Origin of the sequence: Bifidobacterium scardovii JCM 12489 = DSM 13734, assembly GCF_001042635.1 — a bacterium.
Taxonomy (GTDB): Bacteria; Actinomycetota; Actinomycetes; order Actinomycetales; family Bifidobacteriaceae; genus Bifidobacterium; species Bifidobacterium scardovii.
The window spans coordinates 2,820,072-2,877,742 of record NZ_AP012331.1 but is presented as its reverse complement, the minus strand read 5'-3'; the positions used below and the strand labels follow the sequence as shown (position 1 = coordinate 2,877,742).

Below are 57,671 nucleotides of genomic sequence, written 5' to 3'. Positions count from 1 at the left end.
CGCTGAGGCGAACATTGAGTCTTCGCGTAGCGAAGTCGATAATTGCAGGACGGGAGCCGTGAAGGGATGATGGCTGGCGCCGTCATCCCTTGGCTGGGAGCCCAGTGGGCTCCCAGCAGGCTCCCGGCGTAGGGGCCGCCGCCACAGGGCGAGCCCGGAGCCAGATTAAGGCCTCGCCGAAGTCGAGTCCGCAGTTGCAGGGGCCGGAGGAGGCGCCACGCCAAAGTTGGTCTCGATACCCTGCATTATTTAATTCGTCCACCATGTCTGGCTCCCCTCCAGAGGGGAGCCAGACATAGAAAACGAACTTACGACGCGGGATGCTAGGTTCTTCTCTCAGTTCGTTTGCACGCCAATCCTCCTCAACTCGTGCAACCACAGCTTGCAATCCGGCCCATCCCGCAGCGTCGCCCCCCCCCGAGAGCCAACACCCCTCTCTACCAAGGAACACACATGACACATATCACCATCACTTCCCCGTTCTGGAAGCAGCGTCGCGACCAGATCGTCGAGTCGGTCATCCCCTATCAGTGGGGCGTGATGAACGACGAGATCGATACCACGGTCCCGGATGACCCGGCCGGCAACCAGCTGTCCGATAACAAGAGCTATGCGGTCGCCAATTTCAAGGTCGCGGCCGGCGAGATCGACGACGTATTCCACGGCATGGTCTTCCAGGACTCCGACGTCTACAAGTGGCTGGAGGAGGCCGCCTATGCGCTGGCCTACCATCCCGACCCAGAGCTCAAGGCGCTGTGCGACCGTACGGTCGATCTGATCGCCCGCGCCCAGCAGCCGGACGGCTATCTGAGCACCCCGTACCAGATTCGCTCCGGCATCTGGGCGAAGCGCCCGCGCTTCAGCATGATCCAGCAGAGCCATGAGATGTACGTCATGGGCCATTACATCGAGGCCGCCGTCGCCTACCATCAGGTGACCGGCAATGAGCAGGCCCTTGATATCGCCCGAAAGATGGCCGACTGTCTGGACGCCAACTTCGGTCCCGAGGACGGCAAGATCCACGGCGCCGACGGTCACCCCGAAATCGAGCTCGCCCTTGCCAAACTGTATGAGGAGACCGGCGAGGAACGGTACTTGTCGCTTGCCCGGTACCTCATCGACGTGCGCGGCCAGGACCCTCGGTTCTATGCCAAGCAGCTCGAGGCCATGCACGGCGACAACATCTTCCCCGACCTCGGCTTCTACAAGCCCACCTATTTCCAAGCCGCCCAGCCCGTGCGCGACCAGCAGACCGCGGACGGCCACGCCGTGCGCGTCGGCTATCTGTGCACCGGCGTGGCGCATGTGGGCCGGCTGCTCGGTGACCAGGGGCTGATCGACACGGCCAAGCGTTTCTGGAAGAACATCGTCACCCGCCGCATGTACATCACCGGCGCCATCGGATCCACGCATGTCGGCGAGTCGTTCACCTACGACTACGATCTGCCGAACGACACGATGTACGGCGAAACCTGCGCATCCGTGTCCATGAGCATGTTCGCGAGCCAGATGCTTGAGCTGGAGCCGAAGGGCGAGTACGCCGACGTGCTGGAGAAGCAGCTGTTCAACGGCGCGATCGCGGGCATCTCGCTCGACGGCAAGCAGTACTACTACGTGAACCCGCTCGAATCGGAGCCGGCCGGTCTGGCCAACCCCGACCGCCACCATGTGCTGTCTCACCGCGTCGACTGGTTCGGCTGCGCCTGCTGCCCGGCCAACATCGCGCGCCTGATCGCCTCCGTCGACCGCTACATCTACACCGAGCGCGACGGCGGGAGCACCGTGCTCAGCCACCAGTTCATCGCCAACGAGGCGTCGTTCGATTCCGGGCTGACCGTGGTGCAGGAGTCGAACTTCCCGTGGGAGGGCCATATCGCCTACCGCGTTGCCCTGCCGGCCGAAGCCGTTGCTCCGGTGCGGTTCGGCGTGCGCGTGCCGGGCTGGTCGCTCGCCGACTACACGCTGAAGCTCGACGGCGCGGAGGTGAATCCGGAACTGGCCGATGGATTCTCCTACTTCGACGTGCAGCCCGGCGACGCGCTGGAGATCACGCTCGATGTGGATATGTCGGTCAAGTTCCTGCGCGCCAACAGCCGCGTGCGCGTCGACGCCGGCCAGGTGGCCGTGATGCGCGGGCCTCTGGTCTACTGCGCCGAGGAAGCCGACAACCCGGGTGAGCTGTGGCGCTATGCGGTCGATGCCGATGCCGCCAAGGCGCAGGCCGCATTCGAACCCGATCTGCTGGGTGGCGTGGAGACCGTAAGCGTGCCCGGCTCGCGCGAAGCCGAGGACTCCGAAGACGCGCCGCTGTATGCGTCCGCCGACGAGCCGCTCGCCGAGGAATCCGTCACGGTGAAGCTGGTGCCGTACTACTCGTGGGCCAATCGTACCCTGGGCGGCATGCGCGTGTGGCTGCGCAAGCGCTGACGGCGATGCGCGGCCGCCTCTGACGGCATGCCCGCCGGCGTGATATCGGCCCGAATCTCATCCGAAGCTCCCTCAACGAGGGAGCTTCGTGCGTTTATGGCGATATGTGCGCATTCATGGGTGAAGCATGTGAGGATATGGTTTTATTCCATACAATGCCGGATGAATTGGATGCGATATTTCTTGTCTGTGCGTGCGTGAATGCTGCGGGGCATCGAGTTGTCGGTGCGTGGGGAAGTATAGCAACCGGTTGTATGGCGTAATACGGCGTTGCTGTATCGTTATATCACGGTTGTTCTCGGACCTCGTGCACCGACAACTCGGGGTTACTGCGCAATTGTGGTGGAATCGGCCCGGCTCCGTGACCTAGTGGTCTGTCTCGCAAATAATGCAGTGGTTTGCGCCCCCGCCGGCGGGGGCTGTCGGCGCAGCCGACTGGGGGGTGGCCAAAAACGCTGCAACATCAAGTATCCGACCACCCTCCGGCGCTATGCGCCACCTCCCGACAGAGGGAGGATCGACTACTCGATCATTTGCGAGACAGACCACCAGTTCCGTATGCGCCGAGGCGTTATCGCAGCGGTAGCGTGGATTCGCGCTGCACCACGCGGCACGGCATGTATTCGATGCCGTGGTGAGGGCGCCCGTTGATCGCGTCCAACAGCTTGCGCGCGGCGACATGGCCGATTTCCTCGGTTGGATTGACGATCGAGGTCAGCGGTGGCACGGAATCAAGCGTGAGCACCTGCCAGTCGTCGTGGCCGATCACCGCCACATCGCGCGGGATCTCCAATCCGGCCTGCCTGAGAATCGTCAGGCAGCCGCGCGCGATCTGATCGTTCTGGCAGACCACGCCGTCGAATTCGAGATGCTGGTCGAGCAGCAGCCGGGTCGCGGCCCTGCCCCAAGCTTCCGACCATTCGTTGAAGCGGACCGGGCCGACCGGTTCCAGATGCGCGTCGTGCAGCGCCTGCATCGTGCCTTTGAGGCGATCGGTGGCCGCGTCGAAGGTCTCGTTGCCGCCGATGATCGCGATACGCCGTTTGCCGCAGGAGATCAGGTGCTCGACGGCTAGGCGCCCGGCCTGCACGTTGTCGCAGGTCACCGAGCACTCGTCGGGGTCTTCGCTGGGCGCATAGGCGTACACCAGCGGCACGTCGACCACATTGCGCAACGAAGGGCGCGGATTGGTCTCCTGGCCGGCGATCAGGATGCCGTCGACGTTTTTCGAGGCGAAGAATTCCAAGCCGTTGCGTTCCAACTGCGCGTCTCCGCGCGCGTTGTTGAGCAGCACGGTGTTCGAGGTGGCGCCAAGCTCGTCCTCGGCGCCAAGCAGGATCGGGATGCTCCACCGGCCGACCAGATCCGAGGTGATGACGCCGATCGAACCGCTGCGCTCGCCGGGGGCGGCCGATGTTCCCGTAGCAGTGATGTAGCCGAGCTCCTGCGCGGCGTCCAGCACCTTGCGCCGCGTCGCGTCGCTGACGCGGGGTTGGCGGTTCAGCGCCTTTGAAGCCGTGGCCAGTGAGACGCCGGCGGCCGCGGCGACGTCGGCCAGCGTGCTTTTGCGGGAAGGTGGCTGCGCATAGGGCTGGGGCTGAACGGTGCTCATCGGCATATCCCTTCGGTTGATTATCACCAGTATAGTGCGCCATGGGAAAAATGCGAAAATAAAAGTACGCTAAATGAAAGAAATTTGCGCGGGGGAGTTGTATGGCGGAATCCTAGTTGTTAGTAAGGAAACAGTGGGAAATGCGCAGTGGTTCGCGAAGGGGAGGGGCGGGGTGGTCGATGCGAGTTTTCTCGCAGTTTTCGCATTTTCGCCTGATTGCCAACCGGTCGTTCCCGGCCGGGATCCGTCCGTCCGCGTACGGCGTACGCGCCGGACGCTTGCCCCGCCCGTAGGCTAGGCTCGTAAGGGAACAAGGAGGAATGCCATGGCATCCAACAAATTCCTGAAAAAGATCCTGATCGGTGGCGCGCTGACCGCGGGGGCGGCCGCCTGGGCCATCAAGCCGCGTTCGTTCTCCGACAAGCAGCGCAACTTCGTGCCGTCCATTCCGGATGTCTGGTACGCGCACCGCGGCCTGCACGATGCGGGTTCCGGCCTGACCGCGCAGTATGCGGTGGAAAGCGGCGAATATGTGGCTTTGGCCCGCCGCATGGCCATCAAGGCCGGGTATGGGGACGCTTCGGTTTCCGGGCCGATCGCGCCGGAGAATTCCCTGGCGTCGTTCGCGGCCGCGTGCGAGGCCGGATACGGCATCGAGCTGGATCTGCAGCTGACCGCCGACGATCAGGTCGTGGTCGTGCATGATCCCGATCTGATGCGTGTGGCGGGAGACCCCCGCCGCATCGCGGATCTGACCTATGACGAGCTGACCCGGATCCCGCTGTTCCCCAACGATGCCTCCGGCGCGGCCGTGGCGTCGGCGCTGCCCGGTTCCGACGATCCGGAGTCGATGGCGACGCCCCTCAACGCGCCGTCCGGGTACTACCAGCATGTGCCGCTGTTCTCCGACGTGCTCGATGTCGTGGCCGGCCGCGCGCCGCTGATCGTGGAATACAAGTTCGACGACAATTCGGCGTGGGGTCCGCGCGATGAGGAGCTGATGGAGAAGGGCGACGCGCTGCTGCAGGCCTACGACGGCCCGTATGTGGTCGAGTCCTTCAACCCGGCGGCCGTGCACTGGTATGCGGATCACCGCCCCGAGGTATGCCGCGGCCAGCTGGCCTGGGGGCCGTCGCTCGAGGAGGCCGGCCTCAAGGAGTGGGCCGCCGGACTGCTGATCTTCGACTGGATCTCGCGCCCCGACTTCATCGCGTACGACTGGAGCGGCGGCAACAGCCCGCAGATGCGCCTCGCGCGTGCGATGGGCGCGGTACCGGTCTCGTGGACCGTGCGCAGCAGCGACGAGCTGGCCCAGTGTGACGATTGGTTCGACCACCACATCTTCGAGGCGTTCGTTCCGGACCGCTGATCGAATTCGGCGCGAAACCCAATCGGTTCCGCGCCTTGTCATATTTGGCTCCCCTCTCTGAGGGGAGCTGTCGGCGTAGCCGACTGAGGGGAGAGCATGCGAATCGGCTTGATTCAGGCGTTCGTGGTAATGCTCCCCTCATAGAGGGGAGCCAGATAGAACGCATGAACTTACGACGCAGGATACTAGCCGAAACGCGCCTCAGTCGATCACGCCGTACAGGCGGTCGCCGGCGTCGCCCAGACCCGGCACGATGTATGCCTTGTCGTTGAGCTTCTCGTCGACGGCGCAGACCACGATCTTGAAGTCGATGGACGGATCGATGGTCTTCTTGACGAATTCGATGCCCTCCGGCGCCGCGATGATGCACACCGCGGTGACGTCCTTCGCGCCGCGCTCGGCCAGGTAATGCGTGGCGGACGCCAGCGTGCCGCCGGTGGCGAGCATCGGGTCGATGAGGAAGCACTGGCGGCCGTCCAGGTTCTCCGGCAGACGGTTCGCATAGGTGATCTGCTGGGTCGGGTGCTCCTCGTCGCGCTTCATGCCCAGGAATCCGACCTCGGCGGTGGGGATCATCTTGGTCATGCCGTCGAGCATGCCCAGTCCGGCGCGCAGCACGGGGACGATGATCGGGGCCGGATCGGCGATGTGCTTGCCGACCATGGGCGCGACCGGCGTTTCGATCGGCTTGTCGACGACATCGAGATTGCGCGTCGCTTCGTAGGCCTCCAACATGACCAGCTCGGTGACGAGCTCGCGGAATGTGGCGGATGACGTGTCCTTGTCGCGCAGGACGGTCAGCTTGTGGTCCACCAACGGGTGGTTCAGAACATGTAACTCCATGATTCACAAGCGTACTACGAGCCGCGCGAACGTGCGGCGGCGGCCGTACCCCCGCACCGATTGACGGCCAGGAATCGGCGGTATTCCGGGGAATCGGCTCGGTCTCCGCGGCCGCCTACGTAACCTGCTCGTCACGCTTGAGATGAATCGGAAACACACGGGCAACCGAAAATCAACCATCCGCTGTCATTCTTTGTCTCGCCGAAATCGACGTGAGTCTTACGCGAGAGGAAGAGGACGTATGGCCACATTACAACGGATCAGAGTAGCCGCGGCGCTGTGCGCCGTAGCCGCAGTGCTGTCCACCAGCGGCTGCGGATGGGGCAGGACGGTCGCCGAGAAGGAAGCCGCCGACAAGAACAGCACGACGGCCGCCAGCACGGCCTCGTCATGCGTGGACACGTCGGGAGACACCATCAAAATCGGCTTCGTGAATTCGCTGTCCGGCACGATGGCGATTTCCGAGCAGACGGTCAGCGACTCGCTGCACATGGCCGTCGACGAGATCAACGCGAAGGGCGGCGTACTGGGCAAGCAGCTCAAGGTGGTGCAGCAGGACGGCAAATCCGAGCCGGCCGTATTCGCCGAAAAGGCCAAGACCCTGATCGAGAAGGAATGCGTGGCCGCGGTGTTCGGCGGCTGGACCAGCTCCTCGCGCAAGGCCATGCTGCCGGTGTTCGAGGCCGATAATGCGCTGCTGTTCTACCCGCTGCAGTACGAGGGCATGGAGGCCAGCCCGAACATCTTCTACTCCGGGGCGGCGCCGAACCAGCAGATCGTGCCGGCGCTCGACTACCTCAAGGAAAAGGGCTACAAGAAGCTGTTTCTGGTCGGCTCCGACTACGTGTTCCCGCAGACCGCGAACCGCGTGGTCAAGGCGTACGCCGAAGGCAACGGCATGGAGGTCGTCGGCGAGGAATACACGCCGATGGGCTCCACCGACTTCACCACCATCGTCAACAAGCTCAAGTTCTCCGGCGCCGACGCGGTCGTCAACACGCTGAACGGCGATTCCAACGTCGCGTTCTTCAAGGAATACAAGGCCTCCGGGCTGAAGGCCGAGACCACCCCGGTGATCTCGATGTCGATCGCCGAGGAGGAGGTCTCCGCGATCGGCGTCGACAACGTTAAGGGCCAGCTGACCGCATGGAACTACTACCAAACGCTCGACAACGCGCAGAACAAGACCTTCGTCAAGAACTTCAAGGCGCGCTACGGGGCCAACCGGCCGACATCCGACCCGATGGAATCGGCGTACACCTCCGTGTACCTGTGGAAGGGCATGGTCGAGAAGGCCAAGTCCTTCGACGTGGACAAGGTCAAGGCCGCCGCGGACGGGGTCACCTTCGACGCGCCGGAGGGCAAGGTCAAGGTGGACGGCGAGAACCACCACATCTACAAGACCTCCTATATCGGCGAAATCGGCGAGGACAAGCTCATTCACACCGTGTGGAAGTCCGACGGGCCGATCAAGCCCGATCCGTACCTGAAGACCTACGACTGGGCGAAGAGCCTGAGCGCGGGCGCCGACGGCGATTCCGCGAGCAACTAAGGAGAGGACGCCACAATGAACATGCTATTCCCACAGATCGTGGCAGGTCTGTCCAACGGATCGATCCTGCTGCTGGCGGCCCTCGGGTTGTCGCTGACCTTCGGCCAGATGGGCGTGATCAACAATGCCCACGGCGAGTTCATGATGGCCGGCGCATACACCGCGTACGTCATGAGCACGCTGTTCGGCAACAAGACCGTGGCGCTGGCCGTGGCGCTGATCGTCGGATTCTGCGTCTCCGGCCTGCTCGGCCTGCTGCTGGACGTTGCCCTGCTCGAGCGCATGCGCAACCGCCCGCTGGACACGCTGCTGGTGACCTTCGGTGTATCGCTGGTGCTGCAGCAGCTGGCCCGCGACATATTCGGGGCGACGCCGGTGTACGCTTCGGCGCCCGTGGCGCTGACCAACCCGGTGACGGTGTTCGGCTACAGCTTCTCCGCCGGCCGCCTGTTCATCTTCATCCTGTCGGTCGTGTGCGTGGCCGCGCTGTATGCGGTCCTGAAACTCACGCCGCTCGGCCGCCAGATCCGCGCGACCTCCGAAAACCGTGACCTGGCCGAGGTGTCCGGCATCTCAACGCGCACCGTCGACCACGTCACCTTCTTCCTCGGCTCCGGCATCGCCGGCATCGCCGGCGTGGCGCTGAGCCTGCTCAACTCGATCAGCTTCAACTTCGGCACGACGTTCATCGTGCAGGCGTTCCTGGTGGTCGTGGCCGGCGGCGTCGGCCAGCTCAAGGGCGCGGTGATCGCATCCTTCGTGCTGGGCCTGTGCCAGTCGGCGATCGAGCTGCCGACATCCGCGTCGATCGGTCAGGTTGCCGTGTTCCTGATCGTCGTGGTGTTCCTGCAGTTCCGCCCGCAGGGGCTCGTTTCCATCCGTTCGAGGAACCTCGCGTAAGGGGGAGTGACGATGAAGAATATGTCGGCAAGCGATTTCTATGCCAAATACAAGTCGTGGATCGGCGCGGTGATCGCGATCGCGCTGATCTTCCTCGCACCGCAGGTGATGAGCGTCTACAACCTCGGCCTGCTGTCGAAGTACCTGTGCTACGCGATGGTGGCCGTCGGCATCGGCCTGGCATGGGGCCAGGGCGGCATGCTGACACTGGGCCAAGGCCTGTTCTTCGGCCTGGGCGCCTACGTGATGGCCATCCACATGAAGCTCTCGGACATCGGCGCCGGCCAGGTGCCCGATTTCATGGCCCAGTACGGCATCGACAAGGTGCCCGGGTTCTGGGAGCTGTTCCGCAATCCGGTCATGGCCGTGATCGGCGTGGCCGCGGTGCCCGGCGCGCTCGCCGCGCTGCTCGGCCTGGCCGTGTTCGGTCGCGGCGTGCGCGGCGCGTACTTCGCGATCCTGTCGCAGGCGCTGGTCGCCGCGTTCTCCGTGCTGCTGATCGGCCAGTCCAAGACCACGGGCGGCACCAACGGCCTCAACGACTTCAAGGGATTCTTCGGCTACGACCTGACCGATGACGCGAACAAGCGGATGATCTTCTACATCTGCGCGTTCCTGACGCTGGCCATGGTGCTCATCGTCTACTGGATCCGGCGCTCGTTCATGGGCGACCTGATCATCGGCGTGCGCGATCAGGAGAACCGCATGAAGTTCCTCGGCTACAACCCGGCGTCGATCAAGGTGTTCGCCTTCTCCGTGGCCGCGATGTTCGCCGGTATCGGCGGCGCGATGTTCGTGCCGGTCGTCGGCATCATCTCGCCCTCCGACATCGGTGTGACCCCGTCGATCCTGATGCTCGCCGGCGTGGTGATCGGCGGCCGCACCACGCTGCTTGGCCCGGTGATCGGCACGCTGCTGGTCCGCTTCGCCGAAACGCAGCTGTCCGAGGCGTATCCGTCCGCGTGGACGTACATCGAAGGCCTGATCTTCATCCTGGTCATCGCCTTCGTGCCGATGGGGCTCGGGCAGTTCAAGGGCGTGTGGCCGTGGCTGAAGGAGAAGCTCGGCCTGCGCAAGCCAAGCGAGTCCGTGGCCGCCGCGGCGGCCGTCACGGCGGAGGCGAACGCATGAGCGAACGAACGAGTGAGGAGACCGACATGACGAACACGTCGACGCCCGCATCGCAGCAGGAATTGGAGCAGCTGCGCGCCGAAATGGTCAAGATGCGCGACGAGGCCAAGCGCATGCGCGACGAGGCCGCGCAGATGAAGGCCGAGATCATGCAGGAGCGGGAGCGCCTGCACGATCAGCTCAGTGTGCTTGACGACCGCGGCGGCCAGTGGAACGACTATCTGGAGATCAAGGGGCTGCACGTCGAATTCGACGGGTTCGTGGCTGTGAAGCATCTCGACCTGACCGTCGAGCATGGCGACCTGCGCTTCCTGATCGGTCCGAACGGCGCCGGCAAGACCACCATCATCGACGCGATCACCGGTCTGGTCCCGGCCACCGGCTCCGTCACCTTCCGCGGCGAGCAGCTGCTCGGCAAAAAGCCGAACCAGATCGTCGGGCTCGGCGTCGGGCGCACCTTCCAGACCGCCTCGGTGGTGGAGGAGCTGAGCGTGCTCGAGAACCTGCAGCTGGCCGAGGGCTTCCGCAAAAAGGGCCGTGAGCTGTTCCGGCCGATGGGCGGCAAGACGCAGAACATCGAGTACATGATGGACGTGTGCAACCTCACCGAGGACGCGGACAAGCCGGCCGGCATTCTGCCGCACGGCAAGAAGCAGTGGCTGGAGATCGGCATGCTGCTGGTGCAGGATGCGCACCTGCTGCTGCTCGACGAGCCGGTCGCCGGCATGACCCCGGCCGAGCGCGTCGCCACCGGCGAACTGCTCAAGCGGTGCAGCAAGAACCGCACGGTGATCATCGTCGAGCACGACATGGATTTCATGCGCCAGTTCGCCGATTCCGTCACCGTGCTCAATCAGGGCGAGATCCTCGCCGAAGGGTCGGTCGAGGACATCCAGAACAACGACGAGGTCGTGCGCATCTACCTGGGCGGAGGCGAGAACTGACCTCTTCGGGCTCCCCTCGCTGAGGGGAGCTGTCGCCGGAGGCGACTGAGGGGAGTGGATAGGGAGTCCGGGCCGATGCTTCCCGGCCCATCTCATCTGCGATTCTCCCCCCGTGGAAGAGAGCCGGAACGAATTGAAGGAAACAATCATGGCAATGCTTGAAGTGAAGAATCTGAATACCGGCTACGGCAAGGTGACCGTCGTCAACGACATCAGCTTCGACGTGGACGCCGGCCAGTGGGTCAGCATCGTCGGCAACAACGGCGCCGGCAAGACCACGCTGCTCAAGGCCCTGCTCGGCCTGCTGCCGATATCGTCGGGCACGGTGACCTTCGACGGCGCCGACATCACCAAGGCCGCGCCGAACCAGCGCATACGCAGGGGCATGGCCTTCGTGCCGCAGGGCCAGCAGTCCTTCGGCACGATGACCGTGGACGAGAACCTGCATGTGGTGGCCGACCGGTACGGCTCCGAGGCGAAGGCCCGCTACGACGAGGCCGTGGAGATGTTCCCGGTGCTCAAGGAGTTCGCCGGCCGGCGCGCCGGCCTCCTGTCCGGCGGGCAGCGCCAGCAGCTGTCGATCGCACGCGCGCTGATCACCCGTCCGAAGCTCATGATCCTGGACGAGCCGACCGAGGGCATCCAGCCCAACATCGTCGCCGAGATCCAGCAGGCCATCCGCACGATGGCCGAGGACAAGGGCATCGGCGTGGTGCTGGTCGAGCAGAAGGTCCAGTTCGCCGTGGAGCGGGCGGACCGCTACTACGTGCTCGCCTCGGGGCGTTTCATCGCCACCGGCGAAGGCGGCCCGTCCCAGGTCGAGGCCGCCAAGGAAGCCATGCGCGTGTAGCGTCGCGGTGCGCGTGACCGAGATATGGCAGGAGGCCCGGTGGGGAGCCGATGCATGTCGGTTCCCCACCGGGCCTCCTGCCGCATTCGCCGTCGTCAGCGGCAGCGGCGGGTGAGCGGCTGCCAGGGATCGAGCTCGACCGGCTCGGCGGTGAGCAGGCCGCGGGTGGCGTCGTCGAGGTATTCCTTGCGGATGACGAGCTCGGTGACGTAGCGGTCGAACCAGGCGTCGGACATGACGTAGTAGCCGTCCTTGCCGGCATCCTTGCCCCAGCTGTTCTCCACCTTCCAGCGGTTCGGCTTGCCGTCCTCGCCGAGGTTCACGCCGGTGAAGGTCATGGCGTGGTTGCTCGGGCTGTCGCCGTATTCGAGGCCGTGGGCCTTGTCCCCGGTGAATCCGGTGCCGAACAGCTGGTCGACGCGCACCACGGAACGGTCGAAGAAGCCGTCCTTGCGCAGCGCGAACTGCGTGCAGTCGCAGGCGAACCAGATCGGGTGGCCGGCGGAGAGCTGATCGAGGGCGGCCTTCTTGAACACGTCCAGAGGCACGTTGACGAACTCCATGTCGCCGGCCTCGGCCACGTTCGCGGTGAAGCGGATGCGGTAGCGCCTGTTGAACGGGCGGTCCTTGATCGGGGCATTGGCCAGCGTCACGAAGTCGTTGACGTCCACCGGCACGTACTTCTTGTAGAACTCCAGCGGGGTGATGCCGATCTCGCGGATCTGCGGGCGCTCGTCCTTGCCGGTCTTCGGCTTGCCGGACTTGTCCTTGTCGCAATCATTGCCGCACTTGCAGTTCTCGGCCTTGTCCTTGTTGCAGGCCTTGCCGTCGCATTTGTCGGCCTTGTCGTCATCGTCGTCCTTGGTGCGCGCGAAGAAGTCGAACTTCTCCGGCGGCTCGCCCAGCGACACGGCGCAGATGCGGTACACGGTGCCCATGTACCCGTCCTTCAGCGCGCGCAGCTCGTCCTCGGGCGTCCCCGCGGCATGGCAGCGGCGCAGCTCCGCCGCGAACTCGCGCAGCTTGGAGTTGAGGTACTGCTTGAAATCGTCGGAATTGCGGGAGTTCTCAGACTCCGGGTAGGCGCTCTTGGGCACCAGGCCGTACTTGTTCACCAGCGCGGCGAACATCTGCCACCAGCCGCCGTCGTCGGACGGGCCATCGTTGATGACTTGGAAGATGCGCGAATCGGTCGCCTCGTCGAGCGTGGCCAGCACGTTCTCCAGATAGGTGTTCGACTTCTCCATCGCGTCCCAGAAGAAGAGGTAGGTCTCGGAGAATTCGAAGTCCTCGAGGTCCCAGCGGTGCATCAGCTCGTAGCGCAGGGTGTTCAGGGAAGCGAACATCCAGCAGCGGCCGGAGCGCTCCTGATTGGTGATCGACCCCTGCTTGAGCTCGATGGAGAAATCGCGCGGCAGCGCGCGCACGCCGCGGTAGTCGGTGGCGGCCTTGAGCACGCCGGCCGATACGGCCGCGTTCGCGGCGACCAGATTGGCCCGATCCGCATTGAAATCGTCGCTGTATGTGCGCAGCAATTCGGGTTTGATGGCCCGTGCGCTGGTATCCGTTGTCATGATGCCCCTATCTGTCGGTGTTGCCGATGGCATGCCGTCGGGCGGCCCGGACCTTTCTTGGGCGCCGAGCCGCCCGACGATCATGTCGACTCACGCCGAAAGTATAGGGCATAACTGTATCCATTGGTACGGAACGTTCTTTGTGCGTTTTTCCGGAAGCTCTTCGAGTTCCCTTCTCGCTCATCTGACCATGAGATGTTCAATGGCAAGTCATACCGCGTTTGCCATGCCGTCTCCCTATTTCCTCGTTTGGACCGTTTTCATTTCCCTATTTGGCTTTTGTGGCTTGGATGAGCATACGGGAATCAGGCAGGATCGATACTTGTAGTTGGCATGGCTCCATATAGGTTTCATATAGGTGGGCTCATCTTTCGCGTTCGTGGATTGGGAGCGATCGGCAGCATTGCCGTTACCGCTCTTTTATCCGCAGAAACGGGGCTCTCCACATCCCGGAGAGTCCCCGCCTGTAGGAAGCCAAGCGTCAGTGGACTCTAACGCCGTGCTTGTACACGGCTTTGTCCTTCTGGCTGACGGCGGCGACGTTGGCGATCGGGTCGGCGTCGAGCACTAGGAAGTCGGCGTACTTGCCGGGTTCCAGCGTGCCGTAATCCGCGTCGATTTTCAGCAATTGCGCCGCGGTCGGTCCGCAGGCGTGCATGATCTGCTCTACGGTGCAGCCGATCTCGCGCATCAGGACCAGTTCGTGAGGCGTGTCGGTGAGGTCGTTGAACGGGGTGCCGGCGTCGGTGCCCATCGCGATCCTGACGCCGAGGCTTGCCGCCTTGGCGATGTTGTCGAAGAAGCGATGACCGAATCCCTTGTTCTTGTCGATCATGTACTGCGGGATCTTGCCTTCACCGTATTCGGTGATCGCCCAGCACGGCAGCAGCGTAGGCACCAGATACTGGCCGTTGGCCACCATCAGACGCATATCGTCCTCGCTGATCAGCGACCCGTGTTCGATGGAGTCGACACCGGCGACCAGCGCATTGTGCACGCCTTCCGTGCCCTGCGCGTGCGCGCATACGGTCATGTGCTTGTGATGGGCCTCTTCGACGGCGACCTTCATCTCCTCGACGGTCAGTTCGGTGTCGTCGACGCGGTCGTTCGGGCTCATCACGCCGCCGGTGGACATGAGCTTGATGTTCTTGGCACCGAGTTTGAACTCCTCTCGCACCGCCTTGCGCATCTCATCGGGAGAGCTGACCAGATGGCCCAGATTGGATTCCCCTTCCAATCCTTCAAGCATGTCGCCGTGGCCGCCGATGATGCTCATGGGGCGCCCGGACGGCACGATCGTCGGGACGTCGGCGAGTTCGCCCTTGCGCTGCAGCGAGGCGAGCTTGCAATCGACGGAAAACGCCGACGCGCATTCGCGCAGCGTGGTGATGCCGCAGCTGATGGCCCGATGCAGGTTCTTGATCGAGCGGTAGGCCACTTCGGTTTCGGAGAACATGGTCAGACGTGGGTCCAGCGCGTCGCCCATGGTGTGTACGTGGCAGTTGATCAGGCCGGGCATGACGTATTTGCCGGTCAGATCAACGGTGGCGTCGGCGGCTGGCATGGCGTCGGCTCCGGTGCCGATCGATTCGATGCGCCCGTCGTCGCCGACCAGCATCCAAGAATCGGCTTTGTTGACGATTTCGTTGCCGTCACACAGATTCATTCCCGTATAAAGCGTCTTCGGCATATGTGCCTCCTCATGATCACATCGGCTTCGATATGACGGGGCCCTCTCCGCCGATGTGGAGAAGGCCCCGGTTACGGCTTGGACGCTGAGTCTCAGTGGACCCTGACGCCGTGCTTGTAGACGGCCTTGTCCTTCTGGCCGACGGCGGCGACGTCGGCGATCGGGTCGGCATCGAGCACCAGGAAGTCGGCGTACTTGCCGGGTTCCAGTGTGCCGTAATCCGCGCTGACCTTCAACAGATCTGCGGCGTTGCGGCCACAGGCGTGCAGTACCTGTTCGGTGGTGCAGCCGACCTGCTTCATGAGCACGAGCTCGTACGGGGTGTCTCCGAAGTCGTTGAACGGGGTGCCGGCGTCGGTGCCCATGGAGAACTTGACTCCGGCCTTGGCGGCTTTGCCGATGTTTGTGAAGTAGTCCTTCTCGAATCCGCGCGCCTTGTCCACCATGAACTGCGGGATCTTGCCTTCGCCGTATTCGGGGATGGCCCAGCAGGCGATCAGCGTCGGCGTAAGATACTGTCCGTTCTTGATCATGAGCTGGATGTCCTCGTCACGGATCATCGCACCGTGCTCGATGGAATCGACGCCGGCCACAATGGCGTTGTGGATGCCGTTCGCGCCTTCGGCGTGCGCGCATACGGTCATGTGCTTGTGGTGGGCCTCTTCGACGGCGACCTTCATCTCCTCGACGGTCAGTTCGGTGTCGTCGATCTGGTCGGTCGGGCTCATCACGCCGCCGGTAGCCATCATTTTGATGTTTTTGGCGCCGAGTTTGAACTCCTCGCGCACCGCCTTGCGCATCTCGTCAGGGGAGTCGACCAGATGCGAGCCATTGGACTCGCCTTCGAGCCCCATCTGCATGTCGCCGTGGCCGCCGGTCATGCTCATGGACCGGCCGGACGGTACGATCGTCGGCATATCGGCGAGTTCGCCCTTGCGCTGCAGCGCGGCAAGCTTGCAGTCCACGGAAAACGCGGACGCGCACTCGCGGATCGTGGTCACTCCGCAGTCAATGAGCGCCTTCAGGTGCTTGATGCCGCGGAAGGCGATTTCGGTTTCCGAGAACATGGTGAGCTTCGGATCATACGCGTCGAGCATGGTATGCGTATGGCAGTTGATCAGGCCGGGCATGACGTATTTGCCGGTCAGGTCCACGGTGGCGTCCGCAGCCGGTGCGGTTCCGGTGCCGACCGATTCGATGCGCCCGTCGTCGCCGACCAGCATCCACGAGCCGGCCTTGTTCTCGACGTCATTGCCGTCGAACAGATTCATTCCCGTATATACGGTTGCCATGGTGATATACCTTCTTTCATGATGTGCGGGGCGGGGGATCATTCGCCCGACCCGCAAAAAATCTTGGTGCGCGTTCCGGTTCCCGGCAATGTGGCCGGAACCGGAACGCATTGGACGCCGTTACAGCAGCTTGAGGAACACGGATGCGATGATCACCGAGGCGATCGATACGGTGGCGAAACCGCCGACCAGCATCTGCGGCAGGGTGTTGTCGAGCAGATACCGTTCCTCGCCTTCATCCTTGGCGACGTTGTGCGCCACCTCAGTCGTGAGGATGTAGTCGGCGGGGAATCCGAACAGGGCGGTCAGCGAGCAGGCGAATGCCATCTCAGGGCTCATGCCGAATGGCTTGCCAAGGATGAACGATGCGACGAACATGCCGATCAGGCCGAGCACGATGAGCACGAGGATCTGCAGCAGCATGCTCAGCAGCTGCTGCGGCGTGGTTCCGGCCAGCTGAGAGAACACGTAACCGAGCAGGCCGTACATCAGCCAGTCGAACACCCCGGCCTTGTTGAGCGCGCTATCTTCAAGGAATCCGAGTTGATGGGCGATCACGCCGAAGATCAGGCACACGACGTTGGCGTTGACGACGCCGTTCGTCAGGCCTGCGATCCAGTTGGAGAACAGTGCGACCAACGCAACGCGCAACAGGATGAATGCGGAGGTCTGATACTTTTCGGGGAACAGCGACAGGAATTTCGATTGGGTCGGCTTGTCCGTATCCGACTGCGCCATGGCGGACGATGCGGCGGCGGCCTGCGCGCGTTCCTCATCGCTCATGCCCTGATAGACCTTGGCAAGCCGGCGGTCTTCGTGCTTGAGCATGATGGCCGTGAGCGGATATCCGAATACGCCATGGATCATCAGCATGGTGACCGGCAGGGCGACGAAAGCGGTCAATCCGGCATCCTTCAGGCCGTTGGTCATCAGCAGTGCGGCGACGACGCCGCCGGTCAGCGGAGGTACGGAGGCGAGCACGGTATGCCAGTCGAACAGCAGCGTGCCGATGGTCATCGTCAACAGCAGGGTGCCGGCGACGCCAAGCAATGCGATGCACACGGCGCGCCATTGTGCGATGAGCTTCTTCAGGCTCATCAGCGTGCCCAGATGCACCAGCAGCATGGACACGCAGATCTGCACGAATGCGGTGTCGTACGATGCCTTGACGGCAATGTCCTTCGGCAGAATGGTCCAGAAGCCGATCAGGAACACGATCGCGCTGACGAAGACCGATGGAACCCATGCCTTGGTCAGCGACGCCACCCACTGCCCGATCAGCAGCACCGCCATGACGACGGCGAAGCAACCCAAATACTCCACGATGAACCTCCCTCTCATCGAATCGGTCGCCGTAGGGGGATTCGTCATCCCCTAAACCGATTAATGGCTCACCATAAGTTCAACTTGTAACGACGTCGAGACTCTGTTCACATTGTGATAGCGTTCACATTTTCCGAGGTGAGCGGCGGGGAGTGCGGAATCAGGATGCCCTGTTGATCGGGCGATGCGGCAGATCTGATCGTGCGTTACTGTGCGGTAGTCTGCGCGTTTTTGTATCTTCATTTGTTTTGAGTGAAGATGATTAGCATCTTCATCTAAAACAGATGAAGATTGGAGTCCGTTATGTCGATGTCAGCGTTGATCGCCGAATATTTGGACTTCGCCATTCCTGAATACACCGCGAGGGCAAGTGCGGTGATCGACGTGCCTGCTCCCGCGCGGAACAACGTGATCTACGCCATTACGGGAGTGCGGCGTTGCGGCAAGACCTATGCCATGTACCAGCTGATGGATCGGCTGATCGCCGCCGGAGTGCCGCGAAACCGAATCCTGCACTTCTCGTTTGATGACGATCGCATCATGCCGTTCTCGGACCACACCCTCGCCGATTTGCTTGATGAGTACTATCGCATGGTGCCGGATGCGCTCGACGGCTGTTATTTGCTGTTCGATGAGATTCAGGAAGCGCCGTACTGGACGAATTTCGTGCGCAGGGTGGCTGAACAGCATAATGTCACCATCGTGCTGACCGGTTCGTCGTCGAAATTGCTGTCGTCCGACATCCCCACCAATTTCCGCGGACGCTCACTGTCCCGGGAGATGTGGCCGTTGAGTTTTCGGGAGTATTGCCTGTTCCACAATATCGATACGTCCGATGTCGGCGGCGAATGCCCGCCGAATGTGCGGCGCCCGCTGCAGGCCGCATTTGAGCGGTATCTGGATGTTGGCGGTTTCCCGGCGGTACAGCATTTGCCGACGCTCGACCGTATGCGCTTGTTGCAGGGGTATGCGGATGAAATCGTCGCCAAGGATGTGTTGGAGCGTTTCGAGACCACGTCGTTGCGCGTGGCGATGCGATTCTCCCGTACCGCATTGCGTTCCACGGGATTGAAGTTTTCCGTGAACGCGCAGGTCAAGGCGCTGCGCGGCATGCAGGTGCCGGTCTCCAGCGGCAAGCTGTACGACCTGCTCGACGATTTCGAGGATGCGCATCTGCTGTTCAAGGTCGGGGATTTCACGCTCTCGATCAAGGAGAACCCGCGTTCGTCCAGCAAGGTGTATGCGGTGGATCCTGGTTTGTCGCTGGCGGTGGCCCCGGCGAATCACATGGATATCGGGCAGGGGCTGGACACGGCTGTGCTCGTGGAATTGAAGCGGCGGTACGGCGATAACCGCAGCAACGTAATCGCCTCATACTCGGCGGCGAACTGCCCTGAAGTGGATTTCGTCGTCGGCGATGAGGCGACGAGCGAACCGTACCAGCTGATTCAGGTTGCGGCGAACACCGGTATCGAAGCCACAACGATCGTGGATTTCGCCGGACGGGATCTGAGCGACAAATTCCGCAGTGAGATCGGCAATCTTTCCGCGGCGATGGACAATACCGGGATGCGCTCCGGAACGCTGATCTCGCTCGAAGAAGAAGGACAGGTGACGGTGCCGAGCGGGGTGATCGACGTGGTGCCCGCATGGAAGTGGTTTCTGCGGTGAATGTCTTCGGCACCGGAATTGCTGATGCGGCTGGTGACCTGTGTGGCGTGCTGTTATCTATGGAAAAATGTCATAAAATACATTAATAGGTGGATAAAAATGTATTCTACAACATTTTTTCATAGATAAGGCGGAATGAGAGGTGAGACGGCGATGAAGAGAACCATCATGGACCAGCTGGTCGAATGGGCGGTACAACGTATCCGCAAGCCGCTGTTGTTGTACGGAGCGCGGCAGACGGGCAAGACCTACATCCTCGACGAGCTGGCCAAAGCGACGTTCCCGGGGGATTGCGTACGTTTCGATTTGGAACGGGACTCGCGAGCGCGGCAAGCGTTCGAGCCCGATCTGGAACCGCGGAATCTTATCCGACGTCTTGCTCAGGCGTCCGGCCGGCAGATCGACCCGGAGCGTACGCTGCTGATTCTTGACGAGATTCAATCGTCCAATCGTGCCCTCGCCTCATTGAAATACTTCTGTGAGGATATGCCGCAGCTGCATGTGGCGGCCGCCGGTAGTCTGCTGGGGGTTGCCGTCAACCAGCAGGGATTCAGTATGCCGGTGGGCAAAGTACATACGCTGACGCTGCATCCCATGAGCTTCGACGAATTCCTCGACGCGGTCGGGGACGGGGAACTCATCGCGGAGATCAGTGATTGCTATGACCGTGCAGCGCCGTTCTATTTGCATGACGCGATGCTTGAGCGATTTTGGCAATATCTGATAGTCGGCGGCATGCCGGAGGCGGTCTCCCGATTCGCGAGGAATGGCAGCTTCAGCGAAGTGCGCGAGGTTCAGGCGGGCATTACGGATCTGTATGTAGCCGATATGGCGAAGTATGCAACGCCGGTGGAAACCGCTCGTATCCGCGATACGTGGAACAGCATTCCCGCACAACTCGCGAAGGAGAATCACAAATTCCAATACAAGCTGGTCAGGAGCGGCGGTCGGGCGTCGGTGTATTCCCCCGCGATAGCGTGGCTGCTGACTGCGGGGCTGGTGGAGCGATGCATGCGAGTGTCCAGTGGCCGATTGCCGTTGGCCATGCATGAGGATGTCTCGTCGTTCAAGATGTATACGTCCGATACCGGGCTGCTGGCGGCGCGTGCGGAGCTGGATCCTGCCATGGTGCTTGACGCCGAGCGGCGTAGACGAATCGAGCTCGGCGGCATCGTCGAAAATTATGTTGCGCAGATGCTGGCGGCAAATGGCATCCCGCTGCGCTACTGGACGAGCGGCAATACCGCCGAAGTGGATTTCGTCATGCAGACGGGTGATTCCGATGCCGGTGTGCCGATTGAAGTCAAATCATCCGACAACACCAGATCACGCAGTCTTGCGGTGTACCGGGATAAATATGCGCCGGATGAAGCTATCCGGTTGTCGACCAAGAACTTCGGCATTGACGGCGGAGTGCGCAGTGTGCCGCTGTACGCGGCTTTCTGCGTGGGGAAGTGACGTCGCATCGAGGCTGATTGCGGTGTGATTGCGGTGGCGCAGGGCCCGCTGCGTATCTTCGTCGGGAACCGGCGAAGATCGGCGCCTTGCCGCCGCTCACCGCGGCAATCACCCGGAAACCTCCCGTTCTTATTCGCGCCATACAATCGCCGATGATCGTAGGTATGTTGGTACAACAACGGGGGCCTCATGAGACTTACTCCACGAGAGATAGACAAGCTGCTGCTGCATCAGGCGGGGGAGCTGGCCAAGGAGCGCAAAAACCGCGGCGTGAAGCTCAACTATCCGGAGGCTGTCGCGCTGATCAGCTCCGAATGCGTGGAACGCGCCCGCGAGGGGGCCACGGTGGCCGAACTCATGTCGTATGGCCGCACGCTGCTCAAGCCCGAGGACGTGATGGACGGCGTGGCCGAGATGATCGACGTGGTGGAGGTCGAAGCCACCTTCCCCGACGGCACCAAGCTCGTCTCCGTCCATAATCCGATCGAAACCACCGAGAAGCTCAAGCCGGGCGAGTACTTCTACGCCGACGGCGACCTGACGCTCAACAAGGGCAGCGAGGATATCGAGCTTGACGTGGTCAACACCGCCGACCGCCCGATCCAGATCGGGTCGCACTTCCATTTCTTCGAGGTCAACAAGTATCTCAGATTCGATCGCAAGGTCGCCTACGGCAAGCGGCTCGACATCCCGGCCGGCACCGCCGTGCGATTCGAGCCCGGCGAGGCGCATCGCGTGCACTTGATCGACATCGGCGGCACCCGCGAGGTCCACGGCTTCAGCGCGCTGGTCGAAGGCCGGCTGGACGACCCCGAGGTACGGGAGGCCGCATTCGCGAAGGCGCATGAGCGGGGATTCCTGGGAATCTGAAGCAGTCGAACACCATACGGGCAGACTCCCCTCAGTCAGCTTCGCTGACAGCTCCCCTCGGGGAGGGGAGCCAAGGGGACAAAGGACTTGGACACATGAGCACAACAATCACACGCAAGGACTACGCGGGCATGTTCGGGCCGACCACGGGCGACCGCGTCCGCCTCGGCGACACGAACCTCATCATCGAGGTCGAACGTGACTGCACGACCTACGGCAACGAGCTGAAATTCGGCGGCGGCAAGTCGTTCCGCGACGGCATGGGGCAGTCCTCCGTCCAGCTCGACGCCGAGTCGCCGGACACGGTCATCACCAACGCGCTCATCGTCGACTACACGGGGATCTACAAGGCGGACATCGGCCTGAAGAACGGCAAGATCAGCGCCATCGGCAAAGCCGGCAATCCGCAGACCATGGACGGCGTCACCCCCGGCCTCGAAGTCGGCTCCGGCACTGAGGCGATCGCCGGCGAAGGGCTCATCGTCACCGCGGGCGGGCTCGACACCCACATCCACTTCATCTCCCCGCAGCAGGTGCGCACGGCGCTCGCCGGCGGCGTGACCACCATGGTTGGCGGCGGCACCGGCCCGGCCGACGGCACCAACGCCACCACCTGCAATCCGGGCGCCTTCCATCTGGCGCGCATGATCGAGGCGGCGGAGGCGCTGCCGGTCAACATCGCCTATCTGGGCAAGGGCAACGACTCCAGTCCCGAACCGCTGCGCGAGCAGATCCGCGCCGGCGCCGCCGGACTCAAGATCCACGAGGACTGGGGCGCCACGCCGGCCGTCATCGACACGGCGCTGGGCGTGGCCGACGATATGGACGTGCAGGTGGCCATCCACACCGACACCCTGAACGAAGGCGGCTGCGTGGAGGACACCATCGCCGCGTTCAAGGGCCGCGCCATCCACACGTACCACACCGAGGGCGCCGGCGGCGGCCATGCACCCGACATCATCCGCGCCGCAGGGTTCCCCAACGTGCTGCCCAGCTCCACGAACCCGACCATGCCGTTCACGCGCAACACCGTGGACGAGCATCTCGACATGATGATGGTCTGCCACCACCTCGACCGCAACGTTCCCGAGGACATCTCCTTCGCCGATTCGCGCATCCGCCCCGAAACCATCGGCGCGGAGGACGTGCTGCACGACATGGGCATCATCTCCATGATGAGCTCCGATTCGCAGGCCATGGGCCGCGTGGGCGAGGTGATCACGCGCACCATCCAGACCGCCGACAAGATGAAGAAGCAGCGCGGCCCCCTGCCCGAGGACGAGCACGACAACAACCGCAACGACAACTTCCGCGTCAAGCGCTACGTCTCCAAGTTCACCATCAACCCGGCCATCACCCACGGCATCGCCGATTACGTCGGCTCCGTCGAGGTCGGCAAGATGGCCGATCTGGTGCTCTGGCAGCCCGCCATGTTCGGCGCGAAGCCGGAAATGGTCATCAAGGGCGGTTCGATCGCGTACTCCCGCATGGGCGACGCGAACGCCTCCATCCCCACGCCCGAGCCGGTGTACTACCGCGATATGTTCGGCTCGCTCGGCCGCGCGCTCGGATCGTCGTGCGCCACCTTCGTCTCGCAGGCCGCGGTGGACGACGACATCAAGGGCAAGCTGGGGCTGGCCCGCCAGGTGCTGCCGGTGCGCGGATGCCGCGATATCGGCAAGAAGGACCTGAAGTTCAACGACGTGCTCGCCGACATCCAGGTCAACCCCGAGACCTTCCAGGTCACGGTCGACGGCGAACTGGTCCATTCCGATCCGGCCTACGAGCTGCCGCTCACGCAGCGCTACTTCCTGTTCTGAGATCGGGCGGGGATGAATAACCCAAGACAGCCGAGGTGGTTTCCCGACGCAATTGCCGTGCCTCGCTGGCGGGGGCACGGCAAAACCGGAGGCAACAAGCCCGCCTATCAGCCCTCGGTCACGAAGCCGGCGACGTCCTTGATCAGATCGAAGGCATCGTCGCCCCGGCTGGTGAGCACGCGCAGGCAGATGCCGTCGATGACGCGGCTCACGCCGAGTTCGCCGGTGAACCCGATGGCGTCGGCATGCGATCGGATACGGTCGATCAGCGTGTCCTCCGCCGCGATGCGGGCGGTTTCGATGCGCTCCCGGATGGCCGCAGCGGACGCACCGGCACCGTTCTCATCCGCATTCGTGTCGGCCTGCCCGGCCGCGGGATCCGCTTCCGGCAGATGCGCGTACAGCACGCCGCAGTGGGTGAAATCGCGCCACATGCCGAGCTCGGTGTAGTCGAAGGCGTCCGGCTCCAGCAGCATGCGGTCGGCGAACGCCATGCGCTCCCGAGGCTGCGCCGCGGCAGACTCGGCCTTGGAGGGGCGCCCGCGGCGATGGGCGTGCTGCCGGGCCGATTCGGCTGCTGCCGCCTCGGCCGCGGGCTGCGGTTCCGCCACATACACGCGCATGCGGTTCGTGAACCGCCGCATCGCCCAGCGCTCATCCATGCCGACGCGCCCGCAGGTCACCACATCCGCATAGACGAACGTCGATTCGGCGGTGATATGCGCGGTGGTCAGGTTCGTGAACGAGCTGTTGCGGAACGGGATCACCGGGAACGGCAGGAACACGGCTTTCGCGTCGCCCCGCACATCCAGCTCGATGGTGCGGCTCGCGGAGCCGTCCTCGGTGTCGAACACCTTCTCGTAGCTCTGCGTCTTGATCGTCGAATCGGTGCCGGGGCCGAAGGCGATCTCGATATGCGCCTCGTCGCCCTTCAGAAAACCCGGCGAGGCGAGCATCACGACGAAGTCGGAGTGCCGCCCGTTGGTGAATGGGGTCATCAGCTTGAACGGCGCCTCGAAATAGATGTCGTCGATTTTTGTACGTCCGTGGCGGAATGCAGTGGATAGACGGAATGTGCTGCTGCCCATGGACGAATCGCCGCCTTCCTCACGCGTGACAATGACATGGCAATTATGCCGCACGCGGCGCAACGATATGTTTCGGCTCGACCGTCTCCCGGCGTCTCCCGGTGGCTTCCCACTCCGGGAAGCCACCGGGGAGACGGGCGAGCCGTACGGATCACATGTCCTCGAACAGCACGCTCTTCTTGATCCAAGCGATCACGTCGTCCACGCCGGCGCCACCCATCAGGTCGGTGAAGATGAACGGGCGGTCGCCGCGCATCTTGCGCGAGTCGCGGGCCATCACGTCCAGATCGGCGTGCACCAGCGGCGCCAGATCGGCCTTGTTGATCACCAGCAGATCGGAACGGGTGACGCCCGGGCCGCCCTTGCGCGGGATCTTGTCGCCCTCGTCGGTGGCGATGACGTAGATCGTGGCGTCGGCCAGATCCGGGCTGAACGTGGCGGAGAGGTTGTCGCCGCCGGACTCCACGAACATGATCTGCACGTCCGGATGGGTGCGGGCCATCTCCTCGCAGGCCTCGAGGTTCATCGAGCAGTCCTCGCGGATGGCGGTGTGCGGGCAGCCGCCGGTCTCCACGCCCACGATGCGGTCGGGGGCCAGGCGTGAGTGCTCGATCAGGAACTCGGCGTCCTCCTTGGTGTAGATGTCGTTGGTGACCACGCAGATGCTGTATTCGTCGGCCATCTTGCGGGTCAGGCGCTCGATGAGTGCGGTCTTGCCGGACCCGACCGGGCCGGCGACGCCGATGCGTACGTATGACATGAGGTTTCTCCTTTGTGTGAGGGGTCTTTGTGGATTGATGAAGCGCGTATTGCAGGTCTATGGCTCCCCTCAGAGAAGGGAGCCAAGGTTGACGGTCAGCTCATATACAGCCTCGAATACAAGGTTTCGTGCTGCATGGCGGCGATGTCGAGGAACGCTCCGGAGATGCCGAGATCCTCCGGTTTGAGCGTCATGGCGATGTCGACCGCGCGCACGAGCCGCGGGAACGAATCGTGCAGGGCCACCTGCCCGGCGTACTGGCTGAGCGGGATCGCCTTGGCCGCGCACATGGTCAGCGCGCTCAGCAGCGAATATCCGTACATGATCGCCGCGTCGCGCACGTCGTTGGCATGGTCGGCCGCGTACAGCCCCATGGCGATCGAATGCAGCCCGCGGCAACGGCCGTCGCGGATCAGGCTGCCGTACAGTTCCAGCGACGGGGAGCCGTACAGCCCGTCCGCGGCGTCGGTGAGCTTATGCCGCTCCGTGCGCCCCTCGTGCACGGCGATGATCTCGTCCTCGCGCGATGGTTGCGGCGCCGCCTGATCCGTGGCCGTGGCGGCTGCCGTGGCCGCGGTCGGCAGGCCGCCGCGATGGCCGTCCGAGGTCTGCGCCCGGCCGGCGTCCATCTGCTCGGCGAGCTTGAGCAGGCGGGTGCACATGCGCTCGCTGCCCTCGCGGATCTCCCGTGCCGACTGCAGCGCGGACGCCCATTCGTCGAGCCCGATGAGTTTGGCGGCCAGCCCGCGGGCGGATACGCGCGCATCCGTGGCGTATTTGCCGGCCATCACCATCTGCCCGATCTCCTTGTAGGGCGCGACCTCGAGATAGTTCTTCATGTACTGCTCGAAATCGGCTCCCCGCCGCAGGAAGTCGCGCTGCACAAAGGTCTCCATGCCGTTCGAGAGCGCGAATGCCCCCACGGGGAACACGCTGTCGCACACCTGCAGCATGGCGAGCCGCCGCGACTCGGTTTCGTTGGCGTTCATGGGGCGGTCAGTGGGTGTGCCAGGTGCGGCCGCCGTCGTGGCTGTGGGAGCCGTCGGGGCGGTGGAGCACGCCGTTCATCTCGTATTCGCCGGGCTTGAGCACGTAAGGGTGATCGGCGTCGACGGTCTCGTCCGTGTGCGCATGATCATGGTGATGTTCGTGCGTGTGCTCATGTTCGTGCGTGTGCTCGCCGTGCTCGTGGTCATGGTCGTGGCAATGGCAATGATGCTCGGTGGCGCCGCTCGGCTCGTTGTGCCCGTGCTCGTGGCAGTGGCAGTGATGGCCTTCGGCCGGCTCGCCCTCGCCGGCGTCATGCGCATGCACGTCCAGATGCCCGGCGGCCTTCTCGGCGGGGAACTCCTTGTCCGCCTCGGCCTCCTGCTCCTCTTCGGCCACGTCGCCGGTGGTCTTGTTGGTGCCCGGGATGATCGTGCCGGTGCCGGCGTGCGCCTTGACGATCAGGAATCCGTCGAACCCGCCTTCGATGATGTGCGGTTCGTATCCGATCTTCTTCGTGTATTCCATCGTCGGGTGGTCGTAGGGCACCAGCACGCGGTCGTTCTCGACTTTCAGGCTCAGGTGGCGGTTGCCCAACTCGAAGCACAGGCGGCCCATCTCCTTCATGGAGCTCACGGGGATCTCGATGAGCTGCGCGGTTTTGATGCGGGCGAAATACCGCTTGTCCTCGGTTTCGGCGAGCACGTCGCCGTCCTTGATGGTCCTGCCCACCATGATGCCGAATTCGGTGCCGTCCTCGGCCACCTTCCGCATGCGCTTCTTGTCCGTCTCGAACCATTCGAAGGCGATCGGCACGTTCAGTTTGCCGTCGCCGTACTGCTGGCTGATGATGTTGCCGGTTATTTCCTTGGCGATCATCCGAGCTCCTTCGTCGCAATCGTGCCGGACGGGTTGCCCCGTCCCGCGGGTGTTCGCAATCCCCGCGCCCCGGGAATGCCGCCGTTTTGCCGACTGCCCCGGAGCGAATGGGATGCGCTAGGCCATGAGTGTAGGAGCGGTATTGGGTCGTTGTGTAACGAACGGGTGCCGATGGCGGCAAAAACCGGAGAAAAACCCGCGAATAAGTCGTTTCACATGCTGGAATGCCCTGTATCGCGTTTCGGCGTTTCCTAATGATTGCAAGTCATGCAACACAACTGCGCAGGGGTCGAATCATAAGTGTGATATTACTTGCCGCGTTCATGGGCGCGGATGATCGCTGCGCCCGGCAACCACAAGAAGGGAGTCGGAAATGGTCGGTGCGCCTGAAACCGTAACGCTCGCGATGCATATTCCGGACAATTTCATTTCGCCGTCCACCGGAGCGGTGTTCTACGTGATCATGATCCCGATCTGGGTGCTGTGCTTCCGCTACGTGGTCCAGCACAGCACACCGGAGAAGATGGCGTATCTGGGGGCCGGCGCCGCTTTCTCGTTCCTGATCATGATGTTCAATGTGCCCACGCCCGGCGGCACCACCGCGCACGGCGTCGGCGGCGCGCTGATCGCCCTGCTGCTCGGCCCGCAGTACGCGACCGTGGCCGTGTCCGTCGCCCTGCTGCTGCAGGCGCTGCTGTTCGGCGACGGAGGCCTGATCACCCTGGGCACGAACTGCTTCAACATGGCGTTCGTACTGCCGTTCACGGCCTACGGGCTGTATGTGCTGCTGCGCAAGGTGCTGCCCGCCGGCTGGAAGGAGCGCGTGGCCGAGTTCGTATCCGGTTACATTGGCATCTCGCTCGCCGCGCTCTGCGTGGCGCTTGAGCTGGGCGTGCAGCCGCTGCTGTTCAGGGCGGCCGACGGCCAGGCGCTCTACTTCCCGTTCTCGTTCGCGGTGACGATCCCCGCCATGCTGATCCCGCATCTGGCGGTCGCCAGCATCGTCGAGGGCTTGGTCACCGTGGTGGTCGTGGAATTCGTGCGCCGTACGGCTCCTGAGATCATCGAAGCCAACGCCCGCGCCTCCGCGGCAACGTCGGTGGCCGATGGGGGAGGCAGGCAGGCGGCCCACGCCGGTCTGCGCAGGTCCGCATGGATCGCGCTGGCCGTCGTCGCGCTGCTGTCGCCGCTCGGCCTGCTGGCCACCGGCGACGCTTGGGGCGAATGGGGCGCCGAGGACTTCATGAGCGCCACCGGACTGGATTACGTGCCGCAGTACATCGCGCACGGATTCTCGTGGAACGCGCTGTTGCCCGACTACTCGCTGCAGGGCCTGCCCGACGTCGTCGGCTATATCCTGTCCGCGGTGATCGGCATCGCCGTCATGGTCATCGTCTTCCGCCTGCTCGCGCTCGCCGCGCACGATAAGAGTGCGAAGACCGCCTGAGCGTCCCCTGCGCATCACCGGCTCCCCTCGATTCGGGGGAGCCGTTCGTGCGACAGTCGGGCGTGACTATGGATGCCATGGATGAGGGCAATGGACGTAAGGGAGGCGTGGATGGATCGGAGAACGTCGATCGGCGCGGATGCCGTGCTGCCGGAGTGGCTGCGCGGGTCCGAACGGTATGATCCGCTGCCGGACAAGTCATCGTTCATCCAGCACAATCTAGAGCATCTGGGTGGCATGCTCACGCAGATCGGCGCCGCCCTGCCGGTCGGCGGCAGTGCCGTCGACCGGGCGCTGTGCTCGGTTTCGCCGGCCGCGCGCATGATCGGCGTGCCGGTCGCCATCGTGTGCGTCAATATCACGCGCAACATGCTGTTCTCCTACATCATGCTCGCGCTGGTATTGGTGGCGATGGCGTTGCGCCCCGCCTGGCTGATCAAGGCGATTCTCGGGCCGACGCTCGCCGTGTGCGTGCTGAGTCTGGTGGTCGCCTTGCCTGCGGTGTTCGTCGGGCAATACAGCGCTCCGATCCGGCTGGTCGTGAAGGCCTTCGTCTCGGTGTCGCTGGTGATCGCCCTGGCCCGGACGGTGCCATGGAACCGGCTGATCGCCGGGCTGCGCGGCGTCGGCGTGCCCGATGCCGTGATCTACGTCTGCGATGTGACGATCCAGTTCATCGACATTCTCGGCCGTTCGATGCTGCAGCTGCTGGACGCGCTCCAACTGCGCAGCGTGGGCCGCGACTCGCGCAAGCTCATGTCCGCCGGCCGGCTGATGGGCGCGCTGTTCCTCCGTGCGAACACGCAGGCCCGCCAGATGGCCGAATCCATGCAATGCCGCGGCTTCGACGGCAGGTATCGCATCCGCCATGAGCGATTGCTTACCTGGCGCAACGGCGTGTATCTGCTGGGTGTTGCGCTTATGGTGGCGCTGGCCGTGTATCTGGGGTAGCGAAATCTGAGGAGCGAAACGGATGGTGATGAATATGTTTGGTCATCGGCCGAACAGGGCCGCGAGAATGCGGCCGGATGAATCGTGGTTCGGCGGCGATCCATTGGTGTCGCTGGAGCATATCGATTTTTCGTACCGGGACATGGCCGGCGCCTCCTTGCCGAGCGGCGGCGCGGACGATGCCGGTGCGGCTGGTGCGTCCGGTGCATCCGGTTTGACCGGCGCCGGCGCGCATCCGGTGTTGCGCGACTTCTCCATGACCATCGCGCGCGGCGAATGCGTCGCGCTGCTCGGGCCGAACGGCAGCGGCAAGACCACGATCATGCGTATGATCAATGCGCTTGAATTCCCCGACGCCGGCACCTACCGTTGCGGTGGCACGCCGGTCACGCGCGCGGCGATCGAGACGAAAAACAGCCTGTTCGCCAAGGCGCTGCATCAGCGGATCGGATTCGTGTTCCAGAACTCCGACACCCAGCTGTTCTGCCCTTCCGTCGAGGAGGAGATCGCGTTCGGGCCGATGCAGATGGGTTTGCCGGATGCCGAGGTCGACCGCCGCGTGGACGATATGGTCGCCCTGTTCGGCTTGGAGCGGTTCCGCCAGCGTGCGCCGTACCATTTGTCGGGCGGGGAGAAGAAACGCGTCGCCATCGCCTGCTGCATGTCGATGAATCCCGATCTGCTGGTGCTGGACGAGCCGACCGACGGCCTTGACGAGCGCAATACCGACGTGGTGGTCGATGTGCTGCGATCGTTCGTGCAGGCCGGCAAAACCGTCCTGTTCTCCACGCATCACCATGACATCGTGGAGCGGATGTCCCCCCGCATCATCGCCGTGCATCCGATCGACGCCGAGCCCGAGTAGAGGGACCGGGAAGGGGACTGGGGAAGAAGAGAAGCGCCGAACCGTGAAAGCGCCTGTCGGCGCAAAGGCCGCTCGCAGCGGCAAAAAATGGAGCCCGGGGCTATGCACGGCCCGACGCGAGTTTTAAGTATAGCGTTTCGCAGCACGTTTCGCCCCGCGCGTGTCCCCCGATGGTCGTTGTATTCTGGCTCCCCTCTTGGAGGGGAGCTGGCCGCGAAGCGGTCTGAGGGGAGCATTACCACGAACGTCTGAATCAAGCCGATTCGCATGCGCTCCCTTCAGTCGGCTACGCCGACAGCTCCCCTCGCTGAGGGGAGCCAGAGTATTAGTGGGATACTAGTCGAGCTTGCCGCGACGCCATAGGCTGGCGCCGTGGCGGAAATCCTTGGCGGTGACGAACAGGTTGCCGGCGGTGTGCAGCAGGCGGGCGGCCTTGGTGACGTGCTGCTTGCCCTGCGCGGAGCTGGTGGATCCAGTGCGGGCCGTTCCTCCGGAAGCGTTCGCCGGGCCGGCCGCGCGGGCCGACATGCGCTTGGCTTCGACGCGCAATCCCAAGGCGACCACGTCGGTGAAGGCGGCGGCGCGCTCCAGCGCAACGGCGAAATCGCCGGTGAAGGCTCCCGCCAGAATCGAATCGGCGGTGCGGGCGATGTCGTCTTCGGTGGGGGCGGCGTCCACCCCGGCGATCGCGGACGCCGCGGTGGCGACCGGTTCGCCGACCCGCCACAGACGCGCGATCGAATCGCGGTTCTTGCGCATCCATGTGCGCAGCATATACAGCCGCCACAGGATTCCGGGCAGCGAGTCCGGCTCGGAACGGCTCCAGAGTGCGGCGATCACGTCCACGCCTTCATGGTCGACCAGCGTGAGCACACGGGAGACGATCTCCGGGTCGGCGGTGTGGTGCACGCGGTCGAGCAGCGCCGCGGCCGAAGCGTGGCTCATCTCGCTGACCGCGCTGGGGTCGGAGCCGCCGGCGATGCCTTCCACGATGGCCGGGTCGAGCTGGCCGGGGCGCGACGGGCGGGGCGACCCGGTATGCGTGAAGCCGGTGCGGCTGGACACCACGGAACCGGAACCATATTGCAGGGAATTAGTAGACAAGTGGGGCAACCTTCTGGATATCGATGATGCGCGGGCCCTGAGGCGAGTCCACGACAAACAAGGCTACCGCGGTGGCGGTGGGCATATAGGGCGATTTCGCGATGAGCCGCTTCGTCAGCGCCCCGGAAGCGCACAGGTCGCGCAGATGCTCGAAGATGCCGCCGATCACCGGGCGATGCATGCATATCGCGGTGGTCTTGCGTCCGGCGAGCGTGTGGCGGATCTCTTCAAGGAAGCATTGCCACGCGCGGTCCGGATTCTCGGCGAACGCGTCCTCGGTGAGGGCGTCGAGATGATGCATCGGCCGGTCGGTCTGCCACGAAAGGACATGCAGCGTCTCCTGGCAGCGGATCCATGGCGACGTGGCCAGCCTTGTCGGGTTGTAGCAGGCGAGCTCCCGGTTCAGCGCGTACGCCGCGGCCGCCCCGCGCGGCGTGATCGGGCGATTGGCGTCGGTGCCCTTCCAGGTCTTGCGCGCTTCGGCCTTCGCGTGCCGCACGATCAGGATGTTCTGCGCCTCGGCGGCGCCTTCCTGCAGGCGGTCGACGAACAGGGCGAGGATGTCCTTGTCGGTGGAATGCGAAAGGATCTTGCGCGCTTCGATGACCGACACCCAGATGATGTCGTCGATTTCGCCGACATCGGCCCGGTGCACGGGGCCGAACGCGTCGATGAGATGCTCGGCGTCGGTGGGGGATATCGGCTGCGCCATCCAGTAGAGAATGTGCTTGGTGTCGAGCGACCGGTCCGTGGAACGGCGGGTTTTGCGGCCCTCCTCGCTCAGCGGGTACTCGACCTCGCCGAGGTACGGGCCGAGCTGCACGCTGAGCCCGGTCTCCTCGCCGATCTCGCGCACGGCCGCATGGCGGTGGGATTCGTTGAGCTCGAGCTTGCCTTTCGGCCAGCTCCAATCGTCGTATTTCGGCCGGTGGACGATGCAGACCTCGATGCGATCGAGGATGTCCGGTTGGTCGACCGGGGGGCGGTGATGCTTGGATTTGCGCGAATGCTTGCCGGCCGCGGCATCGTCGTTCTTGGTGCCGTCAGCCGTGGTGCCGTCGGCTGCCGTGGGTTCCTCCGGACGGCTCGACTCGCCGATGCCCTCGGACGCGCCGGCATCGGCGTTGGGGGAGATATCGGGATAATCCGAGGGTACGTTGGCGGGTGACGCGGCCGAACCGGCGTCGTCCGAGCCGTCCTCGTCGATGATGCGGTAGAGAATGCCGCCCGCCGCTTCCACAATATGTCTCACGTTACTGCCCATTCCTCTCATTGTATTCCAAGCGCGCCTTGCTCTACGTAGTTTTTCCGCTGACACGACGATGGCCGGCCCCTTCACGGGGCCGGCCATCGATATTCACGGCGTCAGCCGTCGGCGCGCGGTGTGCGCCCGGCTGGTTCAGTTGTTGGTGCGCGGGCGGCGCTGATGCTTCTTGATCAGGTACTCCTGGCTGTCGATCAGCGGGTTGCCGTCGTCGCCGCGCGAATGGCGCACGTACGTGCCGTCCGGCTGCATGTGCCACGACACGGTCGTGTCGGCCATCTGCAGGTCGACGTACCTGATCAGCTCATCCACCTGCTCCGGTGCGGTGACGCGCACCAGAGCCTCGACGCGACGGTCGAGGTTGCGGTGCATCAGATCGGCGGAGCCGATCCACACCTCGGGGCCGGAGATCGGGCCTTCGCCGATCTGCGGGCCGTCGGAATTCGCGAAGGCGTAGATGCGGCTGTGCTCGAGGAAGCGGCCGAGGATCGAGCGCACGCGGATGTTCTCGCTCAGGCCCGGAACGCCCGGCTTGAGCGCGCAGATGCCGCGCTCGACGATGTCGACCTTCACACCGGCCTGGCTGGCCCGGTACAGCGCGTCGATGGTCTTCTCGTCGACGATCGAGTTGACCTTGATCTTGATCCACGCTTCCTTGCCCGCCTTCGCGGCCTCCTCCTCGCGGCGGATGCGCTGGATGAGGCCGGAGCGCACGGTACGCGGCGCGACCAGCAGGCGGTGGAAGCTCGACTTCGGCGCGTAGCCGCTCAGCTGGTTGAACAGACGGGTCAGGTCCTGGCCGACGACCGGGTCGCAGGTCAGCAGGCCCAGATCGGTGTACAGCCGGGCGGTCTTCGGGTTGTAGTTGCCGGTGCCGACGTGGCAGTAGCGCTTGAGGCCGTCCTGCTCCTGGCGCACCACCAGGCTCAGCTTGCAGTGGGTCTTCAGGCCGACGATGCCGTAGACCACGTGCACGCCGGCGCGTTCGAGCTTGCGCGCCCACGCGATGTTCGCGTCCTCGTCGAAACGCGCCTTGATCTCGACCAGCGCCAGCACCTGCTTGCCGGCGTGCGCCGCGTCGACCAGCGCGTCGATGATCGGCGAGTTCGACGACGTGCGGTACAGCGTCTGCTTGATGGCCAGCACCTTCGGATCGGCGGCGGCCTGCGCCAAGAACGCCTGCACCGACGTGGAGAAGGAGTCGTACGGATGGTGCAGCAGGATGTCGCGCTCGCGGATCGCGGCGAAGATGTCCTGCGCGCGGCTCGACTCGACCTCGGCGATCTGGCGGTTCGTGGTCGGGATGAACGGCGGGTACTTGAGATCCGGGCGGTCGATGCCGCCGAGCTCGAACAGCACGGTCATATCGAGCGGAGACGGCAGGCGGTAGACCTCGTCGGGGCTCACGCCCAGCTGATCGGCGAGCAGCTGGGAGAGGAACGGGCTGGTCGCGTCGGAGATCTCCAGGCGGATCGGCGGTCCGAAGCGGCGGCGCAGCAGCTCCTTCTCCATGGCGTTGAGCAGGTTTTCGGCATCGTCCTCTTCGACGTCGATGTCCTCGTTACGGGTGACGCGGAAGGAACGGGCCTCCTTGATGATCATGCCCGGGAACAGGGATTCCAGATGGGCGATGATCAGGTTCTCCATGGTGATGAACCCGTAGCGCACATCGCTGGCCTCGTCCTCGGTCATGTCGTCGACCGGGACCAGGCGGCTCAGGTTGCCGGGGATCTTGACGCGCGCGAAGTGGGACTTGCCGGAGTTCGGATTCTCCACCAGCACGGCGAGGTTGATCGAGTTGCCGGAGATGTACGGGAACGGATGCGCCGGGTCCACGGCGAGCGGGGTGAGCACTGGGAACACCTGCTGGCGGTAGTAGCGCGACAGGCGCTCCTGCTCGGCGGCGGTGAGCTTGTCCCAGCTCAGCAGCACGATGCGTTCTTTGGCGAGGTCCGGCAGGATGTGGTCGATCACGTAGTGCGCGTGCTCGTCCTGCAGGCGGTGCGCCTGATCGCTGATCGCGCGCAGCTGTTGGCGCGGGCTCAGGCCGCTGGCGGCGGTGACGGCGATGCCGGAGTTGATGCGGCGCTTGAGGCCGGCCACGCGGACCATGAAGAACTCATCGAGGTTCGATGCGAAGATCGCGGCGAAATTCGCGCGCTCGAGGATGGGCTGGTCCTCGTCCTCGGCGAGTTCCAGCACGCGCTTGTTGAATTTCATCCAGCTCAGCTCGCGGTCGAAGAAACGATCGGCCGGCAATGGCTGTTCGTCGGGCCGCGTATCGCGGCGGTCATTCTTATCCGTTTCGGCGATATGCTCCGCGATCTGACTGCGGAGAATCGCCTTCGAGGGTGCGTCAAAAATCTGTGCCATACTGTCCTACTTTATGCGCTTGACCGCGCGGCATGCCAGCGGACGTCTCAGAATTCAACGGTAGTTCACACTTCTCGGGGAAAGACGCCGATATGGGGTGCATCGGGCGTGATATCGGGGTCCGTTGGGCGGGTATCGGGTACGTAGTTTTAGTATGGTCGATGCGTGGCGCGTGGCGGCCCGATCCAGGGTTGGTCGCTTCGCGGCTGCCGCTTCGCGTCAGGGGTGTTCCATATGGGGATGAAATGAACATGCCCTGCCTTCGACACGCCGGGAATCTTGCGCGAAGCGCACAAAAAGCATCAAATAACCCGTTCGATGCGATCATGACATGCCAATTTCCTCCCTTTCTCATGGGATAGCGAACACTTGTGCAAATATGCGAACATGCTCCCCCGTCAACTTGCATGACACCTTCCGGGCGTCTAAATTATGAGGTACCAAGAGAACTGAACAGGGCAGAGCCCACAAAGAGTGTATGGTCACAAAGGACTGTTACGTTGAACGGGCATTGGAAAGACTTACCGTTACGACGATGAAGTTGTGCAGAGATTCTGCTCCAGCTGCTTTTGGTGAAAAGACCCGCTTCGGCGGGTCTTTTCTTTGTTTCGGGGCACGCCGGTTCCGATGCAACCGGGAAACACGATTCACGCTTCCCGGGCCATGCTCTTGGTCTGTCTCGCAAATGATTGGGTGGTTCACGCTCCCGCTGGATGGGCAATCCTGTGGATTGCCCATAGCAGTGCGCGAAGCGCACGTCGCATGTAATGTCGGGGGCCGTCGACGCAGCCGACTGGGGGTGGTCGGAAACACTACAACATCAAGCATTCGACCACCTTCCGGCGCTACACGCCACCTCCCGGCGTTATATGCGACGTGCACTTGCGTGCGCTGCTATGGATAGCCCACAGGGCTATCATCCAGCGGGAGGATCAACCACTCAGCCATTTGCGAGGCAGACCACTCTGGCCGCGGTGTCTCGCCGCCCACCGGGCATGTGGATAGACACGCCGAGTGTGGATAACTTCCAAGCCTTCGACCACAGCCGCCGGTTACGGTGGCGCGGTCGGGCGCGGTCGCGGTTCAATCGGCGCATGGATACCACTACGCATATGAACGGCACGCATGCGGCCGGCACGAAGAACCAGACCGCAACGGCGGCCGCACAACCTGGCGCGCCGGTGCCTCCCGCCACGGTGCAGCGGTATTATTCGCCGGCCGTCCAACACCGTATGCCGGCAATAACGGACGAGCGCCAATACCAGTACGGGCTGTCGCCGCAGACGCAGGCCGCATATGGCCGGGCGGACCCGCCGGGGCCGCCCTGCCGGGTCGCGGTGAAAACCGGGTTGCGGAATGCGGTGGTGTGCACCGCGGCCAGCGGCGGGATCGGGCTGAGCGTCATCGTCGCCGTATTGTCCCGCGCGCTGCGGGAGCGGGACCTGGACTGCGCATTGATGGATGCGGATTTTCAGGGCGGTGGCCTGGACGTGCTGCTGGGCATCGAAAACGAACCGGGGCTGCGGTTCGGGACCATTCAGGCGCCGTTGGGCCGTATCGACGGCGATGCGCTGAACGCCGAGCTGCCCGTATGGGACGGTGTCCGCGTGCTGGCGTTCACGCCGTGGGGCGGCGACGCACCGGATCGGTGGCAGGTGCAGGCGGCAACGCGGGCGCTTTGCGAGTCCAACCGCGTGGTGGTCGTCGACGCCGGCCGCAGCTCGGGACTCGATCAGGTGCCCGAGCTGGCCGAATCCGCCCATATGGTGGTTGCGGAACTGACGGTGCTTGGATTGGCCCGGGCGAAGGCGCATATCGCGACGATACGCGGCGGCAGGCTCGGTGGCAGGTCCGATGGCCGGTCCGCGGCGGACTCCGCAAGTCCTGGCCTTGGCGAAGGGCGGCCGCCCTGCGAGGGAGAGGGCAACAGCACGCTTCGTAGCGTGGCCGCCGGCCTGCGCCCGCGTGACGGCGATCTTCTGGTGGTCGGCGTGCAGCCGCGCAGCGCGCCGAGAAACCATACCGGCGTGGATGTGCGTGAAGCCGAGGATTACCTGGGGTTGCCGATATCGGGGCCGGTGCGGGCGAGCCGCAAACTGTGCGGCGACGTGCTCAACGGGCTGGGCATCGATTCGCTCGGCAAGGCCAATCGCGCGGTGATCGAAGCGGTGGCTGATTGGGCCGAAACCCGCATCGCTGGCCGGCGTCAAGGCGGCGAGCCATGAGCGAGCTGGTGTTCGGGCCGTTGGAGGGCGTGGCCGGCGACCCGTCCGTCACTGATGTGGTGGTCACCGGCGAGGGGCGCATCTGGGTGGACCGGGGCGGGGGAATGCGCGAATACCAGCTGCCGATTCCCTTCCGGTCGGCGCGGATGGTGCGTGACTACGCGGTGCAGCTGTGCGCCCAATTGGGTCGCCGGCTCGACGACGCATGCCCGATCGCAGATGCGTCCTCCGTCGACGGCATCCGCGTGCATGCCGTGATCGAGCCTCTGGTGCCGCAGGGGGCGGCCATATCGATTCGTTTCCCCAGCCGGTCGCCGCCGACTCTGCAGTCGCTGGCGATTGCCGGATTGTTCCCCGCGCCGTGGTTTCCCCTGTTGTGCGCGCTGGTCAGGCGCCGGGCCACCATACTGATCACCGGAGGCACCGGCGCCGGCAAAACGACGCTGCTGAAGGCGCTGCTTGGGCTGTGCGGCCCGGACGAGCGCATCATCACGGTCGAGGAGGTGAGGGAACTGGGCGGGCTGGATCCGGGCAACCGCGTATCGCTGGTCACGCGCGAGCCGAATGTCGAGGGGGCCGGGGCGGTCGGCCTGCCGGACCTGGTCAAAGCCACGCTGCGCATGCGCCCGGACCGCGTGGTATTGGGCGAATGCCGCGGCGAGGAGATCGCCGACCTGCTGCGCGCGTTCAACGCCGGCCATCATGGCGGTATGGTCACCCTGCACGCGGACGGGGTCGCCCGAGTGCCCGCCCGCCTGGTGTCGTTGGGCTTGCTCGCCGGTCTGTCCCCCGAGGCGCTGGCGATGTTCGCCGAAGGCGCGTTCGATGTCGTGCTGCATGTCGAACGCAGGGGATCGCGCCGCTATATCGGCCAAATCGGCTGCCTGACGATGTCGGAGGGATGGCTCGGAGGCCAGATGCTCGCGGTCTGGAACGGTGCCGGCCAGCCGGTGGCCGGGCCGCTATGGGAGCGGTTCTGCGCGCGATGGATCGGTCCGGTCCAAAGAGAAGGAGGTCGCCAATGATCGGCATGACCATATTCGCCGCGATGGCCGCGGTGACGGCGGCGGCATCCGTGGCGTTGCGCCCGAGCTCTCGATCGTCGGCGATGCGGCGGCTCGCCGCGATGCAGGGCAACCCGGAAACGCCGCGGTTGAGCCGCATCGGCATCGCTGCGGTGATCGCCGGCGCATGCGCGATTCTGCGCGGAGGCGGCACGCCGGTCGAGGCCTTTGAAGAGCAGATGGGGCGCCGTTTCGCCGTTCCCGGAATCACGCCATCGCGTATGCGGGCGCTGCTGGCCTCGCGCGCGCTGCCCAAGGAGACCGACCGGCAGACCGATCAGGTGGCGAACGACATCGCCGTGGCCTGCAATCTGAGCGTGATGTTGGGGTGTCCGGCCGTGCGATGCTTGGAAGCCGTTGGCGAAACCTATCGCCGCAGCCGACTGGCGGAGGACCTGCGCTCGCAGGTGTTCGCCGTGCCTCAGGCCACGGTCCGTCTGCTTTCGGCGCTGCCGCTCGGCACCGTGATGATGGGTGAGCTGCTTGGATCAAGGCCGCTGGCCTTCCTCCTGGCCACGGCTCCGGGACTGATGTGCCTGACTTTGGGATCGTGCTGCTACGTGGCGGGTCTGATGTGGATGCGGGCGATGCTGCGCGACATGGGTTGATGCGGACCGGCCTCGGAACTGTCTGGAACTGCACGAAACTGTCCGGAACTGCCAGGGGCGGTGCGTCGCCGGAGTGGATATGGAGCGGTGATATGGCATATGGCGGCATGGCGTATCTGTGGATATGCGCGTTGGTGTCGGCGTGGTGCGCCGGCTGCGCGGTATGGCTGCGAACGTCGCCCGCGGCCCGCCTCGCCGGCCGCGGGATATCCGCGGAACATCGCTCTCTCGAAGTATCGACGACGTTGGTGTTGGCGCTGTTCATCGTCGCGCTGCGGCAGGGGACGTCGATTCCACGCGCGTGCGGCGCGGTCGGCGATGCGGCCGGCGGGGCGATCGGAGCGGGCCTTGTCCGGGTCGGCGAGCGTCTGAGCCGTGGTGCGGATTGGCACGAGGCGTGGCGCGTGGCTGGCGCCGACGAGCCGGAATCCGATGCGGCGCATGTGTTCCGAATACTGGAGGAGTCGCTCGAACCGTCGTGGACGCGCGGGGTGTCGCCAATCATGCGGCTGGAAACCACGCTGGAACAGTATGATGCGGACGAGCGATCGCGCATCGAAGCCGCGTCCTCGCGCCTGTCGGTGCGCCTATTGATACCGACGGCGCTGTGTTTTCTCCCTGCGTTCGTGTTCATCGGCGTCATCCCGACCGTCGTCTCCTTGGTGATGTGAACCGCGGATGGAGTCGCCTCCATTGCCCGACGGTTATCCACAATCGCTGTGGACGGACACGCCGAATGTGGATAACTGCCGACCCTTCGACCACATGGCCCGAAATGCGCTCGCGGGTCAGCGGAATTCGTCCATAGTGGTCAGCACCCGATCAATCGGTCGGGGCCGAAACCAGGAAAGGAACGCTATGAGTGCCGTAGTACCAATCAACATCGATGGCAGACCCGGGCTGCTTGTCCAAGCCAAGCAGGGCATGGAGGATCTGGTCGAACGGGCCAGGCGCGAATCGTGCATGATCGATGCGCGTCTGCGCACCCTGACCGCGGAACCGGAGGAAGGCGCCGCGACGGCGGAATACGCCGTGGTCCTTATCGCGGCCACCGGCTTTGCCGCGCTGCTGGTCGCGATTCTCAAATCCGACGCGATCAAGACCCTGCTGACGAACATCGTCAAGAAAGCGCTGAATGTCGGGTGACCGCATGGGCGGGCGCCGGTTGAACACATCGTGCAAGGCGCCACTGCGGCTGCGTTTGCGGATGCTGGCCGCTTGCCATTGCCGGGCTGATGAGGGAGCGGCCACCGCGGAATTCGCGGTGGTGCTTCCCGTCGTTGCGGCGCTGGCGGCCCTGCTGCTGTGCTTGTCACGGACCGTGATCGTCACGATGGATTGCCAGGACGCCGCGGCTTCGGTCGTTCGCGAATTGGTGGCGTATGGCGTCGACGCCGATCCGCGTGCGGCGGCACGGGCGGTCGCCGGTGACGGGTCCGCGGTCGACGTGAGGTATGAAGGCGATCGGGTGACGGCGACGGTGCAGTGCCCGGTAATCCCGGATCCGTTGGGCGTGCTGCCGACGGCGGTGCGGGGAACCGCGACGGGAATCCTGCCATGAGGGCGCGGGATGCGCCGTGACGAGTCACGGCAATGGGGCGATGCCGTGATGGCAACGGGACCGGATCCTGCATCCGGGAATGTCGGAAATGTTCCATGGGAATGGGGTGACGTCATGAATCCGGGGGATGAGGACATGAATCGTGACAGGCGGAAGGCCGGAACGCAGCCGTCTGCCGCCGGTGCTGCGGGCACTGCTGGAGTCGCAGGCATCGCCGATGGCGTCGGCAGCGCCGATATCACCGGTGCTGCGGGCACCGCTGTCCTCGCCGGCAATGCCGACATCGGCTCAGGCACCATGGCCGGCATGATGCTGGTGATGGTTGCGGCGGTGGCGCTGGCGATCATCGCCGCCGCGGGCAATCTGCTGATCTGCCGCTCGCAGGCCAGAGCGGTGGCCGACCTATCGGCCATCGCCGCCGCGGTGGCCCTGCGCGACGGTTCGGGCGATCCGTGCGCGCTCGCCGAGCGGTCGGCTCAGCTCAACGGCGCGGCCCTCGAATCCTGTTCGATCGACGGTGAAGACGTGCGGCTCGCCGTGGCGGTGCGCACGCGGGTGCCATTCGTGCCGAACATATCCGTGCGCTCCAGAGCCGGGCCCGTCGAATGCGGCTGACCTGGCGGCCCCTCCGGAGGGGCGCGAACCGATCAATCGTGCACGAGGCGAACCGCGCTGGCGGTGGCGGCGTGTGATTGTCCTAACATTCCGGGCAAATCCGTCCACACGATTGGCATGAACGGTCCGGTTGGTTTATCGTGGCGATATGAGCGAGGAACGAACTGTTGTAGCGATGATCGGCAATCCGGTCTCCGACAAGGGCAAAGGTGCCCGGATCGATGCGCAGGTGCTTGATCTGCTGTCGCAGGCCGGGCGGCGCCACGGATTCGACATCATCGACATCACAGGCGCGAGCTTTGACGATTCACTGCGCAAGGCGCGCGAAAAGCACGACGAGTACCGCTATCTGGTGGTGGTCGGCGGCGACGGCATGATCGCCTTGGGCGCCAATGCCGTCGGGTGCAGCGGCACGCCGCTGGGCATCGTCGCCACCGGTTCCGGCAACGACTTCGCGCGCGGTCTCGGTCTGCCCGTCAACCGTATCGAAACCGCGGTCGAAGGCATCGTCGGGGCGATCGTGCGCGGCAGCCACATCGATGTGGACATGGGGCGCGTGACGTCATTGCCCGGCGGGTACGCCGTCGACGCATCGACCGGGAACCTGCTGTCGTCCGGTCGGGACGATAACCAGGGCGACGCCGCCGGGGCGGTTGCCGATGCGGCTGACGGTGCCGCCGGCAATGACGGCGCGGACGGCGCCCAGACCGTCGCCCGGCCGCCAATCGACCGGTATTACGGCGGCATGCTGTCGTGCGGTCTGGATGCCAGCATCAACGACAGGGCCAATCACTCCCATCTGCCGGGCGGCTCCCTGCGGTATTTCGTGGCGGTGCTCATCGAAGTCACACACATGAAGCGCTACGGCTACCACATCAAGGCCACTCTGGCGGATGGAACCGTGGAGGAGCGCGACATCGTCTCGCCGATGCTCACCGTGGCCAACTCGCGCCATATCGGCGGCGGGCTGGAGGTCTCCCCGTATTCGCGGTTCGCCGACGGGCTGCTCGACCTGATCTGGATCGATCACGTTCCCGGACCGATCGAGATCGCCGACGCGATCTCCAAAGCGTACAACGGTCGACTGATGGCCTCCAAGGTATTCGGATGGCAGCGCGTCCGCTCCATCGAGATCACACGGGCCGCCGAGGGGGAGGAACCTCCGGTGCTGATGGCGGACGGCGAGTACATCGGCCATCTGCCGGTCACGGTCACCGCGCAGGACCGGGCATTGCGCGTGCTGGTGCCGCCAGCCGTGGCCGCGGCGCATGCCGAGGACGACGGCACCCGGGTGTTGGAAGCGATCAGCCGGGACGGGCGCGACCCGATCACCGGCGAATTCGCGTAGGCTGCAACTGCAGTGGAGCGGGCGGGCTGTGCGCTCTGCCGCAGCGTACCGTGATCCGATGCATCCGGGGCGTTCGGGGTCTGCCCGGTTCCGCTCTCCATAAGGACTACCGCAATGCATGCCATTGAATTCAACCACGACTGGTCCTACCGCCACCTTGGCGCCGCGAGCGAGCCTTTCGTGCCGGTGACGATTCCCCACGATGCGATGATCGGGGAGAAGCGCAGCCCGCTCGCCGCGAGCGGATTCAACTCCGGCTGGTTCGAAGGCCGCGACTACGAGTACGTGCGCCGGTTCACGCCGCACGCCTCGCTTGCCGGAAGCACGATGATCCTCGAATTCGAAGGCGTGTACCACAACGCCGAAGTGTGGATCAACGGGGAGCGGGTTGCGTTCCGCCCGTACGGATACACGAATTTCACCGTCGACGCGACCGATCGTCTGATCGCCGGCAGGGAGAACGAGATCCGCGTGATCGCGCGTAATGCCGACCAACCGAACTCCCGCTGGTACTCCGGCGCGGGCATCTACCGGCCGGTCACGCTGTGGGTGGCGCCCCGCGAGTACATCGCGCTCGACGGCGTGACCGTGTGCACGCTGAGCATCGGATCGCCCGATGCGGCCGACGGCGAGCGTACCGCCCGCGTGGGAATCACGGTCGACACGACCGCCGCCGGCACGGTGAGCGTCGACGTGCGGCGGCATGCCGGCGCCCCGGCGAGCGCGGATGATTCCGCAAGCGCGGCTTGTGGGCAGGCCGCCGCGGTGGAGGGAGCGGCGGAAAACGGGAGCTGCCGGGCCGTGCTCGAGCTCGACATCCCGGGCGCGCGACTGTGGTCGCCGGACCGGCCGAACCTGTACGCGGCCCATATCCGCTATCGGTCCGAGCGCACCGGTGCCGTCGACGATGCCGACGTGACCTTCGGCATCCGCGAGATCGCGTGGGGCAGCGGCGGTTTCAAGATCAACGGCGAGCGCGTGATCATCCAGGGCGCGTGCCTCCACCACGACAACGGCATCCTCGGCGCATGCGCGTATGCGGACGCCGAGGAGCGCAAGATCGCGCTGATGAAGGCCAACGGCTACAATGCGGTCCGTTCCGCGCACAACCCGTGCTCGAAGGCGCTGCTCGACGCGTGCGACCGGCTCGGCGTCCTGGTCATGGACGAATACATCGACCACTGGTACATCCACAAGACGCAGCACGACTATGTCGACTATTTCGACGAGTGGTGGCGCCGGGATCTGACCGACATGGTCGTCAAGGATCGCAACCATCCGAGCGTCATCCTGTATTCGACCGGCAACGAGGTGAGCGAGACCGCGCAGAAGCGCGGCATCGCGCTCACCCGCGAGATGACCGGCTTCCTGCACCGGCTCGACCCGGCCCGGCCGGTCACCTGCGGCGTCAACATCTTCTTCAACTTCCTGAATTCGATAGGCTTCGGCCGGTATTCCGACGAGAGGGCCGCAAAGGAGGCCGTTGTGGCGGAACGGCGCCGTGCGGCCGGCGAGACGGACGGCCGGCACAAGGCCGTTGGCAGCGAATTCTTCAACACCATGGCCGGCGTGCTGGGCGCCGACTTCATGAAGACCGGCGCCGCGCTGCCGTTCTGCGACCGGGTGACGCGCGGCGCCTTCGCCGCGATGGACGTCGCCGGCTACAACTACGGCATCAAGCGCTACCGGCACGATCTGAGGAAGTACCCGCGCCGTCTGATCCTCGGCTCGGAGACCTTCTGCTCCGACGCATACCGGTTCCGCGAGCTCGCCAAGCGGAATCCTCGCCTGATCGGCGATTTCGTGTGGTCCGGCATGGACTATCTGGGCGAGACCGGCGTCGGCGCTTGGGAATACGAGGACTACGCCTCGCTCTCCATCGGATACGGGTGGCTGACCGCCGGCTCGGGGCGCGTCGACCTGACCGGCAAACCGCTCGGCGAGGCGCGCTACACGCAGGTCGCGCTCGAGGCGGCGGCCGGGCCGTTCATCGCGGTCTGCCCGGTGAATCACACGGGCGACAGGCATTCGCCGAGCGCTTGGAAGATGAGCCATGCCGTCGAATCCTGGAGCTGGAACGGCTGCGACGGGCGCAAGGCCAACGTGGAGGTGTACGCGCGGGCGGCGACAGTCGCGTTGCTGGTCAACGGGCGGGAGGTCGGACGCAGATCGCCGAAGCGCGACTGCATCGTGCGATTCTCCTGCACGTATGAGCCGGGCTCCCTCGAAGCGATCGCCTACGATGCGGACGGCCGGGAAATCGGGCGTCATGCGCTGGCCAGTGCCTCGGATCGCACCGAACTGCGCGCCGAACTCGAATGGGTCGCAGGTATGGTCGACGATTCCTGCGGCGATGCGGATGGCCGTCCGGTTGGGTCGAGCGGTCCGGCTGGGTTGGTCGGGTCGGCTGGGTCGTCGGCACGGTGCGTGCGGTCCGGCCGCCTCGCATTCGTGCGCGTGCGCTACACCGACGAGCATGGCATCACCAAGCCGCTCGAACGCGGCACGCTGCGCGCATCCGTCACCGGAGGCGACCTGCTCGGTTTCGGCTGCGCGGCGCCCTGCAACAGGGGCAGCTTCGTGACTGGCGAGACCGGCACCTACTACGGCGAGGCGCTCGCGGTCGTGCGGGCCGGCGAAGACGCCGCCCCCGGGGATGTGGTCACCGTGAACGTCACCGATGGCGCCCATACCGCCGCCCTGACCGTTCCCGTCGGCTGAGCGTTCCTTCTGCTTTCTACTTCACGTACTCCTCGATGTGCAGGATCTGCGCGGCGACGCGCTTGATCACGTTGTCCGGGGTGTCGGGGTGGAGCCTGATCATCGAGATCAGGCCGACGATCAGCACGTACATCGTCTCGTGCACGCTGTGGATGGGCAGTCCGTGCATCCTCTCGAAGTCGAGCGCCGTGGTGTTGCAGATGTAGTCGGCGATGCGATCGGCGATGCGGTCGATGAACCTGATGTACAGCTCCGCATTGCCCGCCTGCATGAGCCGGGCGCTGAACGGCCCTTCGTCGGCGATGATCGCTCGGGTGAGCCGCACGATGTCGCCAAGTGCCTTGTCGATGTTGCCGGCTTCCCGCGTGGCGTTCCACCGTTCGAGCTTGGCGAGCATGTCGTTGATCGTGTCGTTGATCACCGCGTCGGCCACGGCGTTCTTGTCGGGGAAATAGTGGTAGAACAGCGACCGTGTCATGCCGGCGCGCTCGGCGATGCCGCTGATGGTGAGCTTCGAGAATCCGGTGTCAAGGCACGTCTCGCGCGCGGCCCGCACGATTTGGGCGCGCCGTGCGTCCGCGGCGGATGATGTGTCGGTCATGATCTCCTCCGTATTCGGGTGGCGATGATGTGTGCGGGCTCTTGATTGTTGGGGCTGATTGTTGGGGCCGGTGGACGTCAATGCCCAAGGTGCTCGGCCGTCTCCAGTGTAGATCGATCGTTGACGATGTGTCAACATGCGGGGCGGTCGCCCTGTTCAACAATGACGGCCCGTGGATTACGCGAGCCGCAGATACATGCTGTTCGATCCGGGGATCGGGCAGAATCCGAAATGTTCGTAGAACGATCGCGCGGAATCGTCGTATGGTTCCACGATGATCGCCCTCGACCCGAGTTGCCGGCTGATGCGCCGGGGCCGCATGATGGCATCCTGCAGGAGCTGCCAGCCCAGACCCTCGCCTTGGCATTGGCGGGATACGCCGAGCATGCCGATGAGAATCGCTGGGATTCTGTCGGGGGTGTTGCGACGCAGCCACCCTCCGGCAACGGATGACCGTTCCACGGAGTAGGCACTGAGCGTATAGAATCCGGCGACCTCCTGCGGGGCGTCGGATTCCGTCGCGTCATCGACGAATGACGCGTAGACGACGGCGGTGCCATATTGCGCCGCGCTCGGCGCCCGTTCGGCTGCCCATGCGTCGATCGGCGGAACGCCGCATGAGAATCCTTCGAGCGTTTCCCCGGGCATCAGTCGCCGTGGCTGGTGAACATGATGGGCTACGACCATTTCGGGTCCCTTTCCATCAGTTCTTTGGCGGCCTCCGGGACCGACTCCTCCAGGGCGGCCGAGAACGCGTCAAAGGCTTCGGTCTCCAAACGGAGTGTGGTGGCGTCCTCGATGTCGCGGCGGGCGGCGTCGAGCAGATGCTGCGCGGTCCACTGGGTCAGTGTGGAGCCCTTCATCGCGGCCGCGCGCTCGATGAATTTGCGCTGCTCGTCCGTCAGCCGTATGTCCAGCCTGGAAGTCTTCTGTGATGCCGTCGCCATGCTGATAATTGTACGGCAAAAATACGTACATGTAACGGTGGGGTGTCGGGTGGCATGCGGGTAGACGCAATGGGCTCCTGTCCTCGGCTGTTCCGAGGGCAGGAGCCCATCATCTGTCGCCGGGCGCGGCCGTATGCCGGATTCGTCGGGGCCGCTCGGTTGTCAGAAGCTGAAGTTGTCCGGGTCGGCGCCGTTGCGCTTGCCGGTGCTCAGCGTGTTGATCGCGCTCATGTCGGCGTCGGTCAGCGCGAAGTCGAACACGTCGATGTTCTGGCGGATGCGGTCGGCGTGGGTCGACTTCGGCAGCACGACGACGCCGCGCTGGATGTGCCAGCGGATCACGACCTGCGCGGCCGTCTTGCCGTACTTGGCGCCGATCTCGGCCAGCAGCGGGTCGGTGAGCAGGTTGCCACCGGTGCCGCCGAGCGGGCTCCACGCTTCGGGCGTGATGCCCTTGCCGTGCAGGTAGTCGACCAGCTCCTGGTTGGTGAACTGCGGGCTGGATTCGACCTGGTCGGCGGCCGGGACCACATCGCTGTTCGCCAGCAGCTCGTTCATATGGTGCTGGTGAAAGTTGCTCACGCCGATCGCCTTGGCGCGGCCGCTCGCGGCGATCTCCTGCATGTCGTCCCACGCCTGCTGCCAGCCGTCGGCCGGCCAATGGATCAGGTACAGGTCCACGTAATCGAGTCCGAGGCGGTCTAGGCTCTCGCCGAACGCGTCCTTCGCGCGGTGGGCGCGGATGTCGTCGTTCCACAGCTTGGTCGTCACGAACACGCTGCCGCGGTCCACGCCGGAACGGCGCAGTCCCTCGCCGACCGCGCGCTCGTTGCCGTAGACGCAGGCCGTGTCGATATGCCGGTATCCCACCTCCAATGCCGCCTGCACTGCGGCGGTCGTCTCCTCGCTGTCGGGCATGCGGAACACGCCCAACGCCACCTGCGGAATGGATGTGCCGTTATTCAGTAGGATCGACGTCTGCTCTGCCATATCGCTCGCTTTCGCTCGTATGAATGCCGTTACTCGGCATTGTAGTGCGGTGCGGGCGTGCGATCCGGGTTCAGCCGTCCGCACAGCGGCCGCGTGGCGGCGGAGCCGATACGCCGGTGCCGACGGCTGGTCGGTGCCGTCTTTGTGCTGGTTGGTTGTGGGATGTTCGCGCCGTGTGATGGCAGAGGCGTCTTTTTGGAGGTACCCCTAGTGGGAGGTTGCTGCCGTGGTGTGGTTGATCCTTCTCGTTGATGGTTATGTGTGGGAGAGACTGGCCGCGTGGTGGCGTTGTCATCTCGCTAGGGGTGCTCTTGCCGAGAGGTTCCTGCCGCTGAAAGGCTGGTCTGTCTCCGTGGTGGTTGCCTGTGAGATGTTGCTGCCGCGGGGTGGCGGTGTCGTCTCGGTAGGGATGTTCTTAGCGAGAGGTTCCTGCCATTCTGCGGCTGATCCTTCTTGCTGATGATTACGCGCGGGAGAGGGCAGCCGCGTGGTGGCGGCTTCGTCTCATTCAGGGTGCTTTTGGTGCGAGGTCCCGTCCGGTAGGCGCGTCGTCCGGGTTGCCGGGTTGGGGTAGGTTGGAGCCTATGGCACTTGCACTGTATCGACGTTATCGACCGGACACCTTCGAAGGGGTCATCGGGCAGGATCAGGTCACGGTCCCGCTGATGCGCGCGCTCGACGAGGGCAAACTCACGCATGCCTACCTGTTTTCCGGGCCGCGCGGCTGCGGCAAGACCAGCTCCGCCCGCATCCTTGCCCGCTGCATCAACTGCGTCAAGGGCCCGACCTCGCACCCGTGCGGCGAGTGCGAAAGCTGCAAGGATCTGGCCACCGGAGGCCCGGGGTCGATCGACGTGGTCGAGATCGACGCGGCGTCTCACAACGGCGTCGACGATGCCCGCGAGCTGCGCGAGCGCGCAGGGTTCGCGCCGGCCCGCGACCGATACAAGATCTTCATTCTCGACGAGGCCCACATGGTCACGCAGCAGGGCTTCAACGCGCTGCTCAAGATTGTTGAGGAGCCGCCGGAACACGTCATGTTCATCTTCGCGACGACCGAACCGGACAAGGTGATCGGCACGATTCGCTCGCGCACCCACCATTATCCGTTCCGCTTGGTGCCCGCCGAGGTGATGGGGCCGTATCTGGAGACGATCTGCGAGAAGGAGGGCATCAAGCCGGAGCCCGGCGTGCTCAAGCTCGCGATGCGCGCCGGTGGCGGCTCGATGCGCGATACGCTTTCCGTGCTTGACCAGTTGATGGTCGGGTCCGTGAACGGTGTGATCTCGCACGATTCCGCTGTGGCGCTGCTTGGATTCACGCCGGAGGCCTTGATCGGCGAGGCGGTCGACGCGGTGATCGACCGCAACGGCGAAGCCCTGTACGGGGTGATTCAGAAGGTTGTGGTCGGCGGCTTCGATCCGCGGCGGTTCGTCGAGGATCTGCTGGCGCGCGTGCGTGATCTGCTGGTGCTGACGCTGGCGGGCGACCGCGCCGAATCGGTGCTGAGCGACACCGCCGAGGGCGAGAACATGGGGGACCTGCATCGGCAGGCGTCTGCGCTCGGTCTGCCAGTGCTGACTTCGATGGCAGACATTATCAATACGACGTTGGGCAATATGACCGGCGCGATTTCGCCGCGCATGCGCCTGGAGCTGCTCGCCGCGAGGCTGCTCGCCGGTCGGGAGAACGCCGGGGCTGGCGCCGGCATTGGCGGCGGTTCCGCGTCCGCTGGATCGTTTGGAGGGGCATCGGCTGGAGCCGGCGCTGGCACGCCGGGAGAGGGGGCTCCCGCCCCTGCCCAGCGTGGCGGTTTTGCCGGATCGTCGCGTCGTGGTGGATTCGCCGGTGCCTCGCGTAATCAGCAGGGGAATGCGGGTGCTGCTTCGGCGCAGAACCACCCCCAGTCGGCTGCGCCGACAGCCCTCCGGGCCTGCAATCAGGGACAGCCTCCGGCCGCGCATTCCGGCGCGACTGTCGTCGCGTCCTCGCCTACGGACGCCACCGGCGTCCGCTACACGGCTCGGCCCGCCAGCGGGGGCGGGAAGTCGTGGGCGACATCCGATGCGGAAACAACTGCGGGGAAGGCGTCGGCTCCGGTTCGTGCCGGTGGCGCGGCCTCCGCTAGTGAGGATGCCGGTGGCGTGGCCGCCGCTGGCGTGGCGGGTGGCCAGACGGACTCCGGCCAATCCGCCGCCGCTGAGACTGCTGCGACTTCGACTGTTTCTTCGGCTTGGGGAGCGAACCAAGGCGAGGCTGCGCCGCATCAGGGTGCATCCGGTTCGGGAACTCCGGCGCCGCAATCGGGGTCGGACCAGGCGGCGGGGGCGACCCCGCATGGTGGTTCGGCGCAATCCGGCACCCGGAATCAGGCCCCGGTCCCGGCGTGGGGAAGCCATAGCCCGTCCGCTGGCGCGGCCCAGCAAGGTACTTCGTCCCAAGGTCAGGCGTCCCAAGGCCAGTCATCTCAGGGACAGCCGGCGGCTTCGGCCGGTGCGTCGGCTGCGGGTGTTCCGTCCGGACCGGACAATCGCACGCCAGACCAGAAGTGGGATGCCGCGGTGGCGTCGCTACCCGAGGAAATCCGCGAATATGTGTCCCGCGACAAGGTGCCGACCGTGGCGTTCGAGACGAATGCGATGGGCAAGTCCCGCCTGTCCATGACCTTCGACCGGGCGCTCAGCCAGCATGCGTTCGCGCTGGCCGTTGCCACGGATGAGGAAAACAGCGGCAAGAAGGCGTCGATCGTTGTGCTTGAGGCAGTGCGCAAGCAGTTCGGCGCCGCCACCATGATCGCCCCGACTCCGGTTGCGGCGAACGGCGAGAAGGTCGAATCCACCAGGCGCATGACTCCCGAGCAGCTGACGCAGGTCAAGAAGCAGATCGCACTGGCCAAGGCCGGTTTGGCCGCCGCGGGGCTGATGAATTTCGGATCTGCTCGCAAGCCGTCGGAGTCGCGCGAACAGCATGCGGCCAAGGCCGAGGATGCGTCAGCGGCGGATGCTGATGACGCCAGCCATCGAGCCGGCGGAACTCATTCGGCATCCGGGGCGGCGACGCCCGGGGAACCGTCCGGCGCGGGCGATGCCCGGCCGGTGACATCCGGTCAGGCGACGGTGACTCAGGGAGCCTCCGGATCATCGACGCGTGGTATTTCGCGAAAGACTGAGGTTGCGGGAGCGGCCGCTGGCTCGTCGGTCGATCCTCGTGACGAGAATCCGCATACTGCGGACGATCATGCGGCGGGAGCGGCGAACGCGCACGACGCGTCCGCCGGCGTGAATGACGATGAGGAGGATCCGTGGCTGCGCCCGTCCTCGGCGTCGGTTCAGTCGTCGGTTCAGTCGGATGCGGAGACGCGGCCGTCCGAACGTCCCGTCGTCTCGGCGCAGGACCGTCAGAGCACGGCGGCGCGGCAGGACTCGGCGTCATCGACCTCGATGCCCGCCGCACAGACGCCATCCGCGGGGGAGGGTCACCATACCAAGCATGTCGCCGTACCGGATCTGAGTGATGACACCGACCCGTGGGCGGCGCCGGCCCAAGCGAAGGCATCGCCGGCGACCGGGGCCGCCATGACGGCACCTGCCGTGCCGAAGACCGCTGTTGGCGGTGCCGATCCGTGGCAGCAGCCGAATCAAGCCGCCTCGGCACCGGCGAACGCCGCTCCGGAGGTGGATCCGTGGCAGCAGGGGCCGGCCGTGGCGACTGATCCCTGGGCGAATCAGCAGGTTCCTCCGCCCGAGGAAGCACCGATGGATGATGACCCGTGGGGTCAGCAGCCGTCCGCTCCCCGCGGTGGGCGTTCCTCGTTCCGTGATGGGGGCCGCCCGGGAACGCCGGCGCAGGGCATGGCGGATGATTCGTGGGGGCAGACGGCTGGAACGCCGGCCGCGGCTCCGGCCGGTTTCGCCGAACCGAATGCATCGGGCATGCGACCGGGCGGCTTGGGCAATGTGGTTGCCGGTGTAGGTGCCGGTACGGGCCGGGGTGCAGCCACTCCCGGTACGCCGGCCAGCACGCCGAGCGTTGACCCCGATGAGGACGAGTATTCGATGAGCGACGAGTCGCTCGGCTCCGCGACCGCGATGAGTCTCGACGATCTCAAAAAGTTCTTCGAGGTCAAGAAAACCGAGAATTTCGCCGCCGACGACCCCAAGAACCCCAGAAACATCGCGCAATCCAACAAGCACGACGACTGACGGCACTACAGCCCGCCCGCTCAGCCGGCACATCACCCTTGGCTCCCCTCTCTGAGGCTGAGCCGTCGAGCAAACAGCGGAGCTGTTTGTAGGCGAAGGCGAGCCGGCCGGCGAGCAGGTGATCTGCGGCTGTAGGCCGTCCATGATTGCCGGACGAGCTGTCCGCGTAGTGGACTGAGGGGAGCACTGCCGCAAGCACCTCATAAAGCCCTATCGTGCCGGAATCGACATGCTCCCGCTGGCGGGAGCTGGCTCGCGAAGCGAGACTGAGGGTGGTCCATAGAGGGCGGTCCATACGTTACGCGGTGCATACGGTGCGCCCCAGACTTCGCCGCCAACCCCAGCATCACATACTGCGCGCGTTTGTAGAAGCCCGTGAGGCATAATGAACCACGCGGTATCTGCAAGGAGGAACCATGGCTTTGGCGTATGACGGCGCGATCCAGCGACTGATCGATGCGTTCGCGCATCTGCCCGGCATCGGGCCGAAGGGCGCTCAGCGCATCGCGTTCCATATGCTGTCGGCCTCCGACGAGGAGGCGCAGCAGCTGATCGACGCGATCACCGAAGTCAAGGAAAAAGTGCGCTTCTGCGAGATCTGCGGCAATGTGTGCGAGTCGAGTCCCTGCCCGGTATGCGTCGATCCGCGGCGCGACCGCAGCATGATCTGCGTGGTCGAGGAACCCAAGGACGTGATGAGCATCGAGCGCACGCGCGAATACCGCGGTCTGTACCATGTGCTCGGCGGGGCGATCAACCCGATGGCCAATGTCGGCCCGGCCGATCTGAACATCCCCGCGCTGCTCGACCGTTTGAAGACCAACGAGGTGCAGGAGGTGATCCTCGCGCTCGACCCGAACATCGAGGGCGAAGCCACCACCACATATATGAGCCGGTTGCTCAGTCCGCTGGATATCAAGGTCACGCGGCTGGCCAGTGGTCTGCCGGTCGGCAGCGATCTGGAATACGCCGACGAGATCACGCTCGGTCGCGCCCTATCCGGTCGCCGCGAAGCCTGAACCCAATCGAACGCATCGGTTCTGCCCCGCTGGCGGAAGACTGTCGGCGCAGCCGACTGGGGGTGGTCTACACCCGAAACCCCGTTCAGACACAGACACCAATAAACATATCAATTAAACATATCAATGTGATAACAAGATCGAATCATGGTGTAAATTAGTTCGATGTTGTGCAATAATGATTGTTATAACGTTGTATTAGATCATGCATGACGCGCCAACGGTCAACAAGGCCGTGGGCAGAGCGGGATGCGCCGGCGAATACGGGTATTCGTATCGCAACACTCCGTGTCTCGCGTTGTTTTTTTTTTATTGCTAATAGGGGATATACAGACCCCCTAAATTGGGGTTTTCTGATCTATAGGGGGTAATTTTTATACCCCTATCAGGGGTTATTCGCCCCAGTTTGAAGCCAGATAGGTTAAGAGTCAGTGTCTATGAAGTACTACCGCAACCGTGCCATATTGCGGGTTGAGGTAGTGACGAGAGAAATGGATTGACCTGATGAGGAAGTTGTTCGATACGCACAAGAAGGGGGCTATCCCCTCGAAGGTGACGGCCATAGTGGCGGCGTGCGCGATGCTCCTTACCGTCACGGTCACTGGCACCGCGGTCGCGCTCGAAAGCGCCGCCGATCCGGCCAACCAGAACGACCAGTCGCAGACGGTCCAGCAGAACGACGGCACCGCCGCCGACGCCCAGACCGCAAACGACGCCGCGACCGATCAGACCGCGAATGGCACGGAAGCCACGCAGCCGACCGACGGCAACGCGCAAGGCGACGCCGTGCAGTCCGACGGTACCGCCCAGAACGACGCGACCGCCGAAACCGATCCCGCCCAGTCCGGTGACGCCGCGCAGCAAGGCGACGCAACCACGCAGCAGGATGCCACGGAAAACAACGACGCGACGGCAACCACGGATATCGCCAAGCAGTCCGCTCCGGCGCCGGCTGCGGATGCGAGTGCGGCGGCTGCTTTGGCTGCCAACATCGGCACGGTCGGCACCGTCGATAGCCAGTCAGCAGGTATCTCCATCAACTTGCATGACTACGATCTTACGGGTATCAATTATGAGAACCAGCGGAATGAGAATCAGAAGAATTACCTGGAGTCCGCCCGTCCTTTGACCTTTGCTAAAGGCGCGGATACCTACGGGACTGACAAGGGGTATAACAGTTGGACTGGCAATGACGGTGGTGTCTTCCAAGGCATCGTATCCAACACGCTGGGTGCTGATGGTTACCCGACAATGAGCAACAGCGCGGGCAATGTCAGGGGTTCCTCACTGGCCTACCTGTTTAATGGACAGCAAGCGTATGGTGTCACTTCCGAACGTCCTAACTTGAACCACCTGTTCCAGTTCTGCGACGTCGACGGTAACAACTGCGGCACCACAGCGCAGGGTAACAGCACGTACTACACCTACGACAGCAGCAAGAATTTCGCCTCACTGCAGGCTGATGGCAATTTTAAGGTGTACAACAAGGGGCGATTCCAGAACGGGCTGCCGAGTAGCGAGGGCGCGTTCATGCCATTCAATGATTTGTCCGATCAAATGACCAACTACGGTAGTGTCACTGGTCATCGGCTGACCGCTGATTCTGACTACAACTTCGGCATGGATGTGTCCACGAAGTTCATCATGCCGAAGGGCGGTAAGGTCAACGGACAGAACATGAAGTTCAGCTTCGCCGGTGACGATGACGTGTGGGTGTTCGTTGATGGCGCGCTGGTGCTGGACTTGGGCGGTATCCACGATAACTACGGCGGCAGTATCGATTTCGCGACCGGTGAGGTCGTTACCGGCAAGCGCAATAATGGGTCGTCCCAGGACTACTCGAACACGACCATCAAGAAAATGTTCGAAGCAGCCGGCAGGACATGGGATGACTCGCCTTATGCCACGCACACGCTGAAGTTCTTTTACATGGAACGTGGTGAGGGCAGCTCGAACTGCAAGCTGAGCTTCAACCTGCCGACCATTCCCGATGGCGTGATCGACATCGCCAAGCAGATCACGGATACCTCCGGCGGTAATGTGAACGACTTCTCGAACGCCGAATTCACGATGCAGGTGTCCACCGCCGATACCGAGAATGGCCAGTACGCGCTGTATGCGAACCAGCCGTATGCCGTGTACAAGATTGGCACGACGGTGACGTCCGATACGCAGCCCCTCCGCACGGGCACGACCGACTCCAACGGTCAGTTCAAGCTGAAGAACGGCGAGTTCGCACGATTGACCGGTCAGGTGCAGCATGATGGCGATACCGCTCCCCATGCGATCAAGCAGACGATGTACTACAAGATCGTCGAGCTTGCCGCGGACGGATACAGCAAGGATGATTACACGTTCAATGTGAACGACGCGGATTATAAGGCACAGGATGACACCCAGATCGGTGCCTCCGATCCGGTGTCCGTGGATCAGCATCCGTATACCAACGTGTTGAACAAGTTCAAGCGTGGAGACAAGTACTACACGTTCGCGGCAAAGAAAGTGATGGCCGCTGGTCAAACTTCCGATGGCAGCTTCACGTTGAAGGTCATGAACGGCGACGGTACGGCGTACAACGGCAACTTCTACTACATGAAGGACAACAAGTACGTCAACAAGGACGGCGGCGACGTCGCCACCCAGGACGACGCGAAGGCCACTACCTCCGACGGCAAGATCACGCTGAAGGCCGGTATGGAAGCGCATATTCTGGGCGTTGCCCCTGGCACCACTTTCAAGGTTGAGGAGCTCAACCTTGACACCAACAAGTACGTCGCGCCGACCTATACGTGCGGTACTGCGCAGGCTTCGGAACAGGCATGCACGGTGACCGTGGACAGCAAGAACCAGGCCGGTTCCATCACCGTGACCAACTCGCTGAAGACCGCGAAGCTGACACTGGTGAAGAAGGTGGATAACACCTATGCGGGCAAGTGGGGTGCGACTCCGGATGCTTGGGTGTTGGGCGTCACCACTTACGACTCGGACCGTAAAGGTTTTTCGGGTATTCCGTCAGTGGAGTATGGCAACGATGGTGATTCGTTGGCGGTGCCGCAGCATGAGGTGCAGGCCGGCACGTACTGGTTCGAGGAGTCTTCGAACCCCGACTATACGCACCCGAAGTTCGCCAAGGGCGAGTATCCGTATTCATCCGGTTACCAGATGTCGCTGACGGGTTGCACTGCCACGGACGGCAAGTCTGTGACGACTTCAACTGACGGTACTCCGAGTGTGACGTTGGAGGCCGGCCGGGATGTGACGTGCACGGTGACGAACAAAGCGCTGCCGGGTTCGGTGACGTGGTCTAAGACCGACGCGGCTGGTAAGAAGCTGGAGGGTTCTGAGTGGACGCTTGCTGGCCCCGACTCCAAGGATGGTAAGCCGTCGGTCACGGTGAAGGACAAGTACGACGGTCATGACGGCGCGCTCGACACGGATGCGAAGCTCGGTGAGTTCAAGGTGGAGAACCTTAAATGGGGTCAGTACACGTTGACGGAGTTGAAGGCTCCGGCCGGATATGTGCTGGGCAAGGATTCGACGACGTTCGCGGTCGTGCCTGCGTACCAGCAGGATGGCAACAACCATTCCGCGTTCGATCCCGCCACGCCGGGGAAGAACCCGTCGGTGTGCACGATCGAGCCGATGGATAGTTCAACTCTGGTGCAGTCTTCCGGCGCGTTGGACGTGAACTGCCCTGCGGTGGTGAACTACCCGGCGGTGTCGTCCCTGCCGTTGACCGGTGGCACGACGGGTCGTCAGTGGCTGATGGCCGGTGGCGGCATGGGCTTTGCGGCTTTGCTCGCCGGTGCCGGCTACACCATCTGGCGCAAGCGCCAGCTGGTGTGACGGTCCTGTCATGCCCCCGCTGGCGGGGGCTGTCCGGCGAGAGCCGGACTGGGGGTGGTCCGGGCTCCCCTCACAGAGGGGAGCTGGCCGCCGCAGGCGGGCTGAGGGGAGCGAAGCTATCGCCCCCGGTGGTCCGAAAAGTTAATAAGGGTTTGCGGATCGCAGAGGCTTGTGTGGTCTCGGCCTTTCGCGATTGCAGAAAACAGTAGGAAATTACAAGTAAGGAAGAGAGGATTTCTCATGAGGATGAGGAAACTTTTCGCTGGTGTCGTCGCTGCGGCGACGATGCTGGGTGGTCTGGCCCTTGGCGCTTCCACCGCCAACGCGGCCGACGGCGAGGTGACCATCACGGTGAACAACGCTCAGGCCGGTCATACGTACACTCCGTATCAGTTTGCCACGTTCGGTGCTCCTCAGCAGGTTGATGGAAAGACGTATGTTGAGGTTAAGGTTGCCGATGAGGCTTGGAATACTGCGTTGGAGACTGCGCTGACCACGAGCACTGCGGCGCAGGGCCAGCCGTCCAATGCGCTGGTCACCAAGGGTACTGATGGTAAGTACACTGCCGGCGCTCAGGATGTGTCCTCGTACAGCAGCAACTGGGCTGCGTATGTGGCCACGTTGACTCCGGCGCAGCTGCGCCAGTTCGCTGCGCTGCTGACCGCGCCTACGGGTACGCAGGCTAGCGGTGCCGCGCTGACTCCGTCGGAGGAGCAGCAGGGTACGAGTCAGAACATTACAACGGCGGGTGAGGGTTGGTACCTGGTTACCGATTCCTACAAGTCTGGTGATACGGCCGTGTTCGGTCTGAACGCGATCGTTGCCACTTCGATCAATGGTGTTACCGGTGACTTCGTGACTGGTGACGAGCAGACTGGCC

43 protein-coding genes and 1 pseudogene (1 of these 44 only partly in view) are annotated in these 57,671 nt (G+C 64.1%); 27 read left to right on the top strand and 17 right to left on the bottom strand.

Features of this window, described 5'->3' with window-relative positions; all coding sequences use genetic code 11:
* Positions 1-453 precede the first annotated feature (453 nt).
* A complete protein-coding gene (locus tag BBSC_RS11665; protein WP_033519459.1) occupies positions 454-2,427 on the top strand; it encodes a glycoside hydrolase family 127 protein in 1,974 nt (657 codons plus the stop codon).
* A 571-nt stretch (positions 2,428-2,998) separates the two neighbouring features.
* Here the strand turns inward: BBSC_RS11665 and BBSC_RS11660 are convergent.
* Entirely contained in the window at positions 2,999-4,039 is a 1,041-nt protein-coding gene (locus tag BBSC_RS11660; protein WP_046726052.1) for a LacI family DNA-binding transcriptional regulator, read from the bottom strand.
* 325 nt (positions 4,040-4,364) lie between these two features.
* Here BBSC_RS11660 and BBSC_RS11655 point away from each other — a divergent pair, with 325 nt between their 5' ends.
* Positions 4,365-5,408, top strand: coding sequence for a glycerophosphodiester phosphodiesterase family protein (locus tag BBSC_RS11655; RefSeq protein WP_033519458.1), 1,044 nt, complete (start codon positions 4,365-4,367; stop codon positions 5,406-5,408).
* Positions 5,409-5,609: 201 nt separating this feature from the next.
* Here the strand turns inward: BBSC_RS11655 and upp are convergent, their stop codons facing one another.
* Positions 5,610-6,251 (bottom strand): uracil phosphoribosyltransferase, encoded by a 642-nt coding sequence (gene upp / locus BBSC_RS11650; RefSeq protein WP_033519457.1) that lies wholly within the window; start codon positions 6,249-6,251, stop codon positions 5,610-5,612.
* A gap of 241 nt (positions 6,252-6,492) precedes the next feature.
* Between upp and urtA the strand changes: the two genes are divergently transcribed.
* From urtA to urtE, 5 genes are all read left to right on the top strand, one after another.
* The gene (gene urtA, locus BBSC_RS11645; RefSeq protein ID WP_033519456.1) at positions 6,493-7,803 is read left to right on the top strand and encodes an urea ABC transporter substrate-binding protein; all 1,311 of its coding nucleotides are present in this window, start codon (positions 6,493-6,495) and stop codon (positions 7,801-7,803) included.
* Positions 7,804-7,818: 15 nt separating this feature from the next.
* Positions 7,819-8,703, top strand: a complete 885-nt coding sequence (gene urtB, locus BBSC_RS11640; RefSeq protein ID WP_033519455.1) for an urea ABC transporter permease subunit UrtB — start codon at positions 7,819-7,821, stop codon at positions 8,701-8,703.
* Between the two features lie 12 nt (positions 8,704-8,715).
* Positions 8,716-9,834, top strand: a complete 1,119-nt coding sequence (urtC, locus tag BBSC_RS11635) for an urea ABC transporter permease subunit UrtC (RefSeq protein ID WP_033519454.1) — start codon at positions 8,716-8,718, stop codon at positions 9,832-9,834.
* Positions 9,831-10,778, top strand: coding sequence for an urea ABC transporter ATP-binding protein UrtD (gene urtD / locus BBSC_RS11630; protein ID WP_231648996.1), 948 nt, complete (start codon positions 9,831-9,833; stop codon positions 10,776-10,778). Before urtC ends, urtD begins: the two co-directional genes overlap by 4 nt.
* Positions 10,779-10,926: 148 nt before the next feature.
* A complete protein-coding gene (gene urtE / locus BBSC_RS11625; RefSeq protein WP_231648998.1) occupies positions 10,927-11,628 on the top strand; it encodes an urea ABC transporter ATP-binding subunit UrtE in 702 nt (233 codons plus the stop codon).
* Between the two features lie 95 nt (positions 11,629-11,723).
* On the opposite strand, the gene BBSC_RS11620 is transcribed toward urtE, so the two are convergent.
* From BBSC_RS11620 to BBSC_RS11605, 4 genes are all read right to left on the bottom strand, one after another.
* Complete coding sequence (locus tag BBSC_RS11620) at positions 11,724-13,202, bottom strand: C1 family peptidase (RefSeq protein ID WP_033519453.1); 1,479 nt, start codon at positions 13,200-13,202, stop codon at positions 11,724-11,726.
* Positions 13,203-13,683: 481 nt separating this feature from the next.
* A complete protein-coding gene (locus tag BBSC_RS11615; RefSeq protein WP_034535397.1) occupies positions 13,684-14,892 on the bottom strand; it encodes a metal-dependent hydrolase family protein in 1,209 nt (402 codons plus the stop codon).
* 92 nt (positions 14,893-14,984) lie between these two features.
* Positions 14,985-16,184 carry a metal-dependent hydrolase family protein gene (locus BBSC_RS11610; protein ID WP_033520022.1) on the bottom strand — a complete coding sequence of 400 codons (1,200 nt, stop codon included), beginning with the start codon at positions 16,182-16,184 and terminating at the stop codon, positions 14,985-14,987.
* 120 nt (positions 16,185-16,304) lie between these two features.
* Positions 16,305-17,507, bottom strand: a complete 1,203-nt coding sequence (locus BBSC_RS11605; RefSeq protein WP_144414488.1) for a hypothetical protein — start codon at positions 17,505-17,507, stop codon at positions 16,305-16,307.
* A gap of 303 nt (positions 17,508-17,810) precedes the next feature.
* Between BBSC_RS11605 and BBSC_RS11600 the strand changes: the two genes are divergently transcribed.
* The 4 genes from BBSC_RS11600 (at position 17,811) to ureC (ending at position 23,326) form a co-directional block, all read left to right on the top strand.
* Positions 17,811-19,178: an ATP-binding protein gene (locus BBSC_RS11600; RefSeq protein ID WP_051923135.1), complete on the top strand. Its 1,368-nt coding sequence runs from the start codon at positions 17,811-17,813 to the stop codon at positions 19,176-19,178.
* Positions 19,179-19,331: 153 nt separating this feature from the next.
* The gene (locus BBSC_RS11595) at positions 19,332-20,636 is read left to right on the top strand and encodes an ATP-binding protein (protein ID WP_033520023.1); all 1,305 of its coding nucleotides are present in this window, start codon (positions 19,332-19,334) and stop codon (positions 20,634-20,636) included.
* A 189-nt stretch (positions 20,637-20,825) separates the two neighbouring features.
* Entirely contained in the window at positions 20,826-21,506 is a 681-nt protein-coding gene (gene ureA / locus BBSC_RS11590) for an urease subunit gamma (RefSeq protein WP_033520019.1), read from the top strand.
* 95 nt (positions 21,507-21,601) lie between these two features.
* Complete coding sequence (gene ureC / locus BBSC_RS11585; protein ID WP_033519422.1) at positions 21,602-23,326, top strand: urease subunit alpha; 1,725 nt, start codon at positions 21,602-21,604, stop codon at positions 23,324-23,326.
* A 107-nt stretch (positions 23,327-23,433) separates the two neighbouring features.
* Here the strand turns inward: ureC and BBSC_RS13510 are convergent, their stop codons facing one another.
* The 4 genes from BBSC_RS13510 to BBSC_RS14305 form a co-directional block, all read right to left on the bottom strand.
* The gene (locus BBSC_RS13510; protein WP_081892844.1) at positions 23,434-24,414 is read right to left on the bottom strand and encodes an urease accessory protein UreD; all 981 of its coding nucleotides are present in this window, start codon (positions 24,412-24,414) and stop codon (positions 23,434-23,436) included.
* 151 nt (positions 24,415-24,565) lie between these two features.
* A complete protein-coding gene (ureG, locus tag BBSC_RS11575) occupies positions 24,566-25,174 on the bottom strand; it encodes an urease accessory protein UreG (RefSeq protein ID WP_033519423.1) in 609 nt (202 codons plus the stop codon).
* A 95-nt stretch (positions 25,175-25,269) separates the two neighbouring features.
* On the bottom strand, positions 25,270-26,163 hold the full coding sequence (locus tag BBSC_RS11570) for an urease accessory protein UreF (protein ID WP_033519424.1): 894 nt from the start codon (positions 26,161-26,163) through the stop codon (positions 25,270-25,272).
* A 7-nt stretch (positions 26,164-26,170) separates the two neighbouring features.
* Entirely contained in the window at positions 26,171-27,040 is an 870-nt protein-coding gene (locus BBSC_RS14305; protein WP_231649000.1) for an urease accessory protein UreE, read from the bottom strand.
* 373 nt (positions 27,041-27,413) lie between these two features.
* On the opposite strand from BBSC_RS14305, the gene cbiM reads away from it, so the two are divergent.
* The 3 genes from cbiM (at position 27,414) to BBSC_RS11550 (ending at position 30,303) form a co-directional block, all read left to right on the top strand.
* The gene (gene cbiM / locus BBSC_RS11560; protein ID WP_197074429.1) at positions 27,414-28,487 is read left to right on the top strand and encodes a cobalt transporter CbiM; all 1,074 of its coding nucleotides are present in this window, start codon (positions 27,414-27,416) and stop codon (positions 28,485-28,487) included.
* A gap of 111 nt (positions 28,488-28,598) precedes the next feature.
* Entirely contained in the window at positions 28,599-29,438 is an 840-nt protein-coding gene (locus BBSC_RS11555; protein ID WP_033519425.1) for an energy-coupling factor transporter transmembrane component T, read from the top strand.
* Between the two features lie 34 nt (positions 29,439-29,472).
* Positions 29,473-30,303 carry an energy-coupling factor ABC transporter ATP-binding protein gene (locus BBSC_RS11550; RefSeq protein WP_197074430.1) on the top strand — a complete coding sequence of 277 codons (831 nt, stop codon included), beginning with the start codon at positions 29,473-29,475 and terminating at the stop codon, positions 30,301-30,303.
* 336 nt (positions 30,304-30,639) lie between these two features.
* Here the strand turns inward: BBSC_RS11550 and BBSC_RS11545 are convergent, their stop codons facing one another.
* The 3 genes from BBSC_RS11545 to BBSC_RS11535 form a co-directional block, all read right to left on the bottom strand.
* Entirely contained in the window at positions 30,640-31,392 is a 753-nt protein-coding gene (locus BBSC_RS11545; protein ID WP_033519443.1) for a hypothetical protein, read from the bottom strand.
* A gap of 4 nt (positions 31,393-31,396) precedes the next feature.
* The gene (locus BBSC_RS11540) at positions 31,397-32,647 is read right to left on the bottom strand and encodes an NUDIX hydrolase (protein WP_051923133.1); all 1,251 of its coding nucleotides are present in this window, start codon (positions 32,645-32,647) and stop codon (positions 31,397-31,399) included.
* 159 nt (positions 32,648-32,806) lie between these two features.
* Positions 32,807-35,044 (bottom strand): RNA degradosome polyphosphate kinase, encoded by a 2,238-nt coding sequence (locus BBSC_RS11535; protein ID WP_033519427.1) that lies wholly within the window; start codon positions 35,042-35,044, stop codon positions 32,807-32,809.
* Positions 35,045-36,156: 1,112 nt separating this feature from the next.
* Here BBSC_RS11535 and BBSC_RS11530 point away from each other — a divergent pair.
* The 9 genes from BBSC_RS11530 (at position 36,157) to BBSC_RS11490 (ending at position 45,186) form a co-directional block, all read left to right on the top strand.
* The gene (locus tag BBSC_RS11530) at positions 36,157-37,269 is read left to right on the top strand and encodes a hypothetical protein (RefSeq protein WP_051923132.1); all 1,113 of its coding nucleotides are present in this window, start codon (positions 36,157-36,159) and stop codon (positions 37,267-37,269) included.
* Entirely contained in the window at positions 37,266-38,294 is a 1,029-nt protein-coding gene (locus BBSC_RS11525) for a CpaF family protein (RefSeq protein ID WP_033519428.1), read from the top strand. The genes BBSC_RS11530 and BBSC_RS11525 overlap by 4 nt, the downstream gene beginning before the upstream one ends.
* A complete protein-coding gene (locus BBSC_RS11520; protein WP_231649003.1) occupies positions 38,291-38,941 on the top strand; it encodes a pilus assembly protein in 651 nt (216 codons plus the stop codon). The genes BBSC_RS11525 and BBSC_RS11520 overlap by 4 nt, the downstream gene beginning before the upstream one ends.
* Positions 38,942-39,033: 92 nt before the next feature.
* Positions 39,034-39,612, top strand: coding sequence for a type II secretion system F family protein (locus tag BBSC_RS11515; RefSeq protein ID WP_051923131.1), 579 nt, complete (start codon positions 39,034-39,036; stop codon positions 39,610-39,612).
* Between the two features lie 253 nt (positions 39,613-39,865).
* Positions 39,866-40,087 carry a DUF4244 domain-containing protein gene (locus BBSC_RS11510; protein ID WP_374042852.1) on the top strand — a complete coding sequence of 74 codons (222 nt, stop codon included), beginning with the start codon at positions 39,866-39,868 and terminating at the stop codon, positions 40,085-40,087.
* Positions 40,088-40,148: 61 nt separating this feature from the next.
* Entirely contained in the window at positions 40,149-40,502 is a 354-nt protein-coding gene (locus BBSC_RS11505; RefSeq protein WP_033519447.1) for a hypothetical protein, read from the top strand.
* 135 nt (positions 40,503-40,637) lie between these two features.
* Positions 40,638-41,117: an Rv3654c family TadE-like protein gene (locus tag BBSC_RS11500; RefSeq protein WP_081892849.1), complete on the top strand. Its 480-nt coding sequence runs from the start codon at positions 40,638-40,640 to the stop codon at positions 41,115-41,117.
* 148 nt (positions 41,118-41,265) lie between these two features.
* A complete protein-coding gene (locus tag BBSC_RS11495; protein ID WP_033519430.1) occupies positions 41,266-42,465 on the top strand; it encodes a diacylglycerol/lipid kinase family protein in 1,200 nt (399 codons plus the stop codon).
* A 114-nt stretch (positions 42,466-42,579) separates the two neighbouring features.
* Positions 42,580-45,186, top strand: coding sequence for a glycoside hydrolase family 2 TIM barrel-domain containing protein (locus tag BBSC_RS11490; protein WP_033519431.1), 2,607 nt, complete (start codon positions 42,580-42,582; stop codon positions 45,184-45,186).
* A gap of 16 nt (positions 45,187-45,202) precedes the next feature.
* Here the strand turns inward: BBSC_RS11490 and BBSC_RS11485 are convergent, their stop codons facing one another.
* From BBSC_RS11485 to BBSC_RS11470, 4 genes are all read right to left on the bottom strand, one after another.
* Complete coding sequence (locus BBSC_RS11485) at positions 45,203-45,787, bottom strand: TetR/AcrR family transcriptional regulator (RefSeq protein WP_033519432.1); 585 nt, start codon at positions 45,785-45,787, stop codon at positions 45,203-45,205.
* 177 nt (positions 45,788-45,964) lie between these two features.
* Positions 45,965-46,435: a GNAT family N-acetyltransferase gene (locus BBSC_RS11480; protein WP_169742223.1), complete on the bottom strand. Its 471-nt coding sequence runs from the start codon at positions 46,433-46,435 to the stop codon at positions 45,965-45,967.
* 29 nt (positions 46,436-46,464) lie between these two features.
* Entirely contained in the window at positions 46,465-46,734 is a 270-nt protein-coding gene (locus BBSC_RS11475) for a type II toxin-antitoxin system TacA family antitoxin (RefSeq protein ID WP_033519434.1), read from the bottom strand.
* 162 nt (positions 46,735-46,896) lie between these two features.
* Positions 46,897-47,724, bottom strand: a complete 828-nt coding sequence (locus BBSC_RS11470) for an aldo/keto reductase (protein ID WP_033519435.1) — start codon at positions 47,722-47,724, stop codon at positions 46,897-46,899.
* Between the two features lie 584 nt (positions 47,725-48,308).
* On the opposite strand from BBSC_RS11470, the pseudogene dnaX reads away from it, so the two are divergent.
* The 4 genes and pseudogenes from dnaX to BBSC_RS11450 all read left to right on the top strand — a co-directional run.
* Positions 48,309-49,602, top strand: a pseudogene (gene dnaX / locus BBSC_RS12950) (DNA polymerase III subunit gamma/tau); the annotation flags it as partial.
* Positions 49,603-52,342: 2,740 nt separating this feature from the next.
* Positions 52,343-52,945 (top strand): recombination mediator RecR, encoded by a 603-nt coding sequence (gene recR, locus BBSC_RS11460; RefSeq protein ID WP_033519436.1) that lies wholly within the window; start codon positions 52,343-52,345, stop codon positions 52,943-52,945.
* 504 nt (positions 52,946-53,449) lie between these two features.
* On the top strand, positions 53,450-56,791 hold the full coding sequence (locus BBSC_RS11455; RefSeq protein ID WP_034535395.1) for a fibro-slime domain-containing protein: 3,342 nt from the start codon (positions 53,450-53,452) through the stop codon (positions 56,789-56,791).
* A 246-nt stretch (positions 56,792-57,037) separates the two neighbouring features.
* Positions 57,038-57,671 carry the start of a SpaH/EbpB family LPXTG-anchored major pilin gene (locus BBSC_RS11450; RefSeq protein WP_162180134.1) on the top strand. It continues 1,037 nt past the right edge of the window, so only the first 634 of its 1,671 coding nucleotides appear in the window; it begins with the start codon at positions 57,038-57,040; its stop codon lies off the right edge, out of view.

What these genes read in the sequence shown, in the direction of transcription:
- BBSC_RS11620 (WP_033519453.1), bottom strand. Translation starts at nt 13,202, where the DNA reads ATGACAACGGATACCAGCGCACGGGCCATCAAACCCGAATTGCTGCGC.
- upp (WP_033519457.1), bottom strand. Translation starts at nt 6,251, where the DNA reads ATGGAGTTACATGTTCTGAACCACCCGTTGGTGGACCACAAGCTGACC.
- BBSC_RS11600 (WP_051923135.1), top strand. Translation starts at nt 17,811, where the DNA reads ATGTCGATGTCAGCGTTGATCGCCGAATATTTGGACTTCGCCATTCCT.
- BBSC_RS11655 (WP_033519458.1), top strand. Translation starts at nt 4,365, where the DNA reads ATGGCATCCAACAAATTCCTGAAAAAGATCCTGATCGGTGGCGCGCTG.
- recR (WP_033519436.1), top strand. Translation starts at nt 52,343, where the DNA reads ATGGCTTTGGCGTATGACGGCGCGATCCAGCGACTGATCGATGCGTTC.
- urtD (WP_231648996.1), top strand. Translation starts at nt 9,831, where the DNA reads ATGAGCGAACGAACGAGTGAGGAGACCGACATGACGAACACGTCGACG.
- BBSC_RS11510 (WP_374042852.1), top strand. Translation starts at nt 39,866, where the DNA reads ATGGAGGATCTGGTCGAACGGGCCAGGCGCGAATCGTGCATGATCGAT.
- BBSC_RS11665 (WP_033519459.1), top strand. Translation starts at nt 454, where the DNA reads ATGACACATATCACCATCACTTCCCCGTTCTGGAAGCAGCGTCGCGAC.
- BBSC_RS11520 (WP_231649003.1), top strand. Translation starts at nt 38,291, where the DNA reads ATGATCGGCATGACCATATTCGCCGCGATGGCCGCGGTGACGGCGGCG.
- BBSC_RS11550 (WP_197074430.1), top strand. Translation starts at nt 29,473, where the DNA reads ATGTTTGGTCATCGGCCGAACAGGGCCGCGAGAATGCGGCCGGATGAA.
- ureA (WP_033520019.1), top strand. Translation starts at nt 20,826, where the DNA reads ATGAGACTTACTCCACGAGAGATAGACAAGCTGCTGCTGCATCAGGCG.
- BBSC_RS11470 (WP_033519435.1), bottom strand. Translation starts at nt 47,724, where the DNA reads ATGGCAGAGCAGACGTCGATCCTACTGAATAACGGCACATCCATTCCG.
- urtC (WP_033519454.1), top strand. Translation starts at nt 8,716, where the DNA reads ATGAAGAATATGTCGGCAAGCGATTTCTATGCCAAATACAAGTCGTGG.
- BBSC_RS14305 (WP_231649000.1), bottom strand. Translation starts at nt 27,040, where the DNA reads ATGATCGCCAAGGAAATAACCGGCAACATCATCAGCCAGCAGTACGGC.
- ureC (WP_033519422.1), top strand. Translation starts at nt 21,602, where the DNA reads ATGAGCACAACAATCACACGCAAGGACTACGCGGGCATGTTCGGGCCG.
- BBSC_RS11525 (WP_033519428.1), top strand. Translation starts at nt 37,266, where the DNA reads ATGAGCGAGCTGGTGTTCGGGCCGTTGGAGGGCGTGGCCGGCGACCCG.
- BBSC_RS11515 (WP_051923131.1), top strand. Translation starts at nt 39,034, where the DNA reads ATGGCATATGGCGGCATGGCGTATCTGTGGATATGCGCGTTGGTGTCG.
- BBSC_RS11610 (WP_033520022.1), bottom strand. Translation starts at nt 16,184, where the DNA reads ATGGCAACCGTATATACGGGAATGAATCTGTTCGACGGCAATGACGTC.
- cbiM (WP_197074429.1), top strand. Translation starts at nt 27,414, where the DNA reads ATGGTCGGTGCGCCTGAAACCGTAACGCTCGCGATGCATATTCCGGAC.
- BBSC_RS11455 (WP_034535395.1), top strand. Translation starts at nt 53,450, where the DNA reads ATGAGGAAGTTGTTCGATACGCACAAGAAGGGGGCTATCCCCTCGAAG.
- BBSC_RS11660 (WP_046726052.1), bottom strand. Translation starts at nt 4,039, where the DNA reads ATGAGCACCGTTCAGCCCCAGCCCTATGCGCAGCCACCTTCCCGCAAA.
- BBSC_RS11480 (WP_169742223.1), bottom strand. Translation starts at nt 46,435, where the DNA reads ATGCCCGGGGAAACGCTCGAAGGATTCTCATGCGGCGTTCCGCCGATC.
- BBSC_RS11475 (WP_033519434.1), bottom strand. Translation starts at nt 46,734, where the DNA reads ATGGCGACGGCATCACAGAAGACTTCCAGGCTGGACATACGGCTGACG.
- ureG (WP_033519423.1), bottom strand. Translation starts at nt 25,174, where the DNA reads ATGTCATACGTACGCATCGGCGTCGCCGGCCCGGTCGGGTCCGGCAAG.
- BBSC_RS11505 (WP_033519447.1), top strand. Translation starts at nt 40,149, where the DNA reads ATGCTGGCCGCTTGCCATTGCCGGGCTGATGAGGGAGCGGCCACCGCG.
- BBSC_RS11555 (WP_033519425.1), top strand. Translation starts at nt 28,599, where the DNA reads ATGGATCGGAGAACGTCGATCGGCGCGGATGCCGTGCTGCCGGAGTGG.
- BBSC_RS11495 (WP_033519430.1), top strand. Translation starts at nt 41,266, where the DNA reads ATGAGCGAGGAACGAACTGTTGTAGCGATGATCGGCAATCCGGTCTCC.
- urtB (WP_033519455.1), top strand. Translation starts at nt 7,819, where the DNA reads ATGAACATGCTATTCCCACAGATCGTGGCAGGTCTGTCCAACGGATCG.
- BBSC_RS11535 (WP_033519427.1), bottom strand. Translation starts at nt 35,044, where the DNA reads ATGGCACAGATTTTTGACGCACCCTCGAAGGCGATTCTCCGCAGTCAG.
- BBSC_RS11490 (WP_033519431.1), top strand. Translation starts at nt 42,580, where the DNA reads ATGCATGCCATTGAATTCAACCACGACTGGTCCTACCGCCACCTTGGC.
- urtA (WP_033519456.1), top strand. Translation starts at nt 6,493, where the DNA reads ATGGCCACATTACAACGGATCAGAGTAGCCGCGGCGCTGTGCGCCGTA.
- BBSC_RS13510 (WP_081892844.1), bottom strand. Translation starts at nt 24,414, where the DNA reads ATGGGCAGCAGCACATTCCGTCTATCCACTGCATTCCGCCACGGACGT.
- BBSC_RS11530 (WP_051923132.1), top strand. Translation starts at nt 36,157, where the DNA reads ATGAACGGCACGCATGCGGCCGGCACGAAGAACCAGACCGCAACGGCG.
- BBSC_RS11595 (WP_033520023.1), top strand. Translation starts at nt 19,332, where the DNA reads ATGAAGAGAACCATCATGGACCAGCTGGTCGAATGGGCGGTACAACGT.
- BBSC_RS11485 (WP_033519432.1), bottom strand. Translation starts at nt 45,787, where the DNA reads ATGACCGACACATCATCCGCCGCGGACGCACGGCGCGCCCAAATCGTG.
- BBSC_RS11500 (WP_081892849.1), top strand. Translation starts at nt 40,638, where the DNA reads ATGAATCGTGACAGGCGGAAGGCCGGAACGCAGCCGTCTGCCGCCGGT.
- BBSC_RS11615 (WP_034535397.1), bottom strand. Translation starts at nt 14,892, where the DNA reads ATGCCGAAGACGCTTTATACGGGAATGAATCTGTGTGACGGCAACGAA.
- urtE (WP_231648998.1), top strand. Translation starts at nt 10,927, where the DNA reads ATGGCAATGCTTGAAGTGAAGAATCTGAATACCGGCTACGGCAAGGTG.
- BBSC_RS11570 (WP_033519424.1), bottom strand. Translation starts at nt 26,163, where the DNA reads ATGAACGCCAACGAAACCGAGTCGCGGCGGCTCGCCATGCTGCAGGTG.